Origin of the sequence: Saccharopolyspora sp. NPDC047091, assembly GCF_040643635.1 — a bacterium.
GTDB lineage: Bacteria > Actinomycetota > Actinomycetes > Mycobacteriales > Pseudonocardiaceae > Saccharopolyspora_C.
Window position 1 is genome coordinate 1 of sequence record NZ_JBEYUS010000040.1, and the last position, 55,563, is coordinate 55,563.

At 72.0% G+C, this 55,563-nt stretch carries 60 protein-coding genes (1 of these 60 only partly in view); 41 read left to right on the forward strand and 19 right to left on the reverse strand.

All coding sequences use genetic code 11. The features are described from left to right. From nusA to ABZ805_RS18065, 6 genes are all read left to right on the forward strand, one after another. Positions 1-645 (forward strand): transcription termination factor NusA (gene nusA / locus ABZ805_RS18040; protein WP_358441237.1); only part of this gene is annotated, 645 nt, incomplete at its 5' end. A 182-nt stretch (positions 646-827) separates the two neighbouring features. Further along, the gene (locus tag ABZ805_RS18045; RefSeq protein WP_358441239.1) at positions 828-1,139 is read left to right on the forward strand and encodes a YlxR family protein; all 312 of its coding nucleotides are present in this window, start codon (positions 828-830) and stop codon (positions 1,137-1,139) included. A gap of 115 nt (positions 1,140-1,254) precedes the next feature. Beyond that, a complete protein-coding gene (infB, locus tag ABZ805_RS18050; RefSeq protein WP_358441242.1) occupies positions 1,255-4,329 on the forward strand; it encodes a translation initiation factor IF-2 in 3,075 nt (1,024 codons plus the stop codon). Positions 4,330-4,405: 76 nt separating this feature from the next. Further along, on the forward strand, positions 4,406-4,699 hold the full coding sequence (locus tag ABZ805_RS18055) for a DUF503 domain-containing protein (protein ID WP_358441244.1): 294 nt from the start codon (positions 4,406-4,408) through the stop codon (positions 4,697-4,699). Between the two features lie 142 nt (positions 4,700-4,841). After that, entirely contained in the window at positions 4,842-5,351 is a 510-nt protein-coding gene (gene rbfA / locus ABZ805_RS18060) for a 30S ribosome-binding factor RbfA (protein ID WP_358441247.1), read from the forward strand. Positions 5,352-5,477: 126 nt separating this feature from the next. Beyond that, the gene (locus ABZ805_RS18065; protein ID WP_358441387.1) at positions 5,478-6,455 is read left to right on the forward strand and encodes a bifunctional oligoribonuclease/PAP phosphatase NrnA; all 978 of its coding nucleotides are present in this window, start codon (positions 5,478-5,480) and stop codon (positions 6,453-6,455) included. Positions 6,456-6,472: 17 nt separating this feature from the next. Here ABZ805_RS18065 and ABZ805_RS18070 read toward each other — a convergent pair whose 3' ends face one another. Beyond that, positions 6,473-6,985, reverse strand: coding sequence for a CGNR zinc finger domain-containing protein (locus ABZ805_RS18070; RefSeq protein WP_358441250.1), 513 nt, complete (start codon positions 6,983-6,985; stop codon positions 6,473-6,475). Between the two features lie 67 nt (positions 6,986-7,052). Here ABZ805_RS18070 and ABZ805_RS18075 point away from each other — a divergent pair, with 67 nt between their 5' ends. The 14 genes from ABZ805_RS18075 (at position 7,053) to ABZ805_RS18140 (ending at position 23,896) form a co-directional block, all read left to right on the forward strand. After that, positions 7,053-8,366, forward strand: a complete 1,314-nt coding sequence (locus tag ABZ805_RS18075; RefSeq protein ID WP_358441253.1) for an MATE family efflux transporter — start codon at positions 7,053-7,055, stop codon at positions 8,364-8,366. A gap of 276 nt (positions 8,367-8,642) precedes the next feature. Further along, positions 8,643-9,584 (forward strand): tRNA pseudouridine(55) synthase TruB, encoded by a 942-nt coding sequence (gene truB, locus ABZ805_RS18080; RefSeq protein WP_358441255.1) that lies wholly within the window; start codon positions 8,643-8,645, stop codon positions 9,582-9,584. Between the two features lie 37 nt (positions 9,585-9,621). Further along, positions 9,622-10,608: a bifunctional riboflavin kinase/FAD synthetase gene (locus tag ABZ805_RS18085; RefSeq protein ID WP_358441257.1), complete on the forward strand. Its 987-nt coding sequence runs from the start codon at positions 9,622-9,624 to the stop codon at positions 10,606-10,608. A gap of 131 nt (positions 10,609-10,739) precedes the next feature. Beyond that, a complete protein-coding gene (locus ABZ805_RS18090; RefSeq protein ID WP_358441260.1) occupies positions 10,740-11,225 on the forward strand; it encodes a helix-turn-helix transcriptional regulator in 486 nt (161 codons plus the stop codon). Between the two features lie 43 nt (positions 11,226-11,268). Next, entirely contained in the window at positions 11,269-12,075 is an 807-nt protein-coding gene (locus ABZ805_RS18095; RefSeq protein ID WP_358441262.1) for a 2'-5' RNA ligase family protein, read from the forward strand. Positions 12,076-12,509: 434 nt separating this feature from the next. Next, positions 12,510-12,779, forward strand: a complete 270-nt coding sequence (rpsO, locus tag ABZ805_RS18100) for a 30S ribosomal protein S15 (RefSeq protein WP_358441265.1) — start codon at positions 12,510-12,512, stop codon at positions 12,777-12,779. 234 nt (positions 12,780-13,013) lie between these two features. Then, on the forward strand, positions 13,014-15,275 hold the full coding sequence (locus ABZ805_RS18105) for a polyribonucleotide nucleotidyltransferase (RefSeq protein ID WP_358441267.1): 2,262 nt from the start codon (positions 13,014-13,016) through the stop codon (positions 15,273-15,275). A 122-nt stretch (positions 15,276-15,397) separates the two neighbouring features. Next, positions 15,398-16,774: a pitrilysin family protein gene (locus ABZ805_RS18110; RefSeq protein WP_358441269.1), complete on the forward strand. Its 1,377-nt coding sequence runs from the start codon at positions 15,398-15,400 to the stop codon at positions 16,772-16,774. Positions 16,775-16,779: 5 nt separating this feature from the next. Further along, entirely contained in the window at positions 16,780-17,544 is a 765-nt protein-coding gene (dapB, locus tag ABZ805_RS18115; RefSeq protein ID WP_358441390.1) for a 4-hydroxy-tetrahydrodipicolinate reductase, read from the forward strand. Continuing rightward, positions 17,545-18,030 carry a hypothetical protein gene (locus tag ABZ805_RS18120; RefSeq protein ID WP_358441272.1) on the forward strand — a complete coding sequence of 162 codons (486 nt, stop codon included), beginning with the start codon at positions 17,545-17,547 and terminating at the stop codon, positions 18,028-18,030. A gap of 617 nt (positions 18,031-18,647) precedes the next feature. After that, on the forward strand, positions 18,648-20,480 hold the full coding sequence (locus tag ABZ805_RS18125) for a hypothetical protein (RefSeq protein WP_358441274.1): 1,833 nt from the start codon (positions 18,648-18,650) through the stop codon (positions 20,478-20,480). Between the two features lie 100 nt (positions 20,481-20,580). Continuing rightward, a complete protein-coding gene (locus tag ABZ805_RS18130) occupies positions 20,581-22,326 on the forward strand; it encodes a DUF6239 family natural product biosynthesis protein (RefSeq protein WP_358441277.1) in 1,746 nt (581 codons plus the stop codon). 35 nt (positions 22,327-22,361) lie between these two features. Further along, a complete protein-coding gene (locus ABZ805_RS18135; protein ID WP_358441279.1) occupies positions 22,362-23,609 on the forward strand; it encodes a YeeE/YedE family protein in 1,248 nt (415 codons plus the stop codon). Between the two features lie 83 nt (positions 23,610-23,692). Continuing rightward, positions 23,693-23,896, forward strand: a complete 204-nt coding sequence (locus tag ABZ805_RS18140; protein ID WP_358441281.1) for a hypothetical protein — start codon at positions 23,693-23,695, stop codon at positions 23,894-23,896. On the opposite strand, the gene ABZ805_RS18145 is transcribed toward ABZ805_RS18140, so the two are convergent. After that, entirely contained in the window at positions 23,889-24,062 is a 174-nt protein-coding gene (locus tag ABZ805_RS18145; RefSeq protein ID WP_358441284.1) for a hypothetical protein, read from the reverse strand. The two genes, ABZ805_RS18140 and ABZ805_RS18145, sit on opposite strands and share 8 nt — an antisense overlap. A gap of 160 nt (positions 24,063-24,222) precedes the next feature. Between ABZ805_RS18145 and ABZ805_RS18150 the strand changes: the two genes are divergently transcribed. Further along, positions 24,223-24,468, forward strand: coding sequence for a hypothetical protein (locus ABZ805_RS18150; protein ID WP_358441286.1), 246 nt, complete (start codon positions 24,223-24,225; stop codon positions 24,466-24,468). A 223-nt stretch (positions 24,469-24,691) separates the two neighbouring features. Here the strand turns inward: ABZ805_RS18150 and ABZ805_RS18155 are convergent, their stop codons facing one another. Together ABZ805_RS18155 and ABZ805_RS18160 are read right to left on the reverse strand one after the other, a co-directional pair. Beyond that, the gene (locus ABZ805_RS18155; RefSeq protein WP_358441288.1) at positions 24,692-25,183 is read right to left on the reverse strand and encodes a hypothetical protein; all 492 of its coding nucleotides are present in this window, start codon (positions 25,181-25,183) and stop codon (positions 24,692-24,694) included. Between the two features lie 397 nt (positions 25,184-25,580). Continuing rightward, positions 25,581-26,138, reverse strand: coding sequence for a GNAT family N-acetyltransferase (locus ABZ805_RS18160; RefSeq protein WP_358441291.1), 558 nt, complete (start codon positions 26,136-26,138; stop codon positions 25,581-25,583). 414 nt (positions 26,139-26,552) lie between these two features. Between ABZ805_RS18160 and ABZ805_RS18165 the strand changes: the two genes are divergently transcribed. Next, a complete protein-coding gene (locus tag ABZ805_RS18165) occupies positions 26,553-27,782 on the forward strand; it encodes a crosslink repair DNA glycosylase YcaQ family protein (protein WP_358441294.1) in 1,230 nt (409 codons plus the stop codon). Here ABZ805_RS18165 and ABZ805_RS18170 read toward each other — a convergent pair. Together ABZ805_RS18170 and ABZ805_RS18175 are read right to left on the reverse strand one after the other, a co-directional pair. Then, positions 27,766-28,839: a DUF4097 family beta strand repeat-containing protein gene (locus tag ABZ805_RS18170; protein WP_358441297.1), complete on the reverse strand. Its 1,074-nt coding sequence runs from the start codon at positions 28,837-28,839 to the stop codon at positions 27,766-27,768. The two genes, ABZ805_RS18165 and ABZ805_RS18170, sit on opposite strands and share 17 nt — an antisense overlap. A gap of 25 nt (positions 28,840-28,864) precedes the next feature. Next, a complete protein-coding gene (locus ABZ805_RS18175; protein ID WP_358441300.1) occupies positions 28,865-29,458 on the reverse strand; it encodes a toxin-antitoxin system HicB family antitoxin in 594 nt (197 codons plus the stop codon). A gap of 197 nt (positions 29,459-29,655) precedes the next feature. Here ABZ805_RS18175 and thyX point away from each other — a divergent pair, with 197 nt between their 5' ends. The 7 genes from thyX to ABZ805_RS18210 all read left to right on the forward strand — a co-directional run bounded on the left by thyX (position 29,656) and on the right by ABZ805_RS18210 (position 37,327). Continuing rightward, complete coding sequence (gene thyX / locus ABZ805_RS18180; RefSeq protein ID WP_358441303.1) at positions 29,656-30,408, forward strand: FAD-dependent thymidylate synthase; 753 nt, start codon at positions 29,656-29,658, stop codon at positions 30,406-30,408. 73 nt (positions 30,409-30,481) lie between these two features. Next, positions 30,482-31,903, forward strand: coding sequence for a protein kinase (locus ABZ805_RS18185; protein ID WP_358441306.1), 1,422 nt, complete (start codon positions 30,482-30,484; stop codon positions 31,901-31,903). An 80-nt stretch (positions 31,904-31,983) separates the two neighbouring features. Further along, entirely contained in the window at positions 31,984-33,387 is a 1,404-nt protein-coding gene (locus ABZ805_RS18190) for a serine/threonine-protein kinase (protein WP_358441309.1), read from the forward strand. 19 nt (positions 33,388-33,406) lie between these two features. Beyond that, the gene (locus ABZ805_RS18195) at positions 33,407-34,033 is read left to right on the forward strand and encodes a TIGR03085 family metal-binding protein (RefSeq protein WP_358441312.1); all 627 of its coding nucleotides are present in this window, start codon (positions 33,407-33,409) and stop codon (positions 34,031-34,033) included. A gap of 225 nt (positions 34,034-34,258) precedes the next feature. Continuing rightward, positions 34,259-35,200, forward strand: coding sequence for a 4-hydroxy-tetrahydrodipicolinate synthase (gene dapA, locus ABZ805_RS18200; RefSeq protein WP_358441314.1), 942 nt, complete (start codon positions 34,259-34,261; stop codon positions 35,198-35,200). Further along, positions 35,197-36,921, forward strand: a complete 1,725-nt coding sequence (locus ABZ805_RS18205) for a ribonuclease J (protein ID WP_358441317.1) — start codon at positions 35,197-35,199, stop codon at positions 36,919-36,921. The genes dapA and ABZ805_RS18205 overlap by 4 nt, the downstream gene beginning before the upstream one ends. A 148-nt stretch (positions 36,922-37,069) precedes the next feature. Continuing rightward, positions 37,070-37,327 (forward strand): hypothetical protein, encoded by a 258-nt coding sequence (locus ABZ805_RS18210; protein WP_358441320.1) that lies wholly within the window; start codon positions 37,070-37,072, stop codon positions 37,325-37,327. Between the two features lie 100 nt (positions 37,328-37,427). On the opposite strand, the gene ABZ805_RS18215 is transcribed toward ABZ805_RS18210, so the two are convergent. Next, entirely contained in the window at positions 37,428-38,093 is a 666-nt protein-coding gene (locus tag ABZ805_RS18215) for a hypothetical protein (protein ID WP_358441323.1), read from the reverse strand. A gap of 94 nt (positions 38,094-38,187) precedes the next feature. Here ABZ805_RS18215 and ABZ805_RS18220 point away from each other — a divergent pair, with 94 nt between their 5' ends. The 4 genes from ABZ805_RS18220 (at position 38,188) to ABZ805_RS18235 (ending at position 41,426) form a co-directional block, all read left to right on the forward strand. Further along, positions 38,188-38,799 carry a helix-turn-helix domain-containing protein gene (locus tag ABZ805_RS18220; RefSeq protein WP_358441326.1) on the forward strand — a complete coding sequence of 204 codons (612 nt, stop codon included), beginning with the start codon at positions 38,188-38,190 and terminating at the stop codon, positions 38,797-38,799. A 315-nt stretch (positions 38,800-39,114) separates the two neighbouring features. Beyond that, on the forward strand, positions 39,115-39,378 hold the full coding sequence (locus tag ABZ805_RS18225; RefSeq protein ID WP_358441328.1) for a hypothetical protein: 264 nt from the start codon (positions 39,115-39,117) through the stop codon (positions 39,376-39,378). Between the two features lie 27 nt (positions 39,379-39,405). After that, a complete protein-coding gene (locus ABZ805_RS18230) occupies positions 39,406-41,112 on the forward strand; it encodes an alpha/beta hydrolase (RefSeq protein ID WP_358441331.1) in 1,707 nt (568 codons plus the stop codon). Then, positions 41,109-41,426 carry a hypothetical protein gene (locus ABZ805_RS18235; RefSeq protein ID WP_358441333.1) on the forward strand — a complete coding sequence of 106 codons (318 nt, stop codon included), beginning with the start codon at positions 41,109-41,111 and terminating at the stop codon, positions 41,424-41,426. The genes ABZ805_RS18230 and ABZ805_RS18235 overlap by 4 nt, the downstream gene beginning before the upstream one ends. A 45-nt stretch (positions 41,427-41,471) precedes the next feature. Here ABZ805_RS18235 and ABZ805_RS18240 read toward each other — a convergent pair whose 3' ends face one another. The 10 genes from ABZ805_RS18240 to ABZ805_RS18285 form a co-directional block, all read right to left on the reverse strand. After that, positions 41,472-42,212, reverse strand: a complete 741-nt coding sequence (locus ABZ805_RS18240) for a DUF4190 domain-containing protein (RefSeq protein ID WP_358441336.1) — start codon at positions 42,210-42,212, stop codon at positions 41,472-41,474. Between the two features lie 438 nt (positions 42,213-42,650). After that, positions 42,651-42,812, reverse strand: coding sequence for a hypothetical protein (locus tag ABZ805_RS18245; RefSeq protein WP_358441339.1), 162 nt, complete (start codon positions 42,810-42,812; stop codon positions 42,651-42,653). Positions 42,813-43,265: 453 nt separating this feature from the next. After that, positions 43,266-43,802: a hypothetical protein gene (locus ABZ805_RS18250; RefSeq protein ID WP_358441341.1), complete on the reverse strand. Its 537-nt coding sequence runs from the start codon at positions 43,800-43,802 to the stop codon at positions 43,266-43,268. A 98-nt stretch (positions 43,803-43,900) separates the two neighbouring features. Further along, positions 43,901-45,046, reverse strand: coding sequence for a hypothetical protein (locus tag ABZ805_RS18255; protein ID WP_358441344.1), 1,146 nt, complete (start codon positions 45,044-45,046; stop codon positions 43,901-43,903). 2 nt (positions 45,047-45,048) lie between these two features. Further along, a complete protein-coding gene (locus ABZ805_RS18260; protein WP_358441347.1) occupies positions 45,049-45,330 on the reverse strand; it encodes a hypothetical protein in 282 nt (93 codons plus the stop codon). Next, positions 45,330-45,698, reverse strand: a complete 369-nt coding sequence (locus ABZ805_RS18265; RefSeq protein ID WP_358441349.1) for an SAV_915 family protein — start codon at positions 45,696-45,698, stop codon at positions 45,330-45,332. The genes ABZ805_RS18260 and ABZ805_RS18265 overlap by 1 nt, the downstream gene beginning before the upstream one ends. Before the next feature lie 170 nt (positions 45,699-45,868). Further along, entirely contained in the window at positions 45,869-46,057 is a 189-nt protein-coding gene (locus ABZ805_RS18270; protein ID WP_358441351.1) for a DUF397 domain-containing protein, read from the reverse strand. Positions 46,058-46,156: 99 nt separating this feature from the next. After that, positions 46,157-46,345, reverse strand: a complete 189-nt coding sequence (locus ABZ805_RS18275) for a DUF397 domain-containing protein (RefSeq protein WP_358441354.1) — start codon at positions 46,343-46,345, stop codon at positions 46,157-46,159. A 97-nt stretch (positions 46,346-46,442) separates the two neighbouring features. Next, positions 46,443-46,631 (reverse strand): DUF397 domain-containing protein, encoded by a 189-nt coding sequence (locus tag ABZ805_RS18280; RefSeq protein WP_358441357.1) that lies wholly within the window; start codon positions 46,629-46,631, stop codon positions 46,443-46,445. Positions 46,632-46,649: 18 nt separating this feature from the next. Next, complete coding sequence (locus ABZ805_RS18285; RefSeq protein WP_358441360.1) at positions 46,650-47,507, reverse strand: helix-turn-helix transcriptional regulator; 858 nt, start codon at positions 47,505-47,507, stop codon at positions 46,650-46,652. Between the two features lie 139 nt (positions 47,508-47,646). Between ABZ805_RS18285 and ABZ805_RS18290 the strand changes: the two genes are divergently transcribed. The 5 genes from ABZ805_RS18290 to ABZ805_RS18310 all read left to right on the forward strand — a co-directional run bounded on the left by ABZ805_RS18290 (position 47,647) and on the right by ABZ805_RS18310 (position 50,696). Further along, the gene (locus tag ABZ805_RS18290; protein ID WP_358441362.1) at positions 47,647-48,174 is read left to right on the forward strand and encodes a hypothetical protein; all 528 of its coding nucleotides are present in this window, start codon (positions 47,647-47,649) and stop codon (positions 48,172-48,174) included. Continuing rightward, the gene (locus tag ABZ805_RS18295; protein ID WP_358441365.1) at positions 48,171-48,392 is read left to right on the forward strand and encodes a hypothetical protein; all 222 of its coding nucleotides are present in this window, start codon (positions 48,171-48,173) and stop codon (positions 48,390-48,392) included. The genes ABZ805_RS18290 and ABZ805_RS18295 overlap by 4 nt, the downstream gene beginning before the upstream one ends. A 198-nt stretch (positions 48,393-48,590) precedes the next feature. Then, on the forward strand, positions 48,591-49,259 hold the full coding sequence (locus ABZ805_RS18300; RefSeq protein ID WP_358441367.1) for a methyltransferase domain-containing protein: 669 nt from the start codon (positions 48,591-48,593) through the stop codon (positions 49,257-49,259). A gap of 18 nt (positions 49,260-49,277) precedes the next feature. Further along, positions 49,278-49,742, forward strand: a complete 465-nt coding sequence (locus tag ABZ805_RS18305) for a DinB family protein (protein ID WP_358441370.1) — start codon at positions 49,278-49,280, stop codon at positions 49,740-49,742. A gap of 213 nt (positions 49,743-49,955) precedes the next feature. Beyond that, on the forward strand, positions 49,956-50,696 hold the full coding sequence (locus tag ABZ805_RS18310; protein ID WP_358441373.1) for a hypothetical protein: 741 nt from the start codon (positions 49,956-49,958) through the stop codon (positions 50,694-50,696). A gap of 56 nt (positions 50,697-50,752) precedes the next feature. On the opposite strand, the gene ABZ805_RS18315 is transcribed toward ABZ805_RS18310, so the two are convergent. Then, the gene (locus ABZ805_RS18315) at positions 50,753-52,336 is read right to left on the reverse strand and encodes an alpha/beta hydrolase (RefSeq protein WP_358441376.1); all 1,584 of its coding nucleotides are present in this window, start codon (positions 52,334-52,336) and stop codon (positions 50,753-50,755) included. A gap of 252 nt (positions 52,337-52,588) precedes the next feature. Here ABZ805_RS18315 and ABZ805_RS18320 point away from each other — a divergent pair, with 252 nt between their 5' ends. After that, the gene (locus ABZ805_RS18320) at positions 52,589-52,825 is read left to right on the forward strand and encodes a hypothetical protein (protein ID WP_358441379.1); all 237 of its coding nucleotides are present in this window, start codon (positions 52,589-52,591) and stop codon (positions 52,823-52,825) included. Beyond that, on the forward strand, positions 52,804-52,968 hold the full coding sequence (locus tag ABZ805_RS18325; protein WP_358441381.1) for a hypothetical protein: 165 nt from the start codon (positions 52,804-52,806) through the stop codon (positions 52,966-52,968). Before ABZ805_RS18320 ends, ABZ805_RS18325 begins: the two co-directional genes overlap by 22 nt. A 16-nt stretch (positions 52,969-52,984) precedes the next feature. On the opposite strand, the gene ABZ805_RS18330 is transcribed toward ABZ805_RS18325, so the two are convergent. After that, complete coding sequence (locus ABZ805_RS18330) at positions 52,985-53,728, reverse strand: lysophospholipid acyltransferase family protein (protein ID WP_358441393.1); 744 nt, start codon at positions 53,726-53,728, stop codon at positions 52,985-52,987. Between the two features lie 236 nt (positions 53,729-53,964). Between ABZ805_RS18330 and ABZ805_RS18335 the strand changes: the two genes are divergently transcribed. Then, positions 53,965-55,563, forward strand: the 5' portion of a protein-coding gene (locus tag ABZ805_RS18335) for a DNA translocase FtsK (protein WP_358441384.1). 903 nt of this gene lie beyond the right edge of the window; only the first 1,599 of its 2,502 coding nucleotides appear in the window; its start codon is at positions 53,965-53,967; the stop codon falls past the right edge of the window.

Here is a 55,563-nt window from a genome sequence, read left to right on the forward strand (position 1 = left end):
CCCGCCGCCGAGCAGGTGCCGGGTGAGCGCTACGAGCACGGCATGCGCGTCAAGTGCTACGTCGTCGGCGTCTCCCGCAGCGCCCGCGGCCCGCAGATCACCCTTTCCCGCACCCACCCGAACCTGGTGCGCAGGCTGTTCGCGCTGGAGGTCCCGGAGATCGCCGACGGCACCGTCGAGATCCCCGCGGTCGCCCGCGAAGCCGGGCACCGCTCCAAGATCGCGGTGCGCTCCTCGGTCGGCGGCGTCAACGCCAAGGGCGCCTGCATCGGCCCGATGGGGGCCCGGGTGCGCAACGTGATGAGCGAGCTGGGCGGCGAGAAGATCGACATCATCGACTTCTCCGAGGACCCGGCGACGTTCGTCGGCAACGCGCTGTCCCCGGCGAAGGTGATCTCGGTCGAGGTCGTCGACGAGCGGGCCAAGACCGCACGCGTCGTCGTCCCCGACTTCCAGCTGTCGCTGGCCATCGGCAAGGAGGGCCAGAACGCCCGCCTCGCCGCGCGGCTCACCGGCTGGCGGATCGACATCCGCAGCGATGCCGACCCGGCCTCGCCGACCACCTCGGCGGGACAGGCCGTGGCCCCGCCGCCCGGTGGCGCGGCAGGCGCCGACGAACTGCCCGCGGTCGGCTCCGCGGAGTGACCGCACCGCCCCGGCGACGCCCGGTGCCGGGTCCGCCGCCACCTCGGTGGCGGACTCGGATACGAGCGCTGGCGGCGGCGGGTTAGAATCATTGGTGGCTCGACGCGAGGGGAGCGAGAATCCGCACACGAACGTCCGGTACGCACGGCGATCGCCGTGATCAAGGACCGGTTCGCACCTGTGTGGGGTGTCGCATCCGGACGTCGGCCGCCGAGCTGCTGCGAGTGGTGGCCGAGGACGGTTCCGCGGGTTCCGCGGTCGTCCCCGATCCGCGAAGCAGGCGGTCGGGTCGGGGCGCGTGGTTGCACCCCGATCCCCGTTGCCTGCGACTCGCCGAGCGACGTCGGGCGTTCCCCCGCGCACTTCGAGTGCCGGGGCCGCTGGACCTCTCCGCCGTGCAGGGACACCTGGACTCCACTCCGGATTCCGGGTCACTAGCGGCGAGCGGCTCATCACCAGACCGACGCGGGAACCTCCCGCGCGGACGCAGTTGAAGGAAGCAGGTCGACCCGTCATGAATCAGCCGTGAAGCTGAAGACATGAACGCGCATCGGCGATAGGACGAGGTCGAGCGGGACTGCCGCCCGGCCTCACCAGATGAGGAGAGCAGTGGCAGGCAAGGCCCGCGTGCACGAGCTCGCGAAAGAGCTCGGTGTGACCAGCAAGGAAGTTCTCAACAAGCTCGCCGAACAGGGCGAGTACGTCAAGTCCGCGTCGTCCACCGTGGAAGCCCCGGTGGCGCGCCGACTCCGCGACGCATACCCCAAGTCGGGCAAGCCCGGCGGCCGTGCCGGCGGGGCGAAGCCCGCGCCGCCGCGCAAGCCCGAAGGCCAGCCCGGTGCCGCCGGTGACGGTGCGCCCAAGCCCGGCCCGAAGCCCGGTCCGCGGCCGCAGGCACCCGCCCCGCAACCGGCGGAGCAGCAGTCCGCAGGCCAGCCGGCCGAGACCAGCGCGCCCAAGCCCGGACCGAAGCCGGGCCCCAAGCCCGGTCCGAAGTCCCCGGCCCCGGAGACCGCTCCGTTCGAGCAGGCTCCCGCCGCGCAGGCACCGGCCGCACCGGCCGAGGCCCCGCAGCAGGGCGGCGAGCAGCGTGCCGCCGCGCCGCGTCCCGGTGGCCCGAAGCCCGGCCCCCGGCCCGGCCCGAAGCAGGACTCGAAGCAAGGCGGCGATGCCGGCGACGGCACCGTCCCGCCGAAGCCGCAGGGCGCCAAGCCCAAGCCCGGCCCGCGTTCGCCGCGCGTCGGCAACAACCCGTTCGGCGTCGGCTCCGGTTCCCCGGCGCCGCGCCCGCAGCGTCCCGGCGGTGCCGGTGGCGGGCAGCAGCGCCAGGGCGGTCAGGGCGGCCCCGGTCGCGGCGGTCAGCAGGGGCAGCGCCCCGACCGCGGTGGTCAGGGCGGTGCCGGTACCGCTCCGGCGTCCGGTACTCCCGCCCCGCGCGGCGGCGGTGAGGGCGGCGGCAACCGTCCGAACCCGGGCATGATGCCCCCGCGTCCGAACCCCGGCATGATGCCGTCCCGCCCGGCCCGCTCCGGCGGTCCCGGTGGACCCGGCGGTGGCCGCGGTGGCGGTCGTCCCGGTGGCGGCGGTGGCGGTCGTCCCGGCGGCGGTGGCGGCGGTGGCCGTCCCGGTGGCGGTGGCGGCGGTTTCCGCGGCGGCCCCGGTGGTGGCGGCGGTGCTCCGGCCGGTGGGCCTCCCGCCGGTGGTGGCTTCCGCGGTCGTCCGGGCGGCGGTGGCCGTCCCGGTGGTGGCGGTCGCGGTGGCGCGGCCGGTGCCTTCGGCCGTCCCGGTGGTCCGGCGCGTCGTGGCCGCAAGTCCAAGCGGCAGAAGCGCCAGGAGTACATGGACAACATGCAGGCGCCGTCGGTGGGCGGTGTCCGGCTGCCGCGCGGTAGCGGCGAAGTCCTCCGCCTGCGCCGCGGTGCTTCGCTGACCGACTTCGCCGAGAAGATCAACGCCAACCCGGCTTCGCTGGTGCAGGCGATGTTCCACCTCGGTGAGATGGTCACCGCGACCCAGTCCGTCTCGGACGAGGTCCTGGAGCTGCTCGGCCAGGAGATGAACTACCGGGTCGAGATGGTCAGCCCGGAGGACGAGGACCGCGAGCTGCTGGAGTCGTTCGACATCAGCTTCGGCGACCCGGACAGCAGCGAAGAGCAGCTGGCCGCGCGGCCGCCGGTGGTCACCGTCATGGGTCACGTCGACCACGGCAAGACGCGCCTGCTGGACACCATCCGAAAGGCGAACGTGCAGGCCGGCGAGGCCGGTGGCATCACCCAGCACATCGGTGCCTACCAGGTCGTGACCGAGCTCGAGGGCAACGAGCGCCCGATCACCTTCATCGACACCCCGGGTCACGAGGCGTTCACCGCCATGCGTGCCCGAGGCGCGAAGTCCACGGACATCGCCGTGCTGGTGGTCGCCGCCGACGACGGCGTCATGCCGCAGACGGTGGAGGCGATCAACCACTCGCAGGCCGCGGGTGTGCCGATCGTGGTGGCGGTCAACAAGATCGACGTCGAGGGTGCGAACCCGGACAAGATCCGCCAGCAGCTCACCGAGTACAACCTGGTGGCCGAGGAGTACGGCGGCGACACCATGTTCGTCGAGATCTCCGCCAAGCAGGGCACCAACATCGACGGTCTGCTGGAGGCGATCCTGCTGACCGCGGACGCCTCGCTCGACCTGCGGGCCAACCCCGAGATGGAGGCCCAGGGCGTCGCGATCGAGGCGCACCTGGACCGCGGTCGCGGTCCGGTGGCCACGGTGCTGGTGCAGCGCGGTTCGCTGCGCGTCGGTGACTCGATCGTCGCGGGCAACGCGCACGGCCGAGTCCGCCGGATGATCAACGAGCACGACGAGGACGTCACGGTGGCCATGCCGGCCCGTCCGGTCCAGGTCATCGGGTTCACCTCGGTGCCCGGCGCCGGTGACACCTTCCTCGTCGTCGACGAGGACCGGGTCGCTCGGCAGATCGCCGACCGGCGCGGGGCGCGCATCCGCGAGGCGCAGAACGCCGCCAAGCGCAAGCGCGTCAGCCTCGAGGACCTGGACAAGGTGCTCAAGGAGACCAACCAGCTCAACCTGATCATCAAGGGTGACAACTCCGGTACCGTCGAGGCGCTGGAAGAATCGCTCATGAAGATCGAGGTGGGCGACGAGGTCGAGCTCCGGGTCATCCACCGCGGCGTCGGTGGCATCAACGAGTCCGACATCAACCTGGCCACCGCGGAGAACACCATCGTCCTGGGCTTCAACGTCCGGGCCGAGGGCAAGGCGGCCGAGGTCGCCAACCGCGAGGGCGTGGAGATCCGGTACTACTCGGTGATCTACCGGGCGATCGAGGAGATCGAGCAGGCGCTCAAGGGCATGCTCAAGCCCGAGTACGAAGAGGTCGAGCTCGGCAAGGCGCAGGTCCGCGAGGTCTTCAAGTCCTCGAAGGTCGGCACCATCGCCGGTTGCATGGTCACCGAGGGCATCATGCGCCGGAACGCCAAGGCCCGGCTGCTGCGCGACAGCGTGGTCGTCGCCGAGAACCTCAGCCTCAACTCGCTGAAGCGGTTCAAGGACGACGCCACCGAGGTCCGCGACGGGTTCGAGTGCGGTCTGACGCTCGGTTCCTACTCCGACATCAAGGTCGACGACATGATCGAGACCTACGAGATGCGGGAGAAGCCGCGCAACTGATCCACTTCCGCCGGGGGTCGTCCTTGCTGGGCGGCCCCCGGCGGTCGTGCGGGCGCACGATCCGAGGAGCGAGCTGATGTACGTCGGTGCGCTGGAACTGGACGTGCTGCTCGGTGACGTCCACTCGTTGAAGCAGAAGCGCGCCGTGGTGCGGCCCGTCGTGGCCGACCTGCGGAAGCGCTTCGACGTGGCCGTGGCGGAAGCAGGCGATCAGGACCTGCACCGCCGGGCCCTGATCGGGGTGAGTGCGGTCTCCGGCGACGCCGCGCACGTGCGCGACGTGCTCGACGCGTGCGAGCGCGCGGTCGCCGCGCGCCCCGAACTGGAACTCCTGTCGGCCCGGCAGCGGATGCTGGGTCCGGAAGACTGACGGCCCCGGGCGGGTTCTCCCGGTGACGGGGCCCGCCCGCGGCGGCAGCCCGGGAGCCGTGCCGTGGCGGCTCGACCGCCGGTGACACGGACACTGTTCACGCCCGGACCACCGGGCGCAGGATCGACGGAGGAGGTGCGCCGTGGCCGATACGGCGCGCGCCCGCAGGCTCGCGAAGCGCATCGCGCAGATCGTGGCCTCGGGACTGGAATACGAGGTCAAGGACCCGCGGCTGGCGATGGTGACGATCACCGACGCCCGCGTCACCCCGGACCTGCGGGACGCCACGGTCTACTACACCGTGTTCGGCGACGACAGCGACTACGCGTCGACGGCCGCCGCCCTGTCCAGCGCCACCGGCGTGCTGCGGTCCCGGGTGGGGGCGCAGACCGGTGTGCGGTTCACCCCGACGCTCACGTTCGTCGCGGACACCGTGCCGGACGACGCCCGTCGGATGGACGAGCTGGTCGCCCGGGCCAAGGAAGCCGACGCGGAGGTCGCCCGGCTGGCTTCGGGAGCGGAGCACGCCGGGGAGGCGGACCCTTACCGTGCGGCACCGGAGGACACCGCGGATGACGACGCGGAAACCGCAGGTGACGAGCCGTCGAACGGCGAAGATGCCGATCTGCGGCATCGGCCACAGAGTGGTTGAACCGCCCGCGCGGATGCGGTGCGTTGAAGGCGGCACCGCGGTCGTGCGGTGCCGTTCGGCGTGGAGGTGAAGCCTGTGGACGGGCATTCCGGAACCGCCGGTGCGGCGGTACCCACGCCGGATGAGGTGGTGGCCGCCGCGCGGCTGCTCGCCGACGCCTCCGACGTGACGCTGCTCGCGCACGTCAACCCGGACGCGGACGCGTTGGGCAGCGCACTGGCGCTGGGCCGGGCGTTGCGCGCCCGGGGTGCCCGGGTCCGGGTGTCGTTCGGCCACCCCGCCGAGGTACCCGCGTCGCTGCGGATCCTCGACACCGACGGGCTGATCGTGCCCGCCGCCGACGTGCCCGCCGCGGGCCCGCTGCTGGTGGTGTGCGACGCGGGCAGCCTGCAGCGGCTGGGCGCGCTCGCCGACCGGGTCCGGAGCACCATCGACGCGGGCGGCTCGGTCCTCGTCATCGACCACCACGTGGCGAACCCGCGGTTCGGCACCCACCACGTGATCGACGAGACGGCCGTGGCGACGGTCGTGCTGGTGCTGCGGCTGCTCGACGAGCTCGGTGCCCCGCTGGACCTGCCGATCGCGCGCTGCCTGTACGCGGGGCTGGTCACCGACAGCGGCCGGTTCCGGCGGGCCACCCCGGCCACCCACCTGATGGCGGCGCGGCTGCTGGAAGCCGGGGTCGACCCGGACGCGCTGACCCGCTCGCTGATGGACACCCACCCGTTCGCCTGGCTGCCGATGCTCTCGGACGTGCTGGGCCGGGCCGCGCTGGAACCGGCGGCGGCGCAGGGGCTGGGGCTGGTGCACGCGGAGGTGCGGCTCGCGCAATCCGCGGAGGTGCGCAGCGAGGAGCTCGACGGCGTGATCGACATCGTGCGCACCACGGCGGAGGCCGAGGTGTCGGTGGTGCTCAAGGAACTCGCCGCGGACCGCTGGTCGGTGTCGCTGCGCGCGGACAGCCGGGTGGACGTCGGCGCGGCCGCGAACCTCTGCGGCGGTGGCGGGCACCGGCTGGCGGCCGGGTTCACCGCCGACGGTTCGGCGGACGACGTGCTCGACTCGGTGCGCGCGGCGCTGGAGAAGGCTCCGCTGCTCGGCTGAGCCGCCGTCAGCCGCCGTCAGCCGCGGCGGCGGGCGCGGAACGCGGCGACGTGCACACGGTTCGCGCAGCGCGCCGAGCAGAACCGCTTCGCCCGGTTGGTCGACGTGTCCAGGAAGTACGTGCCGCACCCCGCGGCTTCGCACCGGCCCCACCGGTCCATGCCGTGCAGCACCACGCCCTGCGCCAGGCCCCAGGCGGCCGCGGCGGCGACCTCGGTGGCGGGCGGGGCGTCCGGTCCCGCGACGTGCACGTGCCACTGCGGGCCGTGCCCGGACAGCCGCGGCCGCGGCGGGTGCCGCTCCAGCAGGGCGTTCACCGCGTCCTGCGCCTGGTCCGCGACCCCGGCCAGCAGTGCGTCCAGCGCGTCCCGCAGGCCCGCCGCGACCGTGCGCAGCACCGCCAGGTCCTGCTCGTGCACCCGCTCGGACCACCACGGCTCGTCGTGCAGCGCCGCCCGCAGCCGGTCCAGATCGGTGAGGTCGGCGTTCGCGAGCCGCAGCGCCAGCTCCGCGTAATCGGTGCTGTCCATCCGGGCTCCTCGCGGCTAGCCTGCGTCAGGATCGAAATGCGGTTTCACAGCTTACCGGGAGGGTGTCGTGAGCGAGGTCGCCGAACGGGTCCCGGTGCGGACGGTGCTCGGACTGGCCGTGCCCGCGCTGGGCGTGCTGGCCGCCGAGCCGCTGTACGTGCTGGTGGACACCGCCGTGATCGGTCACCTCGGCGCGGTGCCGCTGGCCGGGCTCGCCCTCGGCGGAACCCTGTTCACGCTGGTGTCCAGCCAGCTCACGTTCCTGTCCTACGGCACCACCGCCCGCACGGCCCGGCTGCACGGCGCCGGCCGGCGCGCGGACGCCGTCGCCGAAGGGGTGCAGGCCACCTGGCTCGGCATCGCCGTCGGCGTGCTGCTGCTGGTGCTGGCGCAGCTGTTCGCGGTGCCGATCGCGGAGCTGCTCGCCGGGGAAGGGCCCATCGCGGACGCGGCGGCGAGCTGGCTGCGGATCGCACTGCTCGGCGCGCCGCTGGTGCTGATCACGATGGCGGGCAACGGATGGATGCGCGGGGTGCAGGACACCCGGCGCCCGCTGTGGTTCGTGCTCGCGGGCAACGGGACCTCGGCGGTGCTGTGCCCGCTGTTCGTGTACCCGCTCGGCTGGGGGCTGGAGGGCTCGGCGATCGCGAACCTGATCGGCCAGAGCATCGCGGCGGCGCTGTTCCTGCGCGCGCTCGTGGTGGAGCGGGCCGGGATGCGGCCCGATCCGGCGACGATGCGCGCCCAGCTGGGGATGGGGCGGGACCTGGTGCTGCGCACCCTCGCGTTCCAGGCGTGCTTCCTGTCGGCGACCTCGGTCGCCGCCCGCACCGGAGCCGACGCGGCCGCCGCGCACCAGGTGGTGTGGCAGCTGTGGTCGTTCCTGTCGCTGGTGCTGGATTCGCTGGCGATCGCGGCCCAGTCGCTGGTCGGTGCGGCCCTCGGCGGTGGGGCGGCGCAGCGGGCGAAGGGCGTGGCGCGGCAGGTCAGCTGGTACGGGCTCGGGTTCGGGGTGCTGCTGGCCCTGGTGTTCGCGGCGCTCGCCGCGGTGCTGCCGCGGGTGTTCACCAGCGATGCGGCGGTGCTGGCGCAGCTGCCGAACGCGTGGTGGTTCTTCGTGCTCCAGCAGCCGGTGGCCGGAGTGGTGTTCGCGTTGGACGGGGTGTTCCTCGGCGCGGGCGACGCGCGCTACCTGCGCACCGCGACGATGCTCAGCGCCGCCGTCGGCTACCTGCCGCTGATCTGGTTGTCGCTGGCCTTCGGCTGGGGGCTCGCCGGGATCTGGACGGGCCTCAGCCTGTTCATGGTGCTGCGGCTGATCACGTTGCTGCTGCGCGCCAGGTCGGGGAAGTGGGCGGTAATCGGCACGTCACCTGCTTGATCTGTGGGTTCCCGCTCGTTCTGCGTAGTGCTCGGGTGGCGGAACCTCAGCTGTTCCCTCGCTGCGGGATCGTTTTCACCGGTGGCTCCGCCACAGGAGAAATCGCTGTCCTCGCGAGGGAACAGCTGAGAACCCGCTGCGGTGCCGGTGTCTTGGGTGGTCGTTGTTCAGCGGCTGCGCCGCTGACGGGACGGCGAGGCGGTCCGGGCGCAGGCGGGCTGGGGTGGGCGGGGTCGATGTGGGAGCGGGGGGAGCGGTCGTGGAGTATTGCCAGCCGTGTCCGAGCACTCCCGTACAGCGCGCAACCGTCCCACCGTCCCGCCCGGCCTGCTCGTGGTGGACAAGCCCTCCGGCATGACCTCGCACGACGTGGTGTCCCGCGTCCGCCGCATCATGGGCACCCGCAAGGTCGGCCACGCGGGCACCCTCGACCCGATGGCCACCGGCGTGCTGGTGCTCGGCCTGGAACGAGCCACCAAGCTGCTCGGGCACCTGGCGCTGGACACCAAGGCGTACCTGGCGACGATCCGGCTCGGCGCCGCCACCAGCACCGATGACGCCGAAGGCGAGATGTGGTCGCGGACCGACCCGTCCGGGGTGACCGAGCAGGCCGTCCGGGACGGCATCGCCGAGCTCACCGGGGACATCCAGCAGGTGCCGAGCTCGGTGAGCGCGGTGAAGGTCAACGGCAAGCGCGCCTACGAACTGGCCCGCGAGGGCAAGGAGGTGGAGCTGGCCGCCCGGCCGGTCACCGTCTCCCGGTTCGACCTGCTGGCGCTGCGCGCACCGGCCGAGCCCGCCGATGAGCCGGACGAGGAGCGGTTCGTCGAGCTGGACGTGCTCGTCGAGTGCTCCTCCGGCACCTACGTGCGCGCGCTGGCCCGCGATCTCGGCGCCCGGCTCGGCGTCGGCGGCCACCTCGGCGAGCTGCGCCGCACCCGGGTCGGCCCGTTCGGCCTGGCCACCGCCCGCACCCTCGACCAGCTGGAAGCGGAGCCGGGCCTGTCGATGGACCTGGACCGGGCGATCGCCACCGCCTTCGCCCGGCACGACACCGACGCGGTCACCGTCCGCGCCCTCATGCACGGCCAGACCATCCCGGCGACCGGCGTCGCCGGCACCTGCGGCGTGTTCGGCCCCGACGGCCGGGCGGTCGCGCTGGTGCAGGACCAGGGGCGGACCGCGCGACCCGTGCTGGTGCTGACCCCGGCGGGCTGAACGGCCGATCCGGAGGCAACCAGTAGGCTTGCCAGCCGTGCAGCGTTGGCGCGGTTTGGAGCAGCTCCCGGGCGGTTGGGGCCGGTGCGTCGTCACCATCGGCGTCTTCGACGGGATCCACCAGGGACACCAGCAGTTGATCACGCACGCGGTGCGGGCGGCGCGCGAGCGCGGCATCCCCTGCGTGCTGATGACCTTCGACCCGCACCCCGCGGAGGTGGTGCGGCCCGGCAGCCATCCCGCCCAGCTGACCACGCTGCGGCGGCGCGCGGAACTGGCGGAGCAGCTCGGCGTGGACGTGTTCTGCGTGCTGCCGTTCACCGCGGAGCTGTCCCGGATGCCCGCCGACGAGTTCGTGCACGAGCTGCTGGTGGACCGGCTGCACGCGGCCGTGGTCGTGGTGGGGGAGAACTTCACGTTCGGCCACCGCGCCGCCGGGAACATCGCGCTGCTCGCGCAGCTGGGGGAGCGGTTCGGGTTCGAGGTGGCCTCGGACCGGCTGCTCAGCGGCACCACCGAGCGCGCCGACGGGCCCTCGGACGCGCCGGTGACGTTCTCCTCGACCTACATCCGCTCCTGCATCGACGCCGGGGACGTGGTGGCCGCGGCGTCCGCGCTGGGCCGCTACCACCGGCTGGAGGGCATCGTGGTGCGCGGCGCCGGGCGCGGCGGCAGCGAGCTCGGCTTCCCGACCGCGAACCTGTCCAGCCCGGAGCACTCCGCGATCCCCGCCGACGGCGTGTACGCGTGTTGGTTCACCCACCGGCGCCGCGGCTCCACCGGCCCGGGCGAGACGCTGCCCGCGGCGGTGTCGGTGGGCAGCAACCCGACGTTCTCCGGTACGGAGCGGACGGTGGAGGCGTTCGTGCTCGATGTGGACGCCGACTTCTACGGGGAGCACGTGGGGCTGGACTTCGTGCGCAGGCTGCGCGGGATGGAGCGCTACGACTCGGTGGAAGCGCTGATCGAGCAGATGAACCAGGACGTCGTGGACACCCGTGAGATCCTCGGTGCTCGTGGCTGATCGACCCGCTGGGGGCGGGCGAAATCACCGAACCGGTCCGGTGCGGCGCGATGGCCTGGCAGTATTCAGTACCGCCCGCTCGGGGGAACGTTCCGGCGGCGGCGATCTACTGTGGTACCTGGGGAGCTGAGGTGGCGGAGCACAAGAGCGTCCAGCGCAATCTGGCGCTGCAACGCGAGTGGTACGGCGAGCCGTTGGGCGATCGGGTTCGGCGGCTCGTGGTGGCGTTCCGGATCTCACAGGCCCAACTCGCCGAGGTCCTCGGCATCAGCGCGCCGATGCTCAGCCAGGTGATGAGCGGCCGCCGCGCCAAGATCGGGAACCCGTCGGTGCTGGCCAGGCTGGTGATGCTGGAGCGCAAGGTGCTCGTGCCGGGCGTGGCCGCGGGCGAGTCGGAGGCGATCCAGGCGGCGCTGGCGGACGTGCGCGATTCCAAGCCGTCGGTCGGCCGGGACACGCTGCCGGTGATGGCGGTGAACGGCGAAGAAGTGGCCTGGCCGGTGCTGCGCGGTGCGGCGAAGCCGAGCGAACTGGAGGCCGCGGCCGCCCTGATCGACGGCCGCTACCCGGAGCTGGCCGGCCTGCTGCGCCGCGCGGCCACCGGCGAACCGGCCTGACCGGCCGCTCCCGCGCTCGCGGGATCGCTGCGACACTGCGCCGGTGAGCGAAGACCTGGCGCGGCGAGGACCGGAGCGCGAAGCCCCGGGCGGCGGAGGTGCCGAACCGGCGGCCCGAGCTCCGGCGGCCGATGGCACCGAATCGATGGCCCGAGCTCCGGGGGTCGGCGACACCGAACCGGTGGCCCGAGCTCCGGGGGTCGATGGCACCCATCCGGTGGGTCGAGCTCCGACGGCCGACGGCACCGAGGCGGTGGACGAGGTCGGTGCGGAGCACCCGCCGCCGCGGCTGTTCACCGCGGTGTGGCCGCCCGCGGCGGCGGTCGAGCACCTCGCCGCCGCGCTCGGCGAGCTCCCGTCCCGGCAGGTGGAGCGGCTGCGGCGCTTCCGCCGCACGCCTCCCCGGCAGTGGCACGTGACGCTGCGCTTCCACGGGCCCGCCGATCCGGCGCCGCTCGCGGCCGAGCTGGACCGGCGGGTGCCCGCCGCGGGCCCGGCTCCACGGCTGCGGCTGGCCGGCGCGGGCACCTTCCGCGGGGTGCTGTGGATCGGAGTCGAGACCGCCACCGATGCCGACACGCGCGGGCTGCACGAGCTGGTGCGGATCGCGGGCGGGGACCCCGGCGGGTTCCGGGCGCACCTCACCGTCGCCCGGTGGAACGCGGGACTGCCGGACCCGGCACGGCTGATCGGGCCGCTCAGCGGCTATGCCGGACCGTGGTGGGACGTCGCGGAGGTCGCGCTGGTGCGCAGCGACCCCGGGCCGTCCGGGGCGCGGTACCGCGCGCTGCACGCGGTCCCGGTGCCACGCCGGGCGGCGGGGGACCAGGGTGGACCGCTCGGCCCCTGATATCCTGAACGCGGATCCGGCTGTAGTCCGTGGCGGCCGGATCCGGTGTGCCGTTACCCGGCGTGCACGCGAACCGCGTGCCCGTGCCCAGCGCGACCGCGTCCAGCGTGACCGCGACCAGTGACCGTGACCAGCCCGCACCTCGTGGGGGCACCGGTCCGGGAATCCGGCCGGCGCAGCCGCTCCGGCGGCCGCGCGATCGGTCCGGAACCGGGGGAGCGGAACTCGGGGACGGCTCCCGGCGACCTGGCTTCCAGGTCGCGTCCGGGATTCGGGGTGACGATCTCCGGTGTGGACCGCCCGGGGCGCGCGACGTGGCGATGGCCGTGAGTCGTGTCCGGTGCGTTCCGCGCCCGGTGCTCATCCCGGCTCCGAGCCCGCGACCGGCGCACCAGCAGCACTTGACACGGCACGCGAAACAAGGAGAGTCAGTCGTGGCGCTGTCCACCGCGCAGAAGAAGCAGATCCTGGCCGACTACGGTCTGCACGAGTCCGACACCGGTTCGGCGGAGGCCCAGGTGGCCCTGCTGACCAACCGGATCTCGGGCCTGACCGAGCACCTCAAGCAGCACAAGCACGACCACCACTCGCGTCGTGGCCTGCTGCTGATGGTCGGTCGTCGCCGCCGGCTGCTGAACTACCTGACCAAGGTCGACATCGAGCGCTACCGCTCGCTGATCCAGCGGCTCGGTCTGCGTCGTTGACCTACGTCGGGGGAGCGTTCCACAGTGGAGCGCTCCCCCGATGCACAACCGAACGCATCAAGACGGGCCGCTAGGCCCGCGCACGATCCGGGTCCACGCCCACGGCGGGTCATCATCCGCCGGTCCTCGGTAGTGGCCCCCGGGCGCACCCCGCCCGGTGGCTTCGATCGATGACCGGCCTCGTCGGAAAGATTCCCCCGCACGACCGTGGACCCCTGAAACTAGGAGTTCCACTTGACACAGGCCCACAACGTCGACGAAGGCGTCTACGAAGCGACCGCGGTGCTGGACAACGGTGCCTTCGGCACCCGCGAGGTCCGGTTCGAGACCGGTCGGCTGGCCAAGCAGGCCGCGGGCAGCGTCGTCGCCTACCTGGACGACGACACCATGCTGCTGTCGGCCACCACGGCCTCGAAGCACCCCAAGGACAACCTCGACTTCTTCCCGCTGACGGTGGACGTCGAGGAGCGGATGTACGCCGCGGGCCGCATCCCCGGCTCGTTCTTCCGCCGCGAGGGTCGTCCCTCCACCGACGCGATCCTGACCTGCCGGTTGATCGACCGGCCGCTGCGCCCGTCCTTCGTGGACGGCCTGCGCAACGAGATCCAGGTCGTGGTCACGGTGATGAGCCTGGACCCGAAGGACCCGTACGACGTGCTCGCCATCAACGGCGCGTCCGCCTCCACCCAGCTGTCCGGCCTGCCGTTCTCCGGCCCGGTCGGCGGCACCCGGATGGCGCTGATCGACGGGCAGTGGGTGGCCTTCCCCACCTACGAGCAGCTCGAGCGCGCGGTGTTCGACATGGTCGTCGCCGGTCGCATCGTCGGTGACGACGTCGCGATCATGATGGTCGAGGCCGAGGCCACCGACAAGACGATCGACCTGGTCGGCCAGGGCGCCCAGGCGCCCACCGAAGAGGTCGTCGCCGCCGGTCTGGAGGCCGCGAAGCCGTTCATCCGCACCCTGTGCCAGGCCCAGCAGGCGCTGGCCCAGGCCGCGGGCAAGGCGACCGCCGAGTACCCGCTGTTCCCCGCCTACCAGGACGACGCCTACAGCGCCGTCGAGGGCGCCGTCTCCGCCGACCTGGCACAGGCGCTGTCCATCGCGGGCAAGCAGGAGCGCGAGAGCCGGCTCGACGAGATCAAGCAGGTCGCGCTGGAGAAGGTCGGCATCGAGGAGGGGCAGCCCTTCGCCGGCCGCGAGAAGGAGATCGGCGCGGCGTTCCGCTCGCTGACGAAGAAGCTGGTCCGCCAGCGGATCATCACCGAGAAGGTCCGCATCGACGGCCGCGGCCTCACCGACATCCGCAGCCTCTCCGCCGAGGTCGGCGTGGTGCCGCGGGCGCACGGCTCGGCCCTGTTCGAGCGCGGCGAGACCCAGATCATGGGCGTCTCCACGCTGAACATGCTGCGGCTGGAGCAGACGATCGACTCGCTCGGTCCGGAGACCAGCAAGCGGTACATGCACCACTACAACTTCCCGCCGTTCTCCACCGGTGAGACCGGTCGCGTCGGCAGCCCGAAGCGCCGCGAGATCGGCCACGGCGCGCTGGCCGAGCGGGCGCTGCTGCCGGTGCTGCCCACGCGCGAGGAGTTCCCCTACGCGCTGCGGCAGGTCTCCGAGGCGCTGGGCTCCAACGGCTCCACCTCGATGGGCTCGGTCTGCGCCTCGACGCTGTCGCTGCTCAACGCCGGTGTGCCGCTGAAGGCGCCGGTCGCGGGCATCGCGATGGGCCTCGTCTCCGATGACGTCGACGGCAAGACGCACTACGTGGCGCTGACCGACATCCTCGGTGCCGAGGACGCCTTCGGCGACATGGACTTCAAGGTCGCGGGCACCAAGGAGTTCGTGACCGCGCTGCAGCTGGACACCAAGCTGGACGGCATCCCGTCCGAGGTGCTGGCGCAGGCGCTGGGCCAGGCCAGGGACGCCCGGTTCACCATCCTGGAGGTCATGGCCGAGGCCATCGGCACCCCGGACGAGATGAGCCCGCACGCTCCGCGCGTCACCTCGGTCTCGATCCCGGTCGACAAGATCGGCGAGGTCATCGGGCCGAAGGGCAAGATGATCAACTCGATCACCGAGGAGACCGGCGCCGAGATCACCATCGAGGACGACGGCACCATCTACGTCGGTGCGGCCGACGGCCCGTCCGCGGAGGCCGCGATCGACAAGATCAACGCCATCGCGAACCCGCAGCTGCCGAAGGTCGGCGAGCGCTTCCTGGGCACCGTGGTCAAGACCGCGGCGTTCGGCGCGTTCGTCTCGCTGCTGCCGGGCAAGGACGGCCTGGTGCACATCTCCAAGCTGGGCCAGGGCAAGCGCATCGGCAAGGTCGAGGACGTCGTCAACGTCGGCGACAAGCTGCGCGTCGAGATCGCCGACATCGACAACCGCGGCAAGATCAGCCTGATCGTCGTCGATGAGGAGGCCGACAAGGCCCCCGCCGGCGAGCAGGCCGACGCCGAGGCCCCGGCGGAAGCCCCCGCCGAGTGACCTCATGACGCGATGAGATCGGGTCCGCCCGATCATCGGCAGCGAAGCGGCCCGCCCCGGACAGCACGTCCGGGGCGGGCCGTATCGTGTGGCAGGGCGAACGGCGACGAGACCCGGGGACGATGAAGCAGAACCAGACGCGAGCGGGACATCTCCAGCGGCCCGGAACCACCCGGGTGCTGGCCACCAGCGGAGCCGAATCGGTGCGGCGCACCGTGCTCCCCGGCGGGCTGCGAGTGGTGACCGAGGAGATCCCGGGCGTCCGGTCCGCCTCCGTCGGCATCTGGGTCGGCGTCGGCTCGCGCGACGAGACCAGGCCGCAGGCCGGGGCCGCGCACTACCTGGAGCACCTGCTGTTCAAGGGCACCGCGCGGCGCACCGCCGTGGACATCGCCCAGGAGATCGACGCGGTGGGCGGGGAGCTCAACGCGTTCACCTCCAAGGAGCACACCTGCTACTACGCGCACGTCCTCGACGAGGACCTGCCGCTGGCCGTGGACATGCTCTGCGACGTCGTGTTCGACGCGGTCAACGCCGCCGCCGACGTCGAAGTGGAACGCAGCGTCGTGCTCGAGGAGATCGCGATGCGCGACGACGACCCGGAAGACCTGCTGCACGAGCTGTTCGCCGAAGCGGTGCTCGGCGACCACCCGCTGGGCCGCTCGGTGCTGGGCACCGAGGAATCCATCACCGAGATGACCCGCGGCCGGGTGCACGGGTTCTACCGCCGCAGCTACGCGCTGCCGAAGATGGTGATCGCCGTCGCGGGCAACGTCGAGCACGGCAAGGTGCTGCGGCTGCTGCGCAAGGCCGTCGGGGACCGGTTGCAGGGCGAGGACGCGCCCGCGCCGCCGCGCACCGGCCGCACCCGGCTGCCCAAGCAGCAGCCGCTCGTGCTGGAGCACGACGACACCGAACAGGCCCACCTGCTGCTGGGCTGCCGCGCGCTGCACCGGCACGACGACCGCCGGTTCGTGCTCGGCGTGCTCAACGCCGCGCTGGGCGGCGGCATGAGCTCCCGGCTGTTCCAGGAGGTGCGCGAGCAGCGCGGCCTCGCCTACTCCGTCTACTCGGCGGCGACCTCGTACGCCGACGCGGGCACCTTCTCGGTGTACGCGGGCTGCCAGCCGGACCGGCTCGGCGAGGTCACCACCGTGATCCGGGACGTGCTCGAATCGGTCGCCGCCGACGGGCTCAGCGCCGACGAGGTCGCGCGCGGGCGCGGGCAGCTGCGCGGCGGGCTGGTGCTCGGCCTGGAGGACACCGCGTCCCGGATGAGCCGCATCGGCAAGAGCGAGCTGAACTACGGGCGGCACCTCAGCGTCGAGGACACCCTCGCCCGCATCGACGCGGTCACCGCCGAGGACGTGGCGGAGCTCGCCGCGGACCTGTTGCGCCGCCCGCTGACCACCGTCGTCGTCGGGCCGTACGAGAACGTCGAGGACCTGCCGGAATCCGTTCGCCGGCCGGAGCACACCAGAAAGGCGGCACGTTCGTGACTTCCCTGGAAACCCCCGTCGCATCCCCGGTGCGGGTCGGCGTGCTCGGTGCCCGCGGCCGGATGGGCTCCGAGGCGGTGCGCGCGGTCGGTGAGGACCCCAGCACCGAACTGGTCGCCTCGATCAACCGGGAAGACCCGCTGCAGCTGCTCGTCGACTCCGGCGCGCAGGTCGCCGTGGACCTCACGCACCCCGACTCGGTGCTGGCGAACGTGCGGTTCTGCGTGGAGAACGGCATCCACGTCGTCGTCGGCACCAGCGGGCTCGGCACGGCTGAGCTGCAGAACATCGGCTCGCTGCTCGCCGAACACCCGCAGGTGGGGGTGCTGGTGGCGCCGAACTTCGCGCTCGGCGCGGTGCTGTCGATGAAGTTCGCCGAGGTCGCCGCCCGGTTCTTCGAATCGGTGGAGATCGTCGAGCTGCACCACCCGAAGAAGGCCGACGCGCCGTCCGGGACCGCCGCCCGCACCGCCGAGGTCATCGCGCAGGCCCGCGAGTCCGCGGAGCTGGACCCGGCGCCGGACGCCACCACCAAGGAGCTCGACGGCGCGCGCGGCGCGAAGGTCGACGGCGTCCCGGTGCACTCGATCCGGATGGCCGGGCTCGTCGCCCACCAGGAGGTGCTGTTCGGCACCGAAGGGGAGACGTTGACCATCCGGCACGACTCGTACGACCGGCGCTCGTTCATGCCCGGCGTGCTGCTGGCGGTCCGCGAGGTCGGCGGGCGGCCGGGGCTGACCGTGGGCCTCGAATCCGTGCTGGGGCTGTGAATGTCCGAGGGTGAGCGGCGGCGCGGGCTCGGGCCGCGCACGGCGGCGTTCGTGCTGGCCGCGGTGCTGCTGGTGTACCTGGTGCTGATGGGCGGCCGGGCGATCACGATGATCGTCACGGGGCGCCCGGTGTTCGTGGTGCTCGGGGTGGCGGTCTTCGTGCTGCCGGTGCTGGGCGCGCTGCTGGTGGTGGACCAGCTGCGCTTCGGCGCCGGCACCGAACGGCTCGCGCGGCAGCTGCACGACGAGGGCGCGCTGCCGGACGTCTCGCACCTGCCGCGCCGTCCTTCCGGACGCGTCGAGCGGGAGGCCGCCGACGCCTGGTTCGACGAGAAGCAGGCCGAGCTGGAGGCTTCCCCGGGCGATTGGCGGTGCTGGTTCGCCGTGGCGCAGGCCTACGACTTGGCGGGCGACCGCAACCGGGGGCGCAAGGCGATGCGCCGGGCGATCGAACTGCAGCGCGGGGATGCGGACGCGGAACGGTAGATCGTCCGGACCAGCCGCGGTACCTGCTTTCGGGTGATCGTCGGGTTCCTCCGTTGAATTCCGCAGGTCCGAACCGCGTGGATCTCACGGTTTGGGCGCTTAGTTGACACCGCGTACAGTTGCGCCGCATGATCTAGCGCATGTCCAGGTTCGCCTCTCTGGTGGTCCGCTTGCACGTGGATTTGCAGCACCAGTCCAGCGCCCTCTGTCGTAGTCTCTGATCGGCCGCACCGCCGCCGCGAAGACAATGCGCGCATCGAATTTCGCTCGCTCGCGCCTGCGCTGAGCAGTGGATTCCGCTGGTGCCCGCCCGGCCGCTGTGACGGCCTCCGGGCTCGAAGCAATTCCCCCCCCCCGAATTCCCCGTTCCATTCCTCCCGCGGGCGATGCCGCCTGTCGTGCACCGGATCGCGCGATGTCGAATCCGGCGACCGGGTGTGCCCTGAATCGGTTTCGGCTCGCGCCGAATTCCGGAAAACCGGTTCTGGGGACACGCGTGTCCGAAACCGATCGCATTCGAATCCAGCACCAGAACGACATCCAGCGCCAGAACGAATCCGCACGAGAAGAACGGTTGCCGAGACCTTGGTGGAACCGAGATGGAGACCGGAGAGAAGATGAGAACCCCCTCGCGCGCATGGCGGAAGGGACTGACCGGAGCGGCCGCTGCGCTGCTCGCGGTCGGCGCCATCACGCTGCCCGTCGGTGGAACCGACGCCTACGCCGACGTGCAGGTCACCACGCAGCAGGTGCCCGGAGCCGACGGCAAGAACTACACCGTCACCAACCACGTCGTCAGCAGGACCGCCACGAAGGCCGCCGACGGCAAGCGCAAGGAATGGCTGCTGGTGTGGGCCGGTGACGAGAACATCGCCGACACCGCGGTCAAGGACGTCAAGGGCCTGCCCGGATCGCTCGGCGACGGCCTCGGCAAGGTGAAGAACGCCCTGCCCGGACCGGACTTCCTCGCCGTCATCGACGCCACCAAGGGCTCCGAGACCTACGGCGAGGTCGTCAACACCGCCACCGTCGGGCCGCTGGTGGAGAACGAGCCGCACCACATGCAGTACGTGTGGCACAAGGGCGACACCATCTTCGCCGGTGCGCTGTTCCTCGGCGCCACCTACGCGTTCGACGTCACGAAGCTGCCGAACCTGGAGCTCAAGGGCGTCAGCCTGCCCACCCAGACCCTCGGCGGCTCCGTCCCCGACGCGTACTGGACGCTGTCCGACGGCACCTCCTACGGGACCTACATGGGCGGTCCCGTCGTGCCCGGCCCGTACCGCTACGACGACGGATCGGTGCACGTCGGCAACGGGTTCGCCGGCAGCCCCGGGGAGGTCGTCCGGTTCGACCCGAACGGCAAGGTGCTGTCCCAATCGCCCGCGGCGACCCCGCAGGGCGACGACCCGAAGCTGTGCGACAACCTCCCGCAGCTCGGGAAGCCCACCTGCGCCAACCCGCACGGCATCCAGGCCCGCGAGGACCTGAACACGCTGATCACCAGTGACTACGCGGAACCGCGCAACATCATCCTGGACCCGGTCAAGCAGCCCTCGCCGTACCTGCGGCGGCCGACCGTGCGCACCTGGGACATCTCCGACCGCAACCACCCGAAGCTGCGGGCCGTGTCCTACCTGCCGGACGGGCCGCGCGCCGATCCCGCCGACCCGCTGCACTCCGAGAGCCGCGCCGTGATGGAGACGACCGTCACCAATCTGCCCGGCCACAAGGGAGCGTTCGCCGAGACCATGCAGGGCGGTGCGGTGTTCTACACGCCGGACATCACCGCGCCCGCGCCCCGCTGGACGCAGGTCTTCGACGACGGGCAGGCGCTCAAGGCCATCGACCCGGCCAACAACGACGCCCGCGGCGGCAGCTCCAACGGCGGCTGGATCCAGACCAGCCCCGACGACAAGTTCCTGTACCGCGCGGTGCAGGGGCGGCAGAAGGGCGCGCTCGGCCCTGACGACCCCGGCTCCACCGGCGGCGTCTACACCCTCGACATCTCCAAGATCGTGGCCGCCGGGAACGACTTCCAGTGCACCATCGACACCGTCGAGAAGGCCGAGAACGGCGGCGGGCAGGACTGCCCGACGCTGGCCGGCGCGGCCCCCATCAACCCCGGGCAGCCGGGCGCGGGACCGCACTGGGGCGCCTACGACAACTTCACCGAAGGCGCCGACGGACGTTACGAGGAGACCAAGCAGCCCGGCAGGCTCGCGGTGTCCAACTACTTCGTCGCCCGCTCCGGGCTCGACGGCGACCACAAGGTCAACATGGTCGACCTCGCGCCCGACGGGAAGGTCGCCGTGGACGAGTCCTTCAAGGACGAGGTGACCGGTGAGACCGGGATCAACTTCAACCGGGAGCGCTGGCCGCACGGGCCGTTCGGCAACGCGAAACCGCACTCCGAACTGTTCGTCGTCGCCGACGAGGACCTGAAGTAACCCCGCGCCGCCGGGCGGATCCCCCGCGGACCCGCCCGGCGGCTCCTCCCGGAATCCCGGGAACCTCCCGCATTCGTTCGTAGTGAGGATCGCGATGGACATGAGCGGTATGCACCCCGGCACCGGAGTGACCGGAGTGGACGCCGCGGGGCTCGTGCTGCGGGTGCTGCTGCTCGGCGGCACCGTCGTCGCCGCCGGGCTCGGGCTGCTGCGCCCCGCCGTGCGCGGCACCGGACGCGCCACCACGTGGACCGCGTGGGCCGCCGCCGGGGTGGGCGCGGTCGCCGCGGTGCTGTCGATCCCGCTGCTCGACATCAACGCGCCCGTCGCCGTCGTGCACGCGGTGCTGCTGCTCGCGCTGCCGATCGCGCTGCGCGCGCCCACTCCCGCCGCTTACCTCGGGTTCGCGCTCACCGCGCTCGTCGTCGTGGAGAGCGCGCTCGGGCACTCGCCCGCCGAATTCCTCATCACCACCCTCGTCACCGCCACCGCCGTCACCTGGCTCGGACTCGCCGGATTCGCGCTCACCCTGCCCGCCGAGCGGCGGCCCGAAGGCGGGCTGCGGCTGCGGCCGCTGGCGATCGTGCTCGCCGTGGTGCTGCTCGCCGCCGCGGTGGCGCAGCTGGTGCTCACCGGCATCGCGGACCGGCGGCTGTTCGGCGGACTCGGTGCCGTGCTGCTGCTGATCGCGCTGTCCGCGCTCGCCGCGGGCGTCGTCGTGCTGCTGCTGCGGCGCGGTGATCCGTGGCGGACCTACCGGGTCGGGGCGGTCGCCGTCGCCGCCGCCTTCGCCGCCTGGACCGTGCTGCCGGGCATCCCGGCGCCCGGCGAACTCCCGGTGCCGGGCGTGCCGCGGCTCGCGCACGCCACCGTCGGCGCGCAGGACGTACCGGTGCTCGTCACCCCGCACCGGCCCGGCAAGAACCTGGTGCACCTGCCCGAGAGCGCGGGCGACGACTTCACCGTCGACGCGGGTGGTGGCCCGGTGCGCGCCGTCGCCCGGCCCGGCACCTCCGGCACCTGGGCCGAAGTGGACCTGCCCGCCGGGCGCGGCGAACTCGCGCTGCACGGGTCCGGTGACGCCACCGGTGACGTCGAGGTGGACACCGGCAACGGACCCGGGCTGCCCGCCGCCACCTCCGCCGACGGGCCGGAATGCGCGAGCACCGCGCTCGCCGGACTCGTCGCCGAGCAGCGCGCGCCGCTCGACGGCTGCCCCGCCGACTCGCTGTCCGAGCAGGACGCGGCCGCGCTGCGCGTCCTCGTCGGCTACGTCCAGCGCAACGGGGCGCCCGGCATCACCGTCCTCGGCGACGACTCGCCCCGATCCCGCGCCGCCGCCGACGTCGTCCGCGACGCCGCACGGCAGGCGGAGCTGCCCGTCGGCGACCGGCCGGCGCCCGACAACGCCCTCGTGCTCGTCGGCAGCTGGACCGACGCGGCCCGGCGCCTCGAGACCGTCGCGGCGACCCAGCACACCGCGCCCACCTACGCCTACGGCGTGCACCTCGCGCCCTGGCTGCTGCACAGCCCCGTCACCACCGGCATCGCCAGTTCCGCGGTGCCGTTGCGGTTCGACCCCCGCGAATACCGCTCCCTGGAATACGGCATGGCCCTGGCCACGTCGTTCGGCGGCGAACCGCCGTCCGTCGCCGGATTCCACACCTGGCTCGCCGCCCGCGGGCAACGCGCGCACGACCCCGTCGTGATCTACGCCTCCGCGCAGGTCGACGCGATGCAGATGGACATGCCCGGCATGCGTGGCGGAATGCACGGTTCCGAACCCGCCGGTCAGTGGGTTCCGCATGGCACCGTGGTCGCGGTCTCCGGGCCGCTGGCCCCCTGAACCGCCACCGGCCCCCGAAACGAGGAGCGAACGACATGTCCATAGTGGACACCGCTGAAGAACCCAGAACACCCGCACCACCCGCACCGCAGGCACCGCCCGCCCGGCCCGGCGTCGTCACCATCGGCGTCCTGCTCGCCGCCGTCGTCGGCCTCGCCGTCATCAGCGCCGCCGGCTGGAAGCTCGCCGTGCTCTACGTCGTGGGCCTCGCCCTCGGTGGCGTGCTGTTCCACTCCCGGTTCGGGTTCACCTCCGCCTGGCGGCAGCTCGTCGCCGTCGGACAAGGACGTGCGCTGCGCGCGCACATGCTGATGCTCGCCGTCGCCTGCGTGCTGTTCGCCGCCATCCTCGGCACCGGCGCCGGGCTCTCCGGCGCCCCGGAAGGGACCGTGGCGCCCGCGGGATTCGGCGTGGTCCTCGGCTCGTTCCTGTTCGGCGTCGGCATGCAGGTCGGCGGGTCCTGCGCCTCCGGCACCCTGTTCGCCGTCGGCAGCGGGCAGACCGCGATCCTCTACACCCTCGGCGGGTTCATCGCCGGATCCGTGCTCAGCGCCTTCCTCACCCCGTGGATCAGCGCGCTGCAGAAGACCGGACCCACCGTGTCCTTCGCGGACACCCCGCTCGGCTACCCGGGCGCGCTGTTGATCTCGCTGCTCATCATCGGAGCGGTCGTCGGCGTGTCGCTGCTCGTCGAACGACGCCGCACCCCGCCGCCGATCGAAGCGCCGCCCACCGCGCAGGGACTGCTGCGGGTGCTGCGCGGGTCCTGGCCGCTGTGGGTCGGGGCGCTGCTGCTGGCCGGGCTGAACGCGCTCACCCTGTTCATCTCGGGCGGGCCGTGGGGCATCACCTCCGCGTTCGGGCTGTGGGGCGCGAAGTTCCTCGGCTGGATCGGCGTCGACATCTCCGGGGCGCCGTTCTGGGCCGTGCCGGAGAACGCCGCGAAGCTCGACGCGTCCGTGCTCGCCGACAAGATCTCGGTGATGGACTTCGGCATCATGATCGGCGCCCTCGTCGCCTCCGCCGCGGCCGGCGCGTTCGTGCTGCACCGGCGCATCCCGTGGCGGCTCGCCGTCGGCGCCGTGCTCGGCGGAATCCTGATGGGGCTCGGGGCGCGGCTCGCCGGTGGCTGCAACATCGGCGCCTACTTCTCCGGCATCGCCTCGTTCAGCCTGCACGGCTGGCTGTGGGGCGTCGTCGCCATCATCGGGACCTACGCGGGACTGCTGCTGCGGCCGCTGTTCGGGCTGGGCAACCCGAAGCCCACCGACTCGGTCTGCTGATCCGCCCGCGCGGTGGTGATTCGCCGCGGGGCGCTGGACTTCCCGCCGGAGCGGCGGGATGGAGAGAAACGAGGAGAAGCACCATGTCGAAGAACCTCGCCAGGCTGACGGCCGCGACCGTCACCAGCCTCGCCCTGCTCGGGCTCGGCGCCGGAGCCGCGCAGGCCGAACCGCCGTCGATCTGGGTGATCCCCGGCGTCGACGCGGGCGGGCTGCTCAGCCCCACCGTCGGGCTGCCCACCGCCGCGCTGAACCCGGTCGTGGGGTTGCTCGACGCGCTCAGCTGATCCGCAGGCCGAGTTTCGGCTGGTCGGGTTTCGGCTGATCGGGATGTGGCTGGTCGGGTTTCGGCTGATCGGGATACGGCTGATTCGGCCTCGGTCGGTCCGGTTCGTGCTGGTCCGGTTCCAGGTGATCGAGCTCCAGCTGGTCCAACACGAGCCGGTTCGGCACCGGCTGATCGTCGCCGGCTGATTCCGCGCCAGCTGATCCGGCTCGTGCTGATCCAGCACCGGGTGAATCAGCTCCCGCCGTCCAACACCAGCCCACAGCCCCAACCGATCCGGCACCCGCCGGATCGCCTCAACTGAACCACCGGAGAGGAACACCACTGATGAACAGCACCCTGCGCCGCGGCCTGGCCGCCACCGCGCTCGCCGGAACCGCCCTGCTCGGTTCCGCCACCGCCGCCACCGCCGCACCGCAGCCCGCGCCGGAACCGGGCGGCGTCATCATCGTCGACCAGCCCGACACCGGGGACCTGAACAACATCTGGACGTTCGCGCCGCTGGGCGTCCCGGTGCTGGGCCTGCTCGATTCGGTCGCCGCCGTGCCCGGGAAGCTGCTGCCGCAGCCCTGATCGCCATGAGCGCCGAACCGTGCTGTAGGCGAACAGCAGGCGCCGTCGCACCGGGCCGACCGCGTGCGGCGGCGTCTGCGCAGTCACGACCGGGCGGTCAGCACCGGGCGGTGATGACCGGGCGGTGATGACCGGGCGGTGACGACCGGGCGGTGACGACCGGGCGGTCAGCACCGGGCGGTCACGACCAGGCAGTGACGACCGGGCAGTGACGACCAGACGGTCACAGCCAGGCGATCATGGCGCCCGGCGCCACCGCCAGCGCCGCGAACCGCACGAAGCGGCCCACCAGGCCGGTCACCAGGAAAGTGCTCAGCGGGACCCGCGCCCATCCGGCGGCCACGCACGTCGCCAGGAACGGCGGCAGGCTCGCCACCGCGCTCAGCAGCAGCACCCCGCCCGTCCACATCGGACGGGTCTGGCAGCCGACGCGGAACCGCTCCAGCCACGCCGCCCAGCGGCCGCGGTGCTCGCCCGGTTCGCTCTTGCGCTGCAGGAAGCGCGGCAACCGGATCACGCCCCGCGCCGCGTAGAAGTACAGCAACTTGCCGCCGATTTGGCCGATCGTCACCACCAGCGCCAGCAGCCACCAAGGCACTTCCGGGCTCTTCACGACCAGGCCGATCACGAAGATCTCCACGCTGATCACCGGGAGAAGTGCGGAAGCCACCGCCATGCCGAAAGCGGTCGCGATCAAGCCGATCGAGGTCAGCACAGGTCCACCCGAACGTCGGAGTGCGGTCCGCCACAGGCTAGCAATGCGTGACCGAGCGCTGACGCTGAACTCGACTTGCGCACCTCCGCCTACGGTGCCCCGCACATCCCGCAAGACCACACCAGGTGAGTGCCCCACCCGCCCTGCCAGCGTGGGCGAGTGGGCCATTCGTCTCCTGGGTCGTGCCGGGTGAGTGGCCCACTAGCCCCGTCGGCTTGGGCGAGTGGGCCACTCACCTTTCTGGTTTGGGCGGGTGAGCGGCCCGTTTGCCTCGTCGGCTCGGGTGAGTGGGTCGTTCACCTTGTTGGTCGGGTCGGGTGAGTGGGTCGCTCGCCCTGTCGGTTTGGGCGGGTGGGGCAGTCACCTCGTTGGTCGGGTGAGGTTCGTGGCGGGGTGGTCAGTGGAGGTGCAGGGCTAGGGGGCCGGTCAGGCGGAGTTCGCGCATCGGGCGGCCGCCCGCGTCCAAGGTGCGGACCGTGCCGTCCGGCAGCCAGTCCGCGTGTTCGAAGAACGCCAGCGACGCCGAATCGGCCTCCGGAACCCAGCTGATGCCGCGGGACGCACCGCCGTCCGCGAGGCGCTGCGCCATCGTCGCCAGCAGTCTGCCGCCGTGGCCGCGGCGACCCCACCGCGGTTCCACCAGCAGCGTGCTCACCCACGCCACCTCGGCGAGGTCCGGCGGCACCGCGCCGTCCGCGGCCACCGCCTCCTGCTCGGGAGCGGTGCCCGCCGCGCAGAAACCGACGAGCTGGTCGCCTTCGGTGGCGACCAGCACCGCCACCGGGCCGTCGGCGATCGCCTCGGTCCACTGCCGCGTCGTCTCCGCCTCGTCCAGGCCCGCCAGCACTTCCGCGGGCAGCAGGTCGGCGTAGGCGCTGCGCCAGGTGGTGAGCTGCACGCGGGTGATCTCAGGGGCGTCGGCGGGCGTCGCGGCCCGCACCTCGGCATCGGCCATGCGCGCCAACCTAGCGTCCGGGCCCGGGAGATCCGGTGGCCCCGTCCGGAGGACAGGGGGCAAGCGGGAACCGGAGCGCCGTTCCCCGGAAAGGCGCGGGTCTCGGTCGGCACGATCAGGCGGGCCGTCGGTCTGAACGGATGCTTGGGCGGCGACGGGTGCGTGGGTGCGATGGGTGTGGGCGCGCCGTCGGCGTGAACGGATGCGTGGGCGCGACGGGTGTATGGGAGCGACGGGTGCGTCGGTGCGGACGGGCGTGTCGGTGCGCAACGGCTGCGTTGGTGAAACGGCTGCGTTGGCGTGCAACGGATGCGTGGGCGCGAAACGGGCGCGTTGTCGTGAACGGGTGCGTGTGCGCGACGGGCGTATCAGTGCGAAACAGGGGTGTCGGTGCGGGGTGGCACCATGCGGCGGATGCAGACCATGAGCACCGCGGCGGCCCGGCGCACCGCGTTGGCCGCGCAAGGGTTCGCCGACAGCCGCCCCGCGGGACGGCCCACCCGCCAGCACCTGAACCGGGCGCTGGGGCGCACCAAGCTGTTGCAGCTGGACTCGGTGAACGTGGCGGTGCGCGCCCACTACATGCCGCTGTTCAGCCGCCTCGGCGCCTACCCGGCCCGGCTCGTGGACGATGCGGCGTGGGCGCCGACCGCGGCGAAACCCCGGCTGCTCGTCGAGTACTGGGCGCACGAGGCCTCGCTGATCCCGGTGCGGGACTGGCCGTTGCTGCGCTGGCGGATGCGGGAGCACGGCGGTTCCTGGCGCAGCCGTTCCCGGGAGCTGCTGGAGCAATCGCCGGGGCTCGTCGACGACGTGCTCGCCGCGGTGAAGGACCTCGGACCGGTCGGCGCGGGCACCCTGGAACGCGAGCTCGGCGGCGGCGTCCGGCAGGGGCGCGGTCCGTGGTGGAACCGCACCGACACCAAGCGGGTGTGCGAGCTGCTGTTCGCGATGGGAGAGCTCACCACCGGCACCCGCAAGGGTTTCGAACGGCTCTACGACCTGCCGGAGCGGGTGCTGCCGCCCGAAGTGCTGGCCCAGGACCCGGCGGACGACGACGCGGTCCGCGAACTGGTGCGGCGGTCCGCGGAAGCTCACGGCGTGGCCACCGAGACCGATCTGCGCGACTACTACCGGCTGAGCCCGCAGCAGTCCCGGCAAGCGGTCGCCGAGCTCGTCGAGAGCGGTGAGCTGGAGCAGGTCGAGGTCGAGGGCTGGAGCAAGCCGGCGTACCTGCACCGCGATGCCCGCACTCCGCGCGCGATCCGCGGCCGCGCCCTGCTGTGCCCGTTCGACCCGCTGATCTGGGAGCGGTCCCGGGCGGAGCGGCTGTTCGGCTTCCGCTACCGCATCGAGATCTACGTGCCGGAACCGAAGCGGGTGTACGGCTACTACGTGTTCCCCTTCCTGCTCAACGGCGAACTGGTCGGCCGGGTGGATCTGAAGGCGGACCGGGCGGCGAAGGTCCTCCGGGTTCCGGGGGCCTTCGCCGAGCCCGGTCACGACCTCGGTGCGGCCGCCCCGGAACTCGCGGGCGCCTTGGTCGAGATGGCCGACTGGCTGGGGCTGGACGGCGTGGAGATCGGTTCGCGCGGCGACGCCCACCTCGTCGAGGCGTTGCGCGCGCTCACACCGCGGAGGTGAGCAGCACGTCGCCGCTGCCGCTGCGCCCGAAGATCCGCAGCGCCGGTTCCTGCGCGGTCGGTTCTCCGGACACGTCGAGCTCGCTGTCCACGGCGCCGGTGCTGGAGATCAGGTCGACCTCGGCGTCGGTTCCCTGCGGCAGCGCGATCCGCAGCCCACCGGAGCCGGTGATGAGCTCGACCTGACCGGAGCGGGCATCGGCGATGCCGATGTCCCCGCTGCCGGAGCGCACCAGCACGTCGGACCCGACGGTGCCCAGCCACACGGCGCCGCTGCCGGTCACCACCGAGGACGTGGCGTGCACCGCGGCGATCTCCACGTCGCCGCTGCCGCTGCGCGCCTGCACCCCGCCGGCCATCTCGCCGAGCCGCAGCGCGCCGGAGCCGGTGCGGGCGACGGTGCTGCCGCCTGCTCGTTCGACGGACACCGCGCCGCCGCCGGACTGCACGTGCACCCGACCGGCCGCGCCGGTCACCCGGACTTCTCCGCTGCCCGCGCGGATCGCCAGCTGGGAGTCCGCGGGTGCTTGGACGAGGACGGACAGCGGGACGGCGCGCAGCGGTGCGGTGCTGGGCGTGCGCACCGCCAGCCGGTTGCCGGTGAGGTCGATGCGGGTCTGCCGCACCGCCTCGGCCACCGGCTCGCGCGGTCCGGTGCGGCCGAAGGGCCGGTCGCCGAACGGCCGGTCGCCCGCGCCGCGCTCACCGGGCTCACGGCCACCGGGCCCACGACCGCCGGGGCCACGACCACCGGGACCCGGCTCGCCGGAACCGCGCTCACCGGGACCGCCGCGCGTCGCGGCCTCCCCGAACTGCTCGCTGACCCAGCTGAGCAGCCCGGTGAGCCCGCTGCGCCAATCCCCGCCGCCGGCCGCCGCGTCGTGGCGGACCTCGACGTGCGTGACCGCGGTGGCGCTCAGCTCGACCGTGATCGAGCCGAGGCTGTTGCCGATGTCCACCTCGATGGGCGCCGCCGTGTCGAAGTCCTGCGTGCGCACCAGCCCGCCCGGCTCCTCGGAGTTCCGGGAATCCTGCTCGTCCGTGCCGTTGTCGCTCATCACCAGTACCGCCTCTCCGCCGCGTTCAGCCGTGCACCCAGCCGTGCAGCCGCGATCCGGGACCGTCGTCGGGTCCGTCGGGGCGCCAGCGGCCCGCGCCGGGCGGGCCCCAGCCGCCGGGTCCGCGTCCCGAGCGGTGGTGGTCCCACGGTCCGCGCGGCCTGCCGCCGTGCAGCGCGCCCTGCACCGCCTGCGCGACCCACGTGTTCAGCGAGACGCCCTGGGTGGACGCGGCCTGCTCGGCCTGCGACTTGATCTCGTCGAGCAGGCGCAGCGTGATCCGGCTGATGTCGCCGCCGTCGGCGCCCGGCGGGGGAGGCGGTGGTCGTTCCTCCTCGGTGGCCGCGGCGCGCGGGGTGCCGCCACCGCCGCCACCACCCCCGCCGCTGACGACGACGCGGAGGTCCCGGCCGTCGAGCCGGAGGTCGACGACCTCGCCGTCGAGGTGCGTGGTGACCTCGGCGGCGAGGTCGGAGAGCGCGTTCATGATGGCCAGGCGGGCGGCCGGTTCGATCGCGGCGGAGAGCGCCGCGGCGGTCTGCCGGGTCTGCTCGTCGCCCGCCGACGCGGCGGAACCGAGGTCTTCCCGGAGCTGTGCGATGTAAGGGCTGAGGTCCATGACGCCACTATGGCGTCAAGACTGACGCCGCGCAAGGGCACGATGGTGTCATCGGGGGTCGGGCGTGCCGCCACCGCCGTCCCCGGCCGGGTCCGGCCGCCGCGATCGCCGGATACGCTCGGGAAACCGCCGAAGCCCGACCGGGCGCGGCGGCACCATCTGGGTTCGTCCGCCAGGCAGAAGGGGATCCGCGCACCGTGACCGACATCGTGCCGCCGAAGGTCCAGCTCATCGGCAAGACCGAGTTCGTCCCGCCCGCCGACGTGGACTGGTCCACCGACGCGGACGGCGGCCAGGCGCTCGCGGAGTTCGCCGGCCGGGCCTGCTACCAGTCGTGGCACAAGCCGAACCCGGCCACGGCCACCAACGACGGCTACCTGCGGCACATCATGGAGGTCGGCCACCTCTCGGTGCTGGAGCACGGCTCGGTCACCTTCTACCTGACCGGGATGTCCCGGTCGCTGACCCACGAGCTGATCCGCCACCGGCACTTCTCCTACTCGCAGCTCTCCCAGCGCTACGTGCCCGAGCGGGACGCGGCCGTGGTCGAACCCGACGTGATCGCCGAGGACCCGGAGCTGCACGCGAAGTTCGTGCGGGCGACCGAGGCGAGCGTCGCCGCCTACACCGAGATCCTGGACGCGCTGCAGGAGAAGTTCGCCGACGAGCCGCAGGCGACGCTGCGCCGCAAGCAGGCCCGGCAAGCCGCGCGCGCGGTGCTGCCCAACGCCACCGAGACCCGGATCGTGGTCACCGGCAACTACCGCGCCTGGCGGCACTTCGTGGCGATGCGCGCCAGCGAGCACGCGGACGTGGAGATCCGGGCGCTGGCCGTGGAATGCCTGCGGCAGCTGCAGCGGGCCGCCCCGAACGTGTTCGGCGACTTCGAGATCACCGCCCTGCAGGACGGTTCCGAGGTCGCCTCCAGCCCCTTCGTCGCCGAGGGCTGATCGGCGGAACCGAGCGGAGCCCGCCCACGTCCGATGAGATGATCTCGACCAGGACTGACGTGGGGGAGGGTCCGTGGTGGAGCGGACGGACGCGCTGGCGCGCACCATCGGCGACCGCTACCGGGTGACCGGTGAGCTGGGGCGCGGTGGCATGGGCATCGTCTGGCGGGCGTGGGACCAGGTGATCGGCCGCGAGGTCGCGATCAAGCAGCTGCACGTGCCGGACGGGGTACCGCCCGCGGACCGCGCCGTGTTCGAGGAGCGGGTGCTGCGGGAGGCCCGCACCGCCGGGCGGCTCAGCGATCCCGGCGTGGTCACCGTGCACGACGTGCTCAGCGAAGGCGGCGGCACGTTCATCGTGATGGAGCTGGTGCAGGCCGGGACGCTCAGCGACCTCGTCGCCCGGTGCGGGCCGCTGCCGCCGGATCGGGTCGCGGACCTCGCGCGGCGGCTGCTGTCCGCGCTGGAGGCGGCGCACGCGGCGGGGATCGTGCACCGCGACGTGAAGCCCAGCAACATCATGATCGCCGACGGGACCGTGAAGCTGGCCGATTTCGGCATCGCGCAGACCGGGGACGACCCGCGGCTGACCAGCAGCGGCAGCATCGTCGGCTCGCCGTCGTTCATGGCACCGGAGCGCATCCAGGGCGCCGACGCCACTCCGGCGGGTGATCTGTGGTCGCTCGGGGCGACGTTGTTCTTCGCCGCGGAGGGCTGGCTGCCGTTCGAGCGGCGGACCACGGCCGCGACGCTGCACGCGGTGCTGCACGAGACGCCTGCGCTGACCCGCACCCAGGGCCCGCTCGGCTCGTTGATCATGGGGTTGCTCATCGCGGACCCGCGCGCCCGGTTCACCCCGGCGCAGGCCCGCGCGCTGCTGGCGGGCGAGGTGGGGACCCGGGTGCAGGCCGCGCCGACCGCGCCGCTGCGCCCCGCGCGCCGGACGCCGTGGCGCGCCGCCGCGGTGGTGGCGGTGCTGCTGCTGGTGGCGGGCGTGCTGATCGGCCGGTTCGCGCTGGTGCCGGGCCGGCCGGAGGCGGAGCTGCCGACGTTGACCTACGGGGTGGACGGCGATCTGGCCACCTTCGAAGCCAGCAAGATCGAATCCTGCGGGACGGGCGTGCCCGCGGCGGGCGCGAGCGTGCCGGAGCAGCAGGTGGGCTCCTGCTCGGAGCCGCACGACTTCGAGGTCTACACCGACGGCTCCCCGTTCGGCAGCAGTGCGAGCAGCGACACCGCCTACCCCGGCGAGGACCGGTTGGCGCGGTTCGGCGAAGCGCTGTGCGGCGCCTACTTCGGCTCGGAGGAGATCGAGCTGCCGGGCAAGGACGCGGCGCTGCGCTACGGGGCGCTGGTGCCGACCGAGCAGGCGTGGGAGCTGAAGCGGCGGACCGCGGCGGACGACGACTCCGACACCGACGACGGCGCGCAGACCGTGCTCTGCTACCTGCGCAGCACCGACGGCACGAAGCTCACCCGATCGCTCGCGAACTGACCCGGATTCGGCCGGAACGGGTGGAATCCGGCACGCGCAGTGCGATGATCGCCACGCAGGGCGATCAGGGGGTGCGGAGCGTGTCGAACGAGCGGACCATCGCGGGTCGCTACCGGTTGCTGGACGAGCTCGGGCGCGGCGGCATGGGCGTCGTGTGGCGGGCGAGGGACGAGTGGATCCACCGCGAGGTCGCGATCAAGCAGCTGCACGTCCCGGCGGGCCTGCCGGTGGAGGAGCGGGGCGTCATCGAGGAGCGGCTGCTGCGCGAGGTCCGCGCGGCGGGCCGGCTCACCGTCCCGGGCGCCATCACCGTCCACGACGTGCTCCACGACGACGGAACCACGTTCATCGTGATGGAGCTGGTACCCGGCGCGGTCACCCTCGCCGACCGCGTCGCCCGGGACGGGCCGATGTCGACCTCCGAGGTGGCGGCGCTGGCGGATCGGTTGTTGTCCGCGCTGGAGGCGGCGCACGAGGCGGGGATCGTGCACCGGGACGTCAAGCCCGGCAACGTGCTGCTCACCGGTGCGGGCGCGAAGCTGGTCGACTTCGGCATCGCGCAGGCCGTGGACGATCCGCGGCTGACCGCGACCGGGGCGCTCATCGGCTCGCCCGCGTACCTGGCACCCGAGCGCATCCAGGGTTCGGTGGCGACTCCGGCCTCGGACCTGTGGGCGCTCGGCGCGACGTTGCTGTTCGCGGTGGAGGGCCGGTCGCCGTTCGAGCGGCAGTCCACGGCGGCGACGTTGCACGCGGTGCTGCACGAGACGCCCCGGCCGTCCCGGGAGCACGGCGCACTCGGCAGGCTGATCGCGGGCCTGCTCGTCGCGGACCCGCGCGCCCGGCTGACGGTGGACGGGGCCCGCGCGCTGCTGCCGGGCTCCGCGGCGGATCCGGTGCGGGCGGTGCGGTCCCGGACCTGGCCGGTGGCGGTGCCCGCGGCGGTGCTGCTGTTCGTGGCGGGCCTGCTGCTGGGCCGGGTCGCGGGCGAGGAGCCCGCGGACGTCCCGGCCGCGGTCGGCGGTCCGTCGGCGCGGCTGCCCACGCTGACCTACGGCGGGGGCGGCGACCTGGAACCGTTCGAGATGGGCGAGGAGCACCCGTGCGCCGACACGGGGCTGGAACCGGGCGCGTCGGTCACCTCGGCGCGGTTCCGGTCCTGCTCGGAACCGCACGAGATCGAGATCTACGCGGCGGCCGACGTGCTCGGCGGCCGGTCCGGCAGCGACGTCTCCCATCCCGGCGACGCGGCGCTGGCCCGGTTCGCGGAGGGCCTGTGCGGCGCCCACTTCGCGAGCGACGCGGTCCGGGACCCGGGCGGGCTGCGCTACGGCGCGGTGGTCCCCACCCGGACGGCGTGGGAGGCGAAGCGGGTCACCTCGTTGGACGGCGACCCGTCCAACGACCGGGGAGCGCAGGTCTCGTACTGCTACGTGCGCAGCGCCGACGGCACCCCGCTGACGACCTCGGTCACGCAGAGCTGAACCCCGGTAAGCTGTCCGCATGGGAGTGGCCAACGACGAACGCCGGGAACTCTGCGACCTGTTCGACCAGGTCGGACCGGATGCGCCGACGCTGTGCGGCGAGTGGACGACCAAGGACCTCGCGGTGCACCTGGTGCTGCGCGAACGCCGCCCGGACGCGCTGGCGGGCAAGTTCGTGAAGGCGCTCGCCGAGCGCGGCGACAAGGTCGAGCAGGAGCTGCGGGAGAAGCCGTGGCCGGAGCTGATCGGCACCGTCCGCGAAGGCGCGCCCAAGTGGAACCCGCTGGCGATCGGCGCCGTGGACGAGGCGGTCAACGCCGCCGAGTTCTTCGTGCACCACGAGGACGTGCGCCGCGCCCGGCCCGGCTGGCAGCCGCGCCCCGCCGACCCGGAGCGGGAGGAGGCGCTGTGGAAGTCGCTGGGCAGGGTCGCGAAGGTGTTCTACGGGCGCAGCCCGGTCGGCGTGGTGCTGCGCCGCCCGGACGGCACCGAGATCGCCGCGAAGCGCGGGCCGCGCACGGTGCGCTTCAGCGGTGAGTCGAGCGAGCTGCTGCTGCACGCGTTCGGGCGCAAGCAGTCGCGGGTGGACATCGACGGCAACGACGCGGACGTCCTCGCCGTGGAGGACCTGCGCCGCTCGTTCTGAGCGCCCGGCCCGGCGCGGAACCGCCCTCGGTGGTCCCGTGCCGGGCCGTTTTCGCGCGGTAGCACGGGAAATCCGCCTGCGGTTGCGCTGATCAGCAGGAATGCGGCCGGTGTCCGCCCGCCGCGACCGCCGGGTTTCCGCGATCTTCGGCGCGGGCCGGGCCCGGTACCGGTGGTGGCCGATGCGGCGCGCTGACCAGTGGGCTCACCAGGTAGCGTCAGGGCCATGACCGTCTGTCCCACCGCCACTGAAGGACGGCCGTTCGGCCGGGTCCTGACCGCCATGGTGACGCCGTTCGACGCGGACGGGAAGCTCGACCTGGCGCTGGCTCAGGAGCTCGCGACCTACCTCGTCGACCACGTCGGCAACGACGGCCTGGTCGTCAACGGCACCACGGGCGAGAGCCCGACGACCAGCGATGACGAGAAGGAGCGGTTGCTGCGCGCCGTCGCCGAAGCGGTGGGGGACCGCGCGACGGTGGTGGCGGGAGCGGGCACGAACGACACCGCGCATTCGGTGGAGTTGGCCCGCACCGCCGAGAAGGCCGGCGCGCACGGGCTGCTCGTGGTGACCCCGTACTACTCCCGCCCGCCGCAGGAGGGGCTGCTGTCGCACTTCACGACGGTGGCCGATGCGACGGAGCTGCCGGTGATGCTCTACGACATCCCGCCGCGCTCGGTGGTGCCCATCCACACGGACACGTTGAAGCGGCTCGCGGAACACCCGCAGATCAAGGCCGTCAAGGACTCCAAGCACGACCTGTGGGCGGGCAGCGAGGTGCTGTCCAACAGCGACCTGGCCTACTACTCGGGCGAGGATCCGCTGAACCTGCCGTGGCTGTCGGTGGGGGCCGTCGGCTTCGTCAGCGTCATCGGGCACGTGGTCGGCGACCGGCTGCGCAAGATGCTCGACGCGTTCGAGGCGGGCGACATCGCCGCCGCGCGCGAGGTGCACGTCGGGCTGATGCCGGTGTACCGGTCGATGAACTTCGTCGGCGGCGTGGTGTTCTCGAAGACGGCGATGCGGTTGTGCGGCTACGAGACGGGGCATCCCCGGCTGCCGCTGCCGCAGGCCACCGACGAGCAGGTGCGGGTGATCACGAGTGATCTGTGGGACGCCGGTCTGGTCCTGGTCAATCCCGACGCCGCAGCAGAGGTGACGCGTTGAGCGCTCGCGCAACAGCTTCCGAACACCAGCCCGTGACCCCGACGGCCTCGGCGCCGCCACCGGCGCTGCCCGAGGGCGGCCTGCGGGTGACCGCCCTGGGCGGCATCGGCGAGGTCGGCCGGAACATGACCGTGTTCGAGCACGAGGGCAAGCTGCTCATCGTCGACTGCGGTGTGCTGTTCCCGGAGGACGACTCGCCCGGTGTGGACTTGATCCTGCCCGACTTCGGGGCGATCGAGAACCGGCTGGACGACGTCGAGGCCCTGGTGCTCACGCACGGCCACGAGGACCACATCGGCGCGGTGCCGTTCCTGCTGCGCCTGCGGCCGGACCTGCCGGTGGTGGGCTCGAAGTTCACGCTGGCGCTGCTGGCCGCCAAGTGCAAGGAGCACCGGCAGGACCCGGTGCTGGTCGAGGTCACCGAGGGCCAGCACAGCAAGCACGGCGTGTTCGACCTGGAGTTCTTCGCGGTCAACCACTCGATCCCGGACGCGCTGGCGGTCGCGATCCGCACGTCCGCGGGCGTGGTGCTGCACACCGGGGACATCAAGCTGGATCAGCTGCCGCTGGACGGCAGGCTCACCGACCTGGCCGGGTTCTCCCGGCTGGGCGACGAGGGCGTGGACCTGTTCCTGGTGGACTCGACGAACGCCGAGGTCCCCGGGTTCGTGACGCCGGAGCGCGAGATCGGCCCGGTGCTGGACCGGGTGATCGGGAAGGCGACGCAGCGGCTGATCGTGGCCTGCTTCGCCAGCCACGTGCACCGCGTGCAGCAGGTGCTGGACGTCGCCGAGCAGCACGGCCGCAAGGTGTGCTTCGTGGGCCGGTCGATGGTGCGCAACATGGGCATCGCGAACGACCTGGGCATCCTGCGGGTGCCGCCGGGCCTGCTGGTGGAGCTGGACGAGGCGCTGGCGATGCCGGAGCACCTGGTGCTGTTCGTCTCGACCGGTTCGCAGGGCGAGCCGCTGTCGGCGCTGTCCCGGATGGCGCGCGGCGAGCACAAGCAGATCCGGATCCGCGCCGGGGACACGGTGGTGCTGGCGTCCTCGCTGATCCCGGGCAACGAGACCGCGGTGTTCGGCGTGGTGAACGGCCTGGTGCGGCTGGGCGCGGACGTGGTGCACCAGGGCGGGGCGAAGGTCCACGTCTCGGGGCACGCGTCCGCCGGTGAGCTGCTGTACCTGTACAACGCCGTGCGCCCGAGCAACGTGATGCCGGTGCACGGCGAGTGGCGGCACCTGCGCGCGAACGCGGAGCTGGCCCGGTTGACGGGGGTTCCGGCGGAGCGCGTGGTGATCGCGGAGGACGGCGTGGTCGTCGACATGGTCGACGGCATCGCGAAGGTCTCCGGCCGCGTCGAGGTCGGGCACGTCTACGTGGACGGCCTGTCGGTGGGCGACGTGGGCGAGTCGACGCTGTCGGACCGCCTGGTGCTGGGCGAGGGCGGTTTCATCTCGATCACCGTGGCGGTCGAGGCCGCGACGGGACGGGCGGTGTCCAGCCCGACGATCTCCGGGCGTGGTTTCTCCGACGATCCGAAGGCGCTGGACGACGTGGTGCCGCTGGTGGAGATGGAGCTGGCCCGCACCGAGTCGGAGGGCATCACCGATACGCACCGGATCGCGCAGGCCGTGCGCCGGGTGGTCGGCAAGTGGGTGGCGGACAAGTACCGCCGCCGCCCGATGATCGTCCCGAACGTGCTCCCGGTCGATTCCTGATCGGCTCCCGCACCCCGGTCCCGGCTCTGGTGCCGGAACCGGGTGCGGGGTATCCCCGCGGGCAGCGGCCCGCGGTCCGCGGCGACCGCTGTGCCCTGCACTTTTCCGCATCCTGATCCGGACAGGTTCCAGGAAAGGGGTCGACATCATGATGAAGAGGTTCACCACGGCCGCGGTCTTCGCGGCGGCGGCGCTGCTGGCCGCGCCCACTGCGGCTTCGGCCGTGGCCGCGCCGGTGTCCCAGGTGCTGGACGCACCGGCGGGGGTCGGGGTGCTGGGCGACGACAAGGGCGACGGCGGCTGCGATCCGGAGTCCTCGAAGGAGCCCTGCGGCGGCGACACCTGCGACCCGAGTTCGTCGAAGGAACCGTGCGGACGGGTTTTCGTCCTGGGGCGGGTCGGTTGATCGCTCGACCGTAGTGCGCGACGCCTCGAGCCGTTCCCGGCTCGGGGCGTTCGTCGTTGCGGGGAACGCCCCGAGCCGGGGAACGCCCGCCTGCGCGGGGTCAGCTGCCCGCGCCGTCGAGCAGCCAGTGGTGGCGCATCCGGAGCGCGCGTTCGGTGCTGGCCAGCGCGGCGCCGATGGTGAGGGCGGTGTTGAGCCACACCGGCAGGTGCACCGGCGAGACGAAGATCCCGATGTTCTCGGCGATGGGTGGGATGCGGGAGATCGGTTCGGCGACCTGGAGCGCGAGCAGCACGACGCCGATGACCAGCAGCAGCACCGAGAGGTGGCCGAGCGCGCGGCTGGTGGCCGGGTGATCGCGTTCGAGCTGGGCGCGGCGTCCTTCGGCGGATTTCGGGTCGGGGAAGAGCAGCTGTTCGGCGCCGGCGGTCGTGACGTAGTGGCAGCGCTTGAGGCCTGCGCGGCTGACCGCGACTTCGATGGTGCCGCCTTCGACGGGGAAGGCCGCGGGAACCTTGGAGGTGGCGTGGTGCCGACCGTCGCGGTACAGCTTCGCCTTGATCTCGCCGGTGTTCACGTCCCCGCCGAGCCGGACGTCGACGGCGTACTCGGTCCGGTCGTCGAGCCGGTGGTAGCGCAGTGAGCGGCTGAACTGCTGCCACCAGCGGTAGGGCTTCACGGGGTGCCCGTCCCCGTCCTCGATCCGCTTCGCCGCGCGTTGCCGCCGCCACTCCTCGAACATGCCCGCCCCTTCACCTGGAAACACCTGTAACACGCTGTACTAGAATGTACGGACGGAAGCTAGCACAGTGTGTTAGAAAAGGGCTAGCACGGTGTACCAGTACAGTGCGGGAGTGGGCATGGACGAGGGGAACGACCCGGTGCTGAGCACCCGGCACCGCATCCTGGTGGCCGCGGCGACGATGCTCGGCGAGGACGCGGCGGCTCGGCTGAGCGTGCGGGCGGTCGCGGCGCGGGCCGGGGTGAGCGCGGGCTCGCTGCGGTACCACTTCCCGACGCAGCGCGACCTGCGCGATGCGGTGCTCGCCGGGATCTACGGCCTGGTGGCCTCGGACGACGCGATCCACGACCGCTCGGTGCCGCCGCGGGACCGGCTGGTCGCCTGCCTGCGGCAGGTGCTCGCGCCGGTCGGGGCGGGGCAGGAGGCGCGGGCCGCGTTCGGGAAGGTCTACGAGGGCTTCATCGCCCCCGAACCGGACGAGCACGTCCGGGCCGCGTACCTCGGCATGGAGCGCGAGGGTCGGCGGCGCACCGAGTACTGGTTGTCCGTCCTGGTCGATGAAGGGGTGCTCGCGGCGGGTGATGACGAGCGGCGCGCGAGGTTCCTGATGACGGTCCTCAACGGCCTGTCGATGGAGCGCGCGCTCCCCGCCGAGGACTCGCTGCCGCAGACCGAGACGGACGCCTTGTACCTGGCCGTCGATGCGGTCCTGGATCCCCGGAGCGCGTGAGCCGCCGATCGATGGCTAGAATATTCCTGGATTTCTTTCCGGTTGTGCTATTCCGAGTGGAATTCGGTTCAGGTAGATATTCCGGCGAGATGGGCGAGATCCTCCGTTCGTGGTCGGGTGTGCGAATCGGTTGCCCTGATCGACGGATTGACCGACGTGGTGGATCGACCGCGCGTAGTGCCGAACGCTGATCAATTGATCTGCGGAGTCAGCGGTACCGGCTGATCGTGTGATGAGTAGATATCCGCTATGGTGAAATCCGGCGCTTCGCTACCTTCGAATCCAATGGCTCTCCGGCTTGTCGAGGGGTGCACCATGGGATTTCGAGTCGACCCGGACGTGATCGACCGGTTGGCGTTCGACCTGCACGGCTCCACCGCGGGAATGGTGATGACGAGTCCGCCGCCGGAAGCGGATGCGGGTCCGTCCTCCGCTGCGGTGACCGCGCTGATCGCAGAGCTCGTCCGTGCCGCGGCCGGAGCGCTGGAGGTCGCGGAGCGGACCTCGGCGGGGCTGCACGCGAACGGCTCCGCTTACGCCGCGGTCGACGCGGACAACGAGCGGTTGTTCCACCGCTGAGGATTCGAGCGATCGTTCGGGGGAACGATGAGCCTCAACGTTTTCACCGCAGGTGACCCGGAGTCGCTTCGCCGAGTGGCCGAATCCATGGGGCGGTACGCGGCGGGTGTCGACGATGTCGCTTCCGGATGGTTCCGGACCCGTTCCGAATCCGAATCGGAATGGGAAGGGGCCGCGTCGGAGGCGTTCCGCTCGGCCGCGACCCGCAACGGGCGGGACATCGTCGAATTGGCCGAGCTCTGCGCGAACCTGTCGCGCGTGTTGCACGTCTTCGCCGATGATCTCGACACGGTCGGGGCGCGGATGCGGCAGGCGGAGGGGATCGCGCACGAGGCCGGGTTGATCGTGTTGAACGCGACGATCCACCCGCCTGGTGCGTCGGTGGGGCTCCCGGAGTCGAGCCTGCCGGGCACATCGCCACCCGTGGATCCGCGGAAGCAGGCGGCTTACGCGGAAGCCGCCCAGACCGTCGCCGACGCGCGCCGGCTGGAAGCCACCGCCCACGAGAGGCTGCTGGCGGGACTGCGCGCGAACGGCGCGGGGCTGGAAGCCATCGGCTTGCACGCGGAGTGGGGCGAAGCCGCGGCGACGGCGACCAGCCCGGCGGCGATCGGCCTCGCGGGGATGGCGAGGGCGCTGGACGACTGGGCGGCGGGCGCCACCCGCGCGTTGGTGGAGAAGGCGGTGCTCGGTGGTCCGCACGCGGTGCACGGGATGTGGTCGGCACTGACCTCCGCGCAGCGCACCGATCTGCTCGACCGCTTCCCGGAGCTGGTCGGACGCACCGACGGGGTTCCGGTGGTGGCGCGGGATTCGGCGAACCGGGCGTTGCTGGCCGGGCGACGAGCTGATCTGCTCGGCAAGGTGGGCGAGTTGCGGGCGCTGGTCGAGACGACGCGGTCCGCGCCCGGCGGCAGGCCCGCCGCGCAACTGGCGCGAATCCGGGAGCTGCGGGAGACGGTGCACTTCCTCGACATGATCGACGACCGGTTGACGGGCCCACCGGAGAAGTACCTGCTGGGCGTCGACACCACCGCGCACGGCCGGGGGACGTTGATCATCGCCAGCGGGAACCCGGACACCGCCCGGCACGTCGTCACGAGCGTTCCCGGAACCTACTCGGACCTCGACGGGGCGAAGGACGCCCTGGAGCGCGATGAACGCCTGCGCCTGCTGGCCGAACGGCACGCGGGCGGTGCACCGGTGGCCGCGGTGACCTGGGTGGGGTACGAATCGCCGAACGATCTCGGTTCCGCCGGGCAGGACGGGTTCGCGGTCGAGGCGAAGGGTGAGCTGGCCCGGTTCCAGGAGGGCCTGCGCGCCACGCATGAGGGGGAACCCGGCCACAACACCGTGCTCGGGCATTCCTACGGCTCGACGGTGGTCGGTTACGCGGCGCGGGACCACGGGTTGGCGACCGACGAGATCGTGTTCCTCGGTTCGCCGGGCGTCGGCGTGGAGCACGCGCGGGAACTCGGCGTGCCGCCCGAGCACGTCTGGTCCGGCACGTCCGGCCGGGACGCGATCGACTCGTGGACGCCGTCGCTGGATCCGCGGGACTTCTTCGACGGCGAGGACGACCACTGGTTCGGGATGAACCCCTCCGATCCGCACTTCGGCGCGCGCTCGCTGGAGACCGATCCGGGCGGGGGTCACACGGACTACTGGGACAGGCGGACGTCGCTCGAATCAATGGCTCGCGTCGTCGCGGGTGTGGAGAAGGGACGTCCGTGAAGACCACGAGAGCTGAGCGGTTGCGGATCCTCGGCGCGGTGTTCGGGCACGTGGTCGGCTGGGCGCTGTTCGCGCTGGGCGTCGCGGCGTGGTGCGTGGTCTTCCCGGTCACCGTGCGCGGCTTCGGCGGCAGCGAGATCGAGCGGAACCTGGCGACCCTCTGGGTGTCGATGTACGCGGTGCTGGCGGGAGCGGGCACGGCGGTGCTGATCGGGGTCCTCACGTGGCGGCGGGTGCTCGCGCGGATCGTGCTCGGCGTCTGGGCCGTGCTGTTGTGCGCCGCCGTGCTCGGGGTGGCGTTCGGCGGCCGGTGATCACCCCGCCCGATAGGGGCAGGGCGAGGTGATCGGTGGTGCGGCTCAGAAGTCGCCGTGGAAGTAGGCGGTGTCCGCTGCGTAGTGGCTGGGCGCGACGGAGATCCGCAGGTCGCCCTGCTCCGGCGCGACGTCGAAGATCCGGGTGATGGTGAGGGTGCCGCCGGGCTGGACCTCGGCGTTGACGAACGACCGGTCCTCCAACGAGAACTGGGCGGGCCGTCCGCCGTGCGTGGCGGTGATGTTCCAGAACATCGGGTTGATCTCGTCGGTCGTGCCGTTGGTGATGGTCAGGTCGACCGCGACGGCGCGGGAGCCGGAGTCGTGCAGGTACGGGTTTCCCTGGTGCTCCTTCGGTTCGGCGACCTGCACGGATTCGCCGCCGCGCCAGGTGTGGGTCTGGCCGAAGCCGAGTTCGATGACCTCCGGGGCCGGGTCGTCGGCGGCGGGCACGGCGTCCTGCTGCGCCGCGACGCCCGCGGACTCGGACTGCTTCGCGGCCTCGTTCACGGCGGAGCCGAACAGGCCCACCCAGGCGAAGCAGATCACCAGCCCGATCCCGGCGAGCACGGTGCCGGTGATCGCCATGCCCTGGTTGTTCGCCAGGCCGTTGCGCGCCCGGATGATGCCGATGACGCCGAACACGAGCCCGAGGATGCCCAGCGGCCAGGCGATCAGGCCGATGATCGGGATGAACGAGAACAGCAGGGCGAGCAGACCGAGGACGAACCCGGCGGTGCCGAGCCCGTTCTTCGGGGTCGTCGGCGGCGGGACCACTGCGGACATGGGATTTCCTCCGGGGAGAACGTGCGGAACGAGTGACGCCGGCGCGCACGCCGGAACGTCGAGTCCGCAAGATCGTTCCCACCCGGAGACCGCGCTGTCCGCGCTTCTGCGAAAGGTCACCCGGAGGTGTGGTTCTCGCCTGAACTGCGTGCTCGGTGTCGTCCGGCATTTCCGCCGTGGATGCGCCGACCGCTGACGGGAGATCAGAATCGGCCGCTGAAGTACGCGGTATCGGTGGCGTAGGAACGCGGTGCGACGGAGATCCGCAGCTCACCCGGCTCGGGTGCGACTTCGAAGATCCGGGTGAAGGTGAGGGGGCCTCCGGGTGGGATCTCGACGTTGAGGTAGAGGGGGCTCTCGTTCGACGCGGGGCAGACGTTGCCGGAGCGACACGCAGGACGCGCTCGATCTGGGGCTGTGACCGTCTGCTCGCGGCGATCACCGGAGTTTCAGCAGGTCCAGGGCGCGGCCGGTGGCGGTGGCGGGGCCTCGGTGCACGGAGTGTGCGATCCCGTTGTAGACGAGGTCCCACAGCGCGCGGTTGCGCTGGATCTGGTGCAGCGGAGCGCGGGCGGAACCGCCGTATCCGTCGGTGAGCACGAGCCAGGGCTCGTAGTCCTCGGCGGAGGTTTCGATGTCGATCCGCAGCAGCTCTTGTAGAGCCGGACGTACGTGGTGCGGCTGCTCGCGAACCAGTCGGCTCCGGCCGAGTACCCCTCGCTGCGGCCACGGAGGTAGAACGGGACGGCAGCGGCGGCGGGGATCAGCCATAGCCACCAGGTCCGCGCCCATTCGAATCCCCAGTCGAGCCAGCAGTAGCGGAGCACACCGAGCACGCTCACGAACAGGCCCGCTTTGAGTAGGCCGGTGTCCATGCCGTGGCACCACGCCAAGATCGGTCCTTCGCCCGGCGGCGCGGGCGGGAAGCGCGCGAAGGTGCGTCGAGTGCGTCCCTCGGTCCGCCAGGTGACGAGTACCGGCGCTTGCGGCAGGCGCGGCAGTCCGGTGGCTGGATCGGGTTTGCGCGCGGGGAGTGTGGCCGGGCCTGTTCTGTCACCGCAGCCGCAGCTTGTCGAGCGCGAGTTCGTTCGCGGTGGCGGTGCCGCTGTTCACCGAGTGGACGATGCCGTTGTAAACGAGGTCCCACAGTGCTCGGTTCTGCTGCGCTTCGCGCAGTTTGACTCCGGCGAAACCACCGCGCCGATCGGTGAGTTCGAGTACCCATGCGTCTACGCCCGCAGGGTTCGTGATGGTGACCTTCGTCAGCTCGTAGAGCTGCACGTGACGTCTGCGGCTGGTCGCGAACCAGTCAGCCCCGGCCGAGAGACCCCCACCGCGGCTGTAGAGGTAGAAGATCGGGACGGGGGCGAGGACGAATGCCCACAGGCCCCAGCTGGTGATCCAGTCGAATCCCCAGTCTTTAAACGACAGGAATGCGGCGATCAGGAAGGCGACGAACAGCCCGGACTTGATGCCGTTCGAGCTCGACTCCTGGAACCATTCGAGAACTGGGCCCGCGCCGCGTGGTGCGGGCGGGAAGCGCGCCCGTGCCGGGTCCCGTTCGCCGGGCTCTTGCGGACTGATCACCACGGGTGCGCGAGGTGGTCGTGGGGTTCCGGTCGTCACATCCGGTCGAGGTGCTGCTTGGGGCACTGGGCCGTTTTCCTTCCTGGACGGGGGAACGGAGATCAGTCGAGCAGATTCCATCCTTCGTCGACCAGGATGCCAACCCCGATGCCGATGATCGCTCCGCCGACCGCTCCGACCGGGCCACCGATCATGGCGCCCGCGACGGCGCCGGAGACCAAGGATGCTCCACCGGAAGCGATCGCCTGCGTCGGATCTTTCCCGTTGTCGATGTCGTAGTACACGCCCGCACCTGTGAAGAGGACGCCCGCGACGGGGATGCTCTTGCCGAGCTTGGTCGATCCTTTGAGTAGCCAGTTGCTCGGAGTCGGAACCCGTTCCGGGATGACCTTCTGGTCCAGGCTCGAACTCAGCCAACGGGGCACGTGCTTCTCGATGGACGCCGCGATCCGAGTCGGGTATGCCTCAGCCAGTGCACTGGCGTGAGCCGTGCTCCGTTCAGCGGCTATTTGCGCTGCGGTGAAGCGGCCGGTCGCGCTCATGCTGGTGTTCTGAGCCAACTTGGAGGCGAGCTCGGCGGCAGGCTTGACCTGCTTGGCGACCTGCGTCCATGTCGAGGTTCGAGCTGCGATCGCAGCGGTGAGCCCCGTCGACACATCCCCCAAGCTCAGGCCGAGCTTGACCGGGTCGATGATGCCCGCGATGGAGCGGACGACGACGTTCTGGGAGTTGGTCTCGGTCTTCTTGGCCTGGGCGACGGTGTCGGCGGCTTCGCGGTAGGCCGTGATCTTGCGTTGATAGTCGGCCATGGCTGCCAGGGCGGCTTCGTGGCGTTGTGCTTGCCGCTGGGTGGCGGAGCCGTCGGGTGGGAGCGGCGTCGGTTCGGGCGGTGCCTCACCGGGCGGCTGGATCTTGAAGCCGTGGATCGTGAGGCCGCCGTCGAGGGCGGCGTCGCGGGCGCGCTGCATCTGGGCGCGTGCGGTGCGGAGGTCGTCGGCGTGAATCTCCATCGCGGTGCACACCTCGGTGACGGCCTGGACGGTGTCGCCCGCCATCCGCGCTCCCTGGAAGGCGACGTCACGGAACGCGTCGCCCGCCGCGCCGGCCCAGCCCGCTTCGGAGGAACCGCGCGCCCGGAGGTAATCCTGCTCGGCGTGCTCGATGTTCGCCGAGGTGTCGCGCAGCCACTGGCATGTCGCGGTGAAGCTCTCCGGGTCGCCCTTGATCTCGGTGTCGAGTTCGTCCACGGTCAGCCCCCGGAGTGCGCGCGCTTCAGGTTGAGCGCCTGGTCGTAGTCGATCGTCTGGTAGTCCGCGCGGCCTTCGGTGACGGCCTGGCCGAGCCCGCCCGCACCGGCGGCGACGTTGCCGATGCCTTCGCACAGCAGCTCCAGCGTCGCGGACAGCAGCTCGGTGATGTCTCCGGCCTGGGGTTGTGGCGGGGCAGTGGCGCCCGCGTCGAGATCGGTCTCCGCGTTGCGCAGGGTCGTGGCTACCTGTTCCAGAACCTGGGGTTCGGCTTCGACACCCATCAGTGGGACACCTCGTCGCGGCGCTGCTCGGTGGGCACCGACACGTCCCAGAGGATCTGCCCGGCGCCGCAGCGCCGCTGGAGATCGGGCACCGAGGTTTCCTCGACCGCGATCCACGGCTGAGCTTCGCCGCATCCCGTGACCAGCGCCTCAAGCGTGGTGAACGCGAGCATCGCCGTCGTGCCGTCGGTGAGCGCGCGCAGTTCGAGGGTGACCGGTTGGTTTCGGTCGGTGATCCGCTCGGCGGGGAGGAACGCCTGCCGTGGTGGCTGGTCGTCTTCCGCGTCGTCCGGGAGCTGTTCCGCTCCGAAGACGGCCGGGGCCTCGTTCTCGTGCTCGCGGAGGACGTGCGCGTCGCCGTACACCATTCGCCACCTTCGCCGTTGTCCATCGATCACGTCCGGCGGGACGGTACCGAACGGGCGAGAAGGTGGAGAGAGGGAAACTACTCACCGTCTGATCGGAGCAGTTCGGGGTGGGGAAGCGGGCCGTCCCGCCGTGTGGGTGGTGGGACGGCCCGCAGGTCTTTCCGGAGCGGTCAGGCCTTGAGGGTGTTGAGGAAGGCCGACCAGGTGGTGCGGTTGAAGGTGAGGGTTCCGCCGTTGCGGTCCTTGGTGTCGCGGACCCCGGCGCCGCCGGGAGCTAAGGTCACTTCAACACATTCGTTCTGCGAATTGCTATAGCTGCTCGTGAACCAGGTGGCGCCGGTCAGGTCGCGGTCGTTCATGGTGGCCTCTCGTTCTGCACGAGCTCGGCGGGTCGAAACTGCGGTGGTGGGGCGGGCCGTCCACCCGCACGAGGAAGGGGCGGCCCACGGCTCCGGGGATCAGGCCTTGAGGGTGCTGAGGAAGGTCGACCAGGTGGTGCGGTTGAAGCTGAGGGTTCCGCCGTCGCGGTCCTTGGTGTCGCGGACCCCGGCGCCGTCGGGGACTAAGGCGACCTCGACGCATTCGTTCTGCGTCTTGCTGTAGCTGCTCTTGAACCAGGTGGCACCGGTGAGGTTCTGCTCGGACATGCTGGCCTCTCGTTCAATGCGAGCTCGGCGTGCTGGACCTGACATCGGAGGCGGGCCGCCCATCCTCGCGAGGTAGGCGTCCCGCCTCCCGGGGAGGTCAGTCCTTCAGCGTGCCGAGGAAGGCCGACCAGGTGGTGTGGTTGAAGGTGAGTGTTCCGCCGTCGCGGTCCTTGGTGTCGCGGACCCCGGCGCCGCCGGGGATCAGAGCCACTTCGACGCATTCGTTCTGGGTCGGGCTGTAGCTGCTCTTGAACCAGGTGGCACCGGTGAGGTCGCGCTCGGTCATGCTGGGACTCCTCGTTCACTACGAGTACTGCTGTCCCACCGATCGTATGAGATCTTGCGACTCCTTCGGGCCGAGCGCAGCTGCTTGCAGTCGACTCCACAACCGGTCGTACATCGCCACCGCGTCTTTGTCATCCAAGTAGCGAGCGTCATCGAAGCACTCGACGTATACGAACTCGAGGGATGACGAGATCCCCGAGGTCGGGATCTGGAGGATCGTGAAGTCGTACGAGATTCCGCCGGTCTGGGTAGCCGCGTCGAACGGCATGACCTGAATGTCCACGTCGTCGCGCTGCGCGGTCTTCTCCAAGTGGCTGAGCTGCTCGCGCATGACGGCGTCGTCCCCGACTTTCCTGCGCAAGCAGGACTCCGAGAGGATGAACCGCATGACCGGTGGTTCCGTCCGGTCCATGAGGTTCTGACGTTCCTGGCGTGACTCGATCACGCGGTCCACGCTGCCGTCGTCGGCCCTGACGGAACCCGGGTGCAGCGCTCTGATGTAGCTCTCGGTCTGGAGGAGTCCCGGCACGATCTCGGTCTGCGCGTGCCGGATGCTCTCCGCGTCCGTCTCCAGATCCACGTACATCCGGAACCATTCCGGGAACACGGCCCGGTACCCGGTCCAGCGGCCGCGGGTGCTGCGGGTGCGGGCGAGCTCGAACATCCACTGCATGTCCGCCGGGTCCACGCCGTAGAACTCCAGCAGCAGTTTGAGATCGCCCTTGGTGATGCCGCCCTGGCCGAGTTCCAGCCGGGAGATCTTGCTGTCCGCGCAGTCGAGTTCCTTCGCGGCTTCGTGCTGCTCGAATCCGGCTTTCTGCCGTGCGTGGCGCAGCTCGTTGCCGAGCTGGAGCCGCCGCACCGTCGGTGTCGCCATCCCGCCTCCGTCGTGATCTTCACTGGCCGGATCAGTCTCCCGCGATCAGCAATCGCAGCGGAACTACACGATCAGGCGACTAGCTAAACCGCATTTGCATAAATAGTTTTGCGTCAACATTGATCGACAGGGGGTTCGGATGTCCTCGACGCAAGGCCCGCTCGTGCTGGTGCTGATGGGGGCCACGGCCGCGGCGCCGTGGCTGGCGCTCGCGCTCGACTCGCGCACCGTCCGCGCGAGGCTCGCCCGCCGCAAGGCTCGGCGCACCCTGCGCGCCGCCGGATTCCGCGCCGTGCCGGGGAGAACCGCATCGATCACCGAACTCCCGGCGGGGCGTGCACCGGCGCGACAGGGCTCGGCCGGCAGCGGGGGTGCGTCCTCCGGCAGGAGCGCGGTCGCGGCCACCAGCGGAGGCGCGTCCTTCGACGGGAGTGCGGCCGGCCGGGATTCGGCCACCGGCGGGGGCGTGGTCGTCCGGCGGGCCTCGGCCATCGGGCGGCGCTCGGCGCTCGGGCGCGCCACCGCGGTCACGCCGCTGTTCTCCTCCACAGTGGACGAAGGGGGTCCGGGTGGCCGAGTCCCCGTCGTCGCCCCGCCCGACGAGGTCTTCGTCAGCGTCGGCGCCGTCATCGCGCTCGCCGACGAACCACCGGGGCTCGCCGCGTGAGCCACGAGCGGCAACCCGAACGCCACTTCTGGCTGCCCGTCCCGGATTCCGGCGACCTCGTGCGGCACGCGTTCCGCGGCCGGCGCTGGGAGAACCAGCCCGCCGAGGACTCGGTGTGCGGGCGGCGGCTCGCGATGGCCCAGCCCTGCGAACTCGACTGGTGCCGCGCGCCCACCTGCCCCGACTGCAACGACACCCTGAAGAGCGAGCGGCCCTGACCGCTCCCGCGCACTCCCGGGGCGAGATCCCCTCTCCGACCCCTCGCCCCGGGACGCCCGGCCGGTGCGGCGACCTCCCCGACAGCCCACCGGCCGGGACGGGGGTCTTCGCGGTGGGTTTTTGCCGGGGTGGCAAGGAATCGTGCGGAGGGCGCGCTCCCGCGGTGAGACTGGCGTCCACCGATGAGAGGGGCACCGATGAGCAGCACCGACGCGCACGAGTTCTGGGACGGCGTGTACGCCGCGCGGGCCGAGCAGCCGCAGCCGCAGCCGAACCTCCGGCTCACCGAGATCGTCCCTGGACCCGGATTCCCTGGACCCGGACCCGGACCCGTCCCCGGCCCGGGATCCGGCGACGCGCTCGACCTCGGGTGCGGAGGCGGCGGCGACGCGCTGTGGCTCGCCGAGCAGGGCTGGCGGGTCACCGCCGTGGACATCTCCGCCGTCGCCGCCGACCGGCTCACCGCGCTGGCGCACGACCGCGGGCTCGGCGACCGGCTCACCGCCGCGCGGCACGACCTCGGCGGCGGGTTCCCGGCGGGCGAGTACGACCTGATCTCCGCGCACTACCTGCACACCCCGTTCGACCTCGACCGGGCGAGCGTGCTGCGCGCCGCCGCGCACGCGCTGCGCCCCGGCGGGCTGCTGCTGGTCGTCGACCACGGGTCGACCGCGCCGTGGTCCTGGGACCAGAGCCCGGACCTGCGCTACCCGCCGCCGCAGGAGGTCGCCGACGGCATCGGCCTCGACCCGCGGACCTGGACGGTCGAGCGCGCCGACTCACCGCGGCGCACCGCCACCGGACCGGACGGCAGCACCGCCGAACTCACCGACCACGTGCTGGTGATCCGCCGCGCCGACGGCTGAACCGGGAGGACCGACCGCATGTCCCGCGACACCCCGCCACCCCGGACCGGTGCCGGTGAAGCCGAAGTCCTGCGCGGATTCCTCGGCTACCTGCGGACTTCGCTCGCCGCGAAGGTCGACGGTGCCCCCGAACCGCAGGTCCGCACCGCGGCCGTGCCCAGCGGCACCAACCTGCTGGGGTTGCTGAACCACCTCACCCACGTGGAGGCCGCGACGTTCCTCGGCGAACGTGTCCACGACTGGCAGGCCACGTTCCACGCCGCGCCCGGCGACGACGTCCCCACCGTTCTCGCCCGCTACCGGGACACCGTGCGGCGCGCCGACGACGTCCTCGACGGGTGCGAGGACCTCGCCGCACCCCTCCCGGGGCGCTCCGGGCCCAGCGTCCGCTGGGCGCTCACCCACCTCATCGAGGAAACGGGGCGGCACGCCGGCCACGCCGACATCATCCGCGAACAGCTCGACGGCAGCACCGGACGCTGAGCACGGAGCAGCGCACTGGGCCGAACGCGGCGGAACCGATCCGCCGGACAGTCCTGTGCGCTGCTCTTTTCGTGTCATGACGGGGAAAAGTGGTGATCTTCGCGGCCGGTCCCGGAACAGTGAGCGCCGCGCTCCCGCGAGCATGGCGCGGGAGCACCGGATCTCGTCGACGCCGCCCGGAGATCCGCGCGGACGGCACACCGAGGGGTGCTCATGTTCCGACTCGGCAGGGCGCTGCCCGCACTCGCGGCAGCCGGACTGCTCGCCGCCACCGCGTGCGGCGACGTCGATGTACCACCGCGCGACCGGGACGGCCTGCTGCTGCGGGTCCACGCCGAACCACCGCAACCCGTCCGCGGGGCCATCCCCGACTACAGCCTCTACGGCGACGGCACCGTGATCACGCCGGGCGCCCCGGTCGGCTCGCTGCACCCCTTCGTGGCGAGCCACCTCCAGGACGCCGAAGTGGACGCGCAGTACCGGGCCGCGCACGAAGCCGGGCTCGCCGCGGACGAGAGGCACGGCGACGCCGCGGTCCCCGACAGCACCAGCGTGCACGTCGACCTGCGCTCCGGCGGCGCCGTGCACCGCACCGAGCTGGTGTTCGCCGACCGGCCGTCCGGGCCACCGGAACTCGTCGAGTTCGTGCAGGAGCTGCGCGACACCCGGCCCGCCACCCCGGTTCCGGCAGTGGACCGGCTGGCCGTCATCGCCTTCGACGCCGATGGCGAGCCCGGCGGACGACCCTGGCCGTTCCCGCCACCCGTGCACGGATCGCGCGTGCCCGGCGGCCGCTGCACCGTGCTCACCGGCGGCGACGCGACCACCGCGGCCGCCTGGGCGCGGGAGGCCGATCCCAGCACCCGGTGGGGCAGCGGTGGCATCGGCTTCCGGCTGCTGTTCCGGCCGCTGCTGCCCGACGAGATCGGCTGCACCGACCTTGACCCGAGCTGACCCGGAGGCGGACGTGCCCTCCGCCCGGCGCGGGCGGAGGGCACGCGGTCACCGGATCAGCGCCAGCGGTGCAGGGCTTCCTGCAGGATCCGCGGCTGCTCCGGGCGCTTCGGCCCGGCCGTCGCCGCGTCCTCCGGCGTCGGCTGGGGCAGCGGCTCGCAGGTGACGTCCGGCCCCGCGCCGGGCTTGCGCTCCGGCAGCGCACCGGTCGTCAGGTACTCGGCGATCCGGTCGTCCACGCAGGCGTTGCCGGACAGCGAACCCGAATGCGTCGTGCCACCCGGCAGGCTGATCAGGCTCGCGCCGGGGAAGCGCTTCCGGGCCTCCAGCGCGCCGGGGAACGGGGTCGCCGCGTCCAGTTCCTCGCTGATCAGCAGCGCGCCGTCGACCTGCCCGCCGTCCACGTCCACCGGCTGCCCCGCGGGCGCCGCCCAGTTCCGGCAGGACGCGTTGTACCAGGCGTTCGCCCAGGTCTCGAACGGTGCCTTCGCGTGCGTCGCCCAGTTGTCCGCCTGCCAGCGGGCCCACTCCCGCGGCCACTGCACGTCCGTGCACTGCACCGCGTTGTACACCGCGAAACCGTTGTCGTCGCCGGGCGTGTTCGCCGCGTCGTAGATGTCCACCAGCGGCTGCCAGTCCCCGTCGTGCACCCAGCCCGCGAACGCCTTCGCCCGCTTGTCCCAACCGGTCTGGCCGTAGCCCGCCGCCAGGAACAGGTCCGTCCACTCCGACGAACCGATCTCGCCGCCCGCGGGCTGCGCCTCCAGCTTCGCGCGCTCCGCGTAGAACAGCCGCTCGACCTGATCGCCCGTGGTGCCCAGGTGGTACACCGAGTCGTAGCGGGCCACCCAGTCGAAGAAGATGCCGATGTTGCGGTCGAACGCCACGTCCTGGTTCAGGTTCGCCTGGTACCAGACGTCCGCCGCGTTCACCACGCCGTCCAGCACCACGCGGCGCAACCGCTCCGGGTGCAGCGTGCCGTACACCTGCGCCAGGTAGGTGCCGTAAGAGAAGCCGTAGTAGTTCAGCCGGTCCTGGCCGAGCGCCTTGCGGATGCTCTCCATGTCCTCGACGGAATCCGTCGTGCGCATGTGGTCCAGCAGCTCACCGCCGGTGTTCCCGCACGCAGCCGCGTAGCCGTCGGTGCGGGTCAGCCACGCCCGCTCCTTCTCCGGTGTCGTCGGCAGGTAGTCCGGCCTGTTGTGCGCGAAGTAGCCCGGATCGCAGGACAGCGCCGGAACGCTCGACCCGACGCCGCGCGGATCGAAACCGACCCAGTCGTAGGCCGCGCCCGCGCCGTGCGGAACCGATTCGCCCAAGCCCGCCAGGTACAGGCCGGAACCACCGGGACCACCCGGGTTCAGCAACATCACGCCCTGGTACTGGTCTTCGGGCACGGTGTGCCGCACCCGGGACACCGCCAGCGAGATGTGCTCCCCGCCGGGATTCGCGTAATCCAGCGGGACGTCGAGCATTCCGCATTCCGCGCCCGCCTCCTGCAAGGATTCGTCCTCGCACGGACCCCAGGAAACGGGGGCGGGTTCGAAAGAGGGATTCGGTGCGGCGGAAGCCGCCGGTGCGCACAGCAGGCTCGCGGCCAGCAGGCCGGTCACCGCGGTCGCGGTCGCTGATTTCTGCACTTCGGTCCTCGATGTCCGTTTCCGGCGTCCGCCGTGGATCGCCGACCGAGCCAGTCTGCTCAGCGGACTCGCATTCCACCAGCCGTTCCGTGAAACAGCCCGATCACGTCCATTCCCAGTGAACGCGCCGCGGACCGGAACCGAGTGGAAATGCGCTCCCGCGGTCCGATCCCGGTGAATACCGTGCTCGCGAACCGAGCTGGAGGAGGAACCGCGCCGGAGCCGGTCGCGCCCGAACACCCCGGACGAGCGATGCTCGCCCGCTGGAAGTCCGCGCCCGCGCCGGTGTGGCCGGCACAGGTGATCCGGCTGGTGGGGGTGGCGGTGCCCGCAGGCTTCTTCCTGATCGCGTTGATCGTGGATCCGCACCCGATGGTCGTGGTCTTCTCGATCCCGGTGCTGCTGCACGCCGCGCTGGTCGTCCCGCCCGCGATCATGCTGGGGACCGGTGCCGCTGGGCGCGGATCATGCTCATCGTGCTGGGCGTGATCAACCTGGCGAGCACCGGCTTCGGCAACGCGACCGTCATGCTCGGCCGGTTCTGGGGGCTGCCGCTGGTTCTCGCGGCGACCACCGTGCTGCTGGTGCTGCCCTCGACCCGCGAGTTCTGCAGGCGACCGGTCGGCGCGTGACGGCGGGGGCCGCGAACTACGGCCGCCAGGGGCTGCGCTGGTCGGTGACCGGGCGGGTGGGGTCCTCGTGGCTCGGGACGTCCGGCTCGTCCGCGCGCAGCGGGATCAGGCCCGCGGTGATCGCGCGCATGATGCGGTCGCGGGCGCGGCGGGCGTCGCCGGGGCGGTGCGCGGACAGGTCGCTCAGGTCCACCGGGTTCCCGAAGTGCACCTGCAGCACCGGGCGCCGCCGGATCGCCGCGAACCACGAGGACAGCAGCACCCGCACGTCCCGGGCGCTCTCGACGCGCAACATCCCGTAGCACATGGCCTCGTGCGCACCCCACTGGCTGACCGGGATCACCGGCGCCGACGAGGCCAGCGCCATCCGCGCCACGCCCGTCTTGCCGCGCTCCGGCCACAGGCCGGGCTCCAGGCTCAACCGGCCCTCCGGGTACACCAGCACCGGGCGGTGGTCCGCTTCCAGGGAACGCACCACGTCGTCCAGCGCCTCCGCCGCGTTCGCCTTGCCGCGGTTCGCCCGGATGTGCCCGCACCGCCGCAGCATCGGTCCCAGCACCGGCGCTTCGAACAGGCCGCCCGTCGCCAGGAACCGCAGCGCCAGCCGCCGGTGCCCGCACGCGGCCATCAGCACCAGCGCATCGATGTTGCCGATGTGGTTCGCCGCCAGCAGCAGCGGCCCGCCGCGCAGCTCGTCCGGCACGTCCCCGGTGACCCGCAGCCGACCCGTCAGCAGGACCAGCGCCCGGTCGATCCGCAGCAGCACCCGCCACAGCAGCGGTGCCTGCGCGAACGAGCGGGCGCGGGACCGCCGGGACGCGCGCGCGGAACGCGGGCTCGGCTCCAGGGGACCAACGGGCTGGGCGACCATGACGACAGAGGATGGCACAAGCACCGACCGAAGGAACGCGGGACGGGAACATCCGAGGCAGATCGCCCGTGTGGCCGCTGTGCCGCCTGTGACGGGAGGTGCCCCGTCGAGATAACGTGAGACCCATGGCGGGCCGGACCACGAGCGGTGCCCAGCGCAAGAACCAGTCACAACCAGGTTCGAGGAGCCGGGCCCAGAGCTCACGACGAAGCTCAAGCGGCACCACGGGTGCGAAGAGCGGCAAGACCACCTCCGGCGGAGGTGGCGGCCGCGGCTCCACCCACGCGCCGCGCCGCGCCCCGGCGAAGAAGAGCACCCCGCAGCGCGGTCAGCCCCGCGTCGGCGGCGTGCTCAGCCGCGCCAAGGACATCGACCCGGCGCACGGCCGCACCGGGCTCGCGATCATCGCGCTCGCCGCCGCCGTCATCACCGCCGCGGGCATCTGGTGGCACGCGGGCGGACCCGTCGGGCAGTGGCTCGACTGGGGGCTGCGCTTCGTCATCGGCGACGCCGTGCTGGTGCTGCCGGTCGTCGTCGCCGGGGTGGCGGTGTTCTTCGCGAGCACCGACCACAACCCGGAGGCGCGGCCGCGCGTGGTGCTCGGATCCGTGCTGCTCGCCCTGAGCGCGCTCGGCGTGCTGCACATCGCCGAAGGCGCGCCCGGCGACTGGCTGGTCTGGCCGGAAGCCGGGGGAGTGCTCGGCTTCCTCGCGGGCGGGCCGCTCGCGCAGGGCCTCACCGGCTGGGTCGCGGTGCCGGTGCTGGTGCTCGTCGGCCTGTTCGGGTTGATGCTGCTCACCGACACCACGCTCGCCACCCTGCGCACCAAGCTCCTCGGCAGGCCCGTCGAGGACGGCGAACCGCTCACCGAAGAGGTCGAGCCGGAGACGGTGAAGCTGCGCCGCCCCTCCCGCCGCCGCCAGAGCTCCACGCCCGTCGAGGACGAGGACACCGGCACCGCGCCCAAGAAGGGCAAGGGCGGCACCAAGAAGATGCAGCAGCTCTCCCTCGACGACGTGCCCGAGGAAGCGCCCACGAAACCGCGCGGCAAGAAGGCCGCCGAAGTCCCCGCCGCCGCCGAAGCACCCGAGGAACCGCCCGCCGACAGCGGCAAGCTCACCATCAGCCGCGCCGTCGAAGGCGACTACAAGCTGCCGCCGCTCGACGCGCTCACCGGCGGCGACGCGCCCAAGACCCGCAGCAAGGCCAACGACTCCATGATCGAGGCCATCACCGCGGTCCTGGAGCAGTTCAACATCGACGCGCAGGTCACCGGCTTCGTCCGCGGCCCCACCGTCACCCGCTACGAGGTCGAGCTCGGGCCCGGCGTGAAGGTCGAGAAGATCACCGCGCTGACCAAGAACATCGCCTACGCCGCCGCCACCGACAACGTGCGGCTGCTCGCCCCCATCCCCGGCAAGTCCGCCGTCGGCATCGAAGTGCCCAACAGCGACCGGGAGATGGTGCGGCTCGGCGACGTGCTGCGCTCCACCACCGCCTCCGGTGACCAGCACCCGCTGGTGATGGGCCTCGGCAAGGACATCGAAGGCCACATGGTCACCGCGAACCTGGCGAAGATGCCGCACCTGCTGTGCGCGGGTTCGACCGGTTCCGGCAAGTCCAGCTTCGTGAACTCGATGCTGGTGTCGCTGCTGGCGCGGGCCACACCGCAAGAAGTCCGGATGATCCTCATCGACCCGAAGATGGTCGAACTCACCCCTTAC

Coding starts and splice junctions, on each gene's coding strand:
- ABZ805_RS18140 (WP_358441281.1), top strand. CDS start 23,693: ATGTCGAAGAACCTCGCCAGGCTGACGGCCGCGACCGTCACCAGCCTC.
- ABZ805_RS18240 (WP_358441336.1), bottom strand. CDS start 42,212: ATGTCCGCAGTGGTCCCGCCGCCGACGACCCCGAAGAACGGGCTCGGC.
- dapA (WP_358441314.1), top strand. CDS start 34,259: ATGACCGTCTGTCCCACCGCCACTGAAGGACGGCCGTTCGGCCGGGTC.
- ABZ805_RS18070 (WP_358441250.1), bottom strand. CDS start 6,985: ATGGACAGCACCGATTACGCGGAGCTGGCGCTGCGGCTCGCGAACGCC.
- ABZ805_RS18305 (WP_358441370.1), top strand. CDS start 49,278: ATGTCCCGCGACACCCCGCCACCCCGGACCGGTGCCGGTGAAGCCGAA.
- ABZ805_RS18270 (WP_358441351.1), bottom strand. CDS start 46,057: ATGAACGACCGCGACCTGACCGGCGCCACCTGGTTCACGAGCAGCTAT.
- ABZ805_RS18160 (WP_358441291.1), bottom strand. CDS start 26,138: ATGGCCGATGCCGAGGTGCGGGCCGCGACGCCCGCCGACGCCCCTGAG.
- ABZ805_RS18130 (WP_358441277.1), top strand. CDS start 20,581: ATGAGCGGTATGCACCCCGGCACCGGAGTGACCGGAGTGGACGCCGCG.
- ABZ805_RS18135 (WP_358441279.1), top strand. CDS start 22,362: ATGTCCATAGTGGACACCGCTGAAGAACCCAGAACACCCGCACCACCC.
- ABZ805_RS18220 (WP_358441326.1), top strand. CDS start 38,188: ATGGACGAGGGGAACGACCCGGTGCTGAGCACCCGGCACCGCATCCTG.
- ABZ805_RS18150 (WP_358441286.1), top strand. CDS start 24,223: ATGAACAGCACCCTGCGCCGCGGCCTGGCCGCCACCGCGCTCGCCGGA.
- ABZ805_RS18260 (WP_358441347.1), bottom strand. CDS start 45,330: ATGGGTGTCGAAGCCGAACCCCAGGTTCTGGAACAGGTAGCCACGACC.
- ABZ805_RS18165 (WP_358441294.1), top strand. CDS start 26,553: ATGCAGACCATGAGCACCGCGGCGGCCCGGCGCACCGCGTTGGCCGCG.
- ABZ805_RS18055 (WP_358441244.1), top strand. CDS start 4,406: ATGTACGTCGGTGCGCTGGAACTGGACGTGCTGCTCGGTGACGTCCAC.
- ABZ805_RS18225 (WP_358441328.1), top strand. CDS start 39,115: ATGGGATTTCGAGTCGACCCGGACGTGATCGACCGGTTGGCGTTCGAC.
- ABZ805_RS18120 (WP_358441272.1), top strand. CDS start 17,545: ATGTCCGAGGGTGAGCGGCGGCGCGGGCTCGGGCCGCGCACGGCGGCG.
- ABZ805_RS18285 (WP_358441360.1), bottom strand. CDS start 47,507: ATGGCGACACCGACGGTGCGGCGGCTCCAGCTCGGCAACGAGCTGCGC.
- ABZ805_RS18170 (WP_358441297.1), bottom strand. CDS start 28,839: ATGAGCGACAACGGCACGGACGAGCAGGATTCCCGGAACTCCGAGGAG.
- ABZ805_RS18320 (WP_358441379.1), top strand. CDS start 52,589: ATGCTCGCCCGCTGGAAGTCCGCGCCCGCGCCGGTGTGGCCGGCACAG.
- ABZ805_RS18275 (WP_358441354.1), bottom strand. CDS start 46,345: ATGTCCGAGCAGAACCTCACCGGTGCCACCTGGTTCAAGAGCAGCTAC.
- ABZ805_RS18265 (WP_358441349.1), bottom strand. CDS start 45,698: ATGGTGTACGGCGACGCGCACGTCCTCCGCGAGCACGAGAACGAGGCC.
- ABZ805_RS18290 (WP_358441362.1), top strand. CDS start 47,647: ATGTCCTCGACGCAAGGCCCGCTCGTGCTGGTGCTGATGGGGGCCACG.
- ABZ805_RS18125 (WP_358441274.1), top strand. CDS start 18,648: ATGAGAACCCCCTCGCGCGCATGGCGGAAGGGACTGACCGGAGCGGCC.
- ABZ805_RS18175 (WP_358441300.1), bottom strand. CDS start 29,458: ATGGACCTCAGCCCTTACATCGCACAGCTCCGGGAAGACCTCGGTTCC.
- ABZ805_RS18210 (WP_358441320.1), top strand. CDS start 37,070: ATGATGAAGAGGTTCACCACGGCCGCGGTCTTCGCGGCGGCGGCGCTG.
- ABZ805_RS18280 (WP_358441357.1), bottom strand. CDS start 46,631: ATGACCGAGCGCGACCTCACCGGTGCCACCTGGTTCAAGAGCAGCTAC.
- ABZ805_RS18300 (WP_358441367.1), top strand. CDS start 48,591: ATGAGCAGCACCGACGCGCACGAGTTCTGGGACGGCGTGTACGCCGCG.
- ABZ805_RS18110 (WP_358441269.1), top strand. CDS start 15,398: ATGAAGCAGAACCAGACGCGAGCGGGACATCTCCAGCGGCCCGGAACC.
- ABZ805_RS18195 (WP_358441312.1), top strand. CDS start 33,407: ATGGGAGTGGCCAACGACGAACGCCGGGAACTCTGCGACCTGTTCGAC.
- ABZ805_RS18310 (WP_358441373.1), top strand. CDS start 49,956: ATGTTCCGACTCGGCAGGGCGCTGCCCGCACTCGCGGCAGCCGGACTG.
- ABZ805_RS18230 (WP_358441331.1), top strand. CDS start 39,406: ATGAGCCTCAACGTTTTCACCGCAGGTGACCCGGAGTCGCTTCGCCGA.
- ABZ805_RS18325 (WP_358441381.1), top strand. CDS start 52,804: ATGCTCATCGTGCTGGGCGTGATCAACCTGGCGAGCACCGGCTTCGGC.